The organism is Streptomyces sp. NPDC048644, assembly GCF_043199105.1.
Taxonomy (GTDB): domain Bacteria; phylum Actinomycetota; class Actinomycetes; order Streptomycetales; family Streptomycetaceae; genus Streptomyces.
Genome location: NZ_JBICVO010000004.1, coordinates 457263 through 514933 on the forward strand (window position 1 = coordinate 457263; position 57671 = coordinate 514933).

Below are 57671 nucleotides of genomic sequence, written 5' to 3' on the forward strand. Positions count from 1 at the left end.
CCCGTAGAAGAGGCCGCCGAGGCCCAGCAGCGCCAGCAGCAACCCGCCGGGGAACCAGGCGGCTTGGACCAGCGCACCGGCGGGCGCCACCAGCACGCCGAGCACCAGCAGCAGGACGTAGAGGGCGACCCGGCCCGGGGTCAGCGGCCGTGCCTGCGCCGGACCGGGCCCGGCAGGCGGACCCGGGGTGCGGGCACCGGACGCGCCGCCCGCGCCCGCCCGCGCGCGGGAAGCGCCGGAGCCCCCGCCGTTCTTCGCCGCGCTCATCGGGCCGCCTCCTGGCTCGCAGCACCGTCCGGACGGGCCGCCGCGTCCGCCGCCGTGCCCGCGAAGAGGTCGTCCTCGCGGGCGCCGGCCGCCGCGCCCGACGTGCCGTGCACCAGTTGGTAGTGCTCGGTGCCGAACAGCGGCTGCCCCAGGTCGTTGGAGAGCGCGAAGAACGGGCCGTCGACCGCGATCTGTGTGTAATGGGCCCGCATCGCCGCGGTCTTGGCCGCCCGCGCCGCGGCGTCGCCCTCGATGGACGCCGTGACGTCGGCGTCCGGCACCACACCGGGGACGTCGTCGACGGCGGCCACCCCGGGGAAGGTGTGCCCGGCGGCGCGCAGCCGGGCGAAGCCCTCCTCCACCACCGAGCGGGGACTGCAGTTCCAGTAGATCTTCCCGATCGCATACGCCGCGCCCAGATCGGCCCTGAAGGACGCGTCACCGGCGAGTTCGGCGGCCCGCATCGCGACGCGGTGCGCCTGGATGTGATCGGGGTGGCCGTATCCGCCGTTCGGGTCGTACGTGACCAGGACCTGCGGCCTGACCTCGCGGATCACCGCGACGAGATGGGCAGCCGCCTCGTCGATGGGCGCCTGCCAGAACGCCTCGGTCCTGTCGTTCTGGGGCGCGCCCATCATCCCCGAGTCGCGGTAGCGGCCGGGCCCGCCCAGGAAGCGGTGGTCGGTGACGCCCAGCGCCTTCATCGCGGCGGCCAGTTCGCCGACGCGGTACGGGCCGAGGCTGTCGTCGCGGTCGGGCGCGAGGTGGGCCAGCTCCGGCGGGATGACCTCGCCCTCTTCGCCTCGGGTGCACGTCACCAGCGTGACCTGGGCGCCCTCGGACGCGTACGTGGCCATCGTGACGCCGTTGTTGATCGACTCGTCGTCCGGGTGTGCATGCACCAGCAGCAGACGACGGGCCCCGGCGGGGCGCGCGGCGCTCCCTTGGGCGGAGGGGAGCGGGGAACGGGCGGGCAGGTCGGTCATGCCCACAGCCTACGAGCCGCCCCGCCGGGCCCGCACAGGCGCTCAGGGGCGCGCGGGCGCGTCCGGTGGCCCGCCCCCGCTCCGGGCCACCGGACGCCACGCGCTACGCGCCGCACCTCAGAATTCGCACCTCAGAATTTGATCCCTCCGAGCATCCCGGCGACGTTCGTCGTCAGCTGCTTGATCGTCGGGGCCACGGACGAGCTGGCGAGATAGAAGCCCAGCAGCATGCACACGAATGCATGCCCGCCCTTCAGCCCGGACTTCTTGACCAGCAAGAAGACGATGATCGCCAGCAGCACCACCGCCGAAATCGAGAGTGCCACGGCGGCTCACCTCCAAGTACGCACGGACCGGACAGAGTTGAGGGCGCGGAACCGCCGCTGCGGAACCGCTCCCCGGGTATGCCAAGGGCTCTTTACCCCGTACCCACTACGCGCAAGGGATCATAACTTTCCGGGCGCGCGCATATGTCGGTGCACGGGAGCAGAACAGGGGCGCACGCGATCTTCGCTAGTGCGACCACCGTGAGCCCCACCCGCCGCGGGGCCGCTCCGCACGCCCTCACCCGCCCGCGGGGCGAATGCGCGCCGTACGCCGACGACTTGGGGCGAACCGGCCGGTCCCCGCCCGGCCGCGCGGAATTCATGTCCTCTCGTCCGGATCATGCCGTACCGGCCGGACGCGAGACTCTAGGCTCGCCCGTATGACCGGACAGCTTCCCTTTCCTCGGCAGCACGCCCGCACCCAGCGCTTCACCCTGGGCGCCCCGCGCGGCTACGCCATTTCCCCGGACGGCACCCGTGTCGCCTTCATCCGATCCGGCGACGGCACCGACCGTACCCAGCAGTTGTGGGTCCTCGACCTCGACACGGGGCGGGAGTTCACGGCCGCCGAACCGCGGGCGCTGCTCGCCGGCGCGGAGGAGGAACTGTCCGCCGAGGAGCGGGCCCGCCGCGAACGCACCCGGGACGGCTCGGCCGGCATCGTCGGCTACGCCGTGGACGCCGCGGTCGAGTTGGCCGCCTTCGCGCTCTCCGGGCGGCTGTTCGTCTCCGAGCTGCGGGCCGGCACCGCGCGGGAACTGCCCGCCAGCGGGCCGGTGGTCGACCCCCGCCCGTCCCCCGACGGGCGGCACGTCGCCTACGTCGCGGCCGGTGAACTGCGGGTGACCCCGGCGGACGGCGGTGACGCGGGCGAGGGCGACCGTGCGCTGGCACAGCCGGACGGGCCCGAAGTCACCTGGGGGCTCGCCGAGTTCATCGCCGCCGAGGAGATGGGGCGCCACCGCGGCTTCTGGTGGTCGCCGCAGAGCGACCGGCTGCTGGCGGCCAGGGTCGACAACGCTCCGGTGCAGCGCTGGTGGATCGCCGACCCCGCGCACCCGGACCGGGCGCCAGCCGAGGTCGCCTACCCGGCGGCGGGTACCGCCAACGCCGAGGTCACCCTCGCCCTGCTCGGCCTCGACGGCTCCCGCACCGACGTCACCTGGGATCACGACCGCTTCCCCTACCTCGCGCGGGTGCACTGGTCGGCGTCCGGGCCGCCGCTGCTGCTCGTCCAGACCCGTGACCAGCGCACCCAGCACTACCTGACGGTCGACACGGAGACCGGCGCGACCCGCACGGTGCACAGCGAGGAGGACGCGACGTGGGTCGAGCTGTTCCCCGGCGTCCCGGCCTGGACGCCGGACGGGCGGCTGGTGCGGATCACCGACGAGGGCGGCGTCCGCCGGCTGTTCGCCGGTGACCGTCCGCTGTCCTCCGCGCCGTTGCACGTCCGCGCCGTCCTGGACATCGGCGATGACGACGTCCTCTTCTCCGCGAGCGGCGATGACATGCACGACATCGGGGTCTACCGCGCCCGGTACGAGGGCGGCTGCGAGCGGATCGGGCAGCGCCCGTACCCGACCGTCTCGTCCGCGGTGCGCGGCGGGCGGGTGGCCGTGCTGTCCCAGGCGTGCCTGGAGCGGCCCGGCACCCGGGTCGATGTGGTCGAGATCGGCGCGGACGGCGCGGAGCGGGCACTCGCCGCCATCGGGTCGTACGCCGAGGAGCCGGGGCTGACCGCGCGTCCCCGGCTGGTGCGGGCGGGCGAGCGGGAGATCCCGTGTGCGGTGCTGCTGCCGGACGGCTACACGGAGGGTGACGGTCCGCTTCCGGTCCTGATGGATCCCTACGGCGGGCCGCACGGCCAGCGGGTGGTCGCGGCGCACAACGCGCATCTGACCTCGCAGTGGTTCGCCGACCAGGGGTTCGCGGTGATCGTCGCGGACGGCCGCGGCACCCCGGGCCGCTCCCCCGCCTGGGAGAAGAGCATCTCCCGGACGATCGCCGACGTCACCTTGGAGGACCAGGTCGACGCGCTCCAGGCGCTGGCCGGCCAATTCCCGCTGGATCTGGGGCGGGTGGCCATCCGCGGCTGGTCGTTCGGCGGCTATCTGGCGGCGCTCGGGGCGCTGCGCCGCCCGGATGTCTTCCACGCCGCGGTGGTGGGCGCCCCGGTCACCGACCTGCGGCTGTACGACACCCATTACCAGGAGCGATACCTCGGCCACCCGGACGAGGAGCCCGCGGTGTACGCGGCGAACTCGCTGGTCACCGACGAGGGCCTGTCGGGGGCCGCGCAGCCGCACCGCCCGATGCTGATCGTGCACGGGCTCGCGGACGACAACGTCGTGGTGGCGCACTCGCTGCGGCTGTCCTCCGCGCTGCTGGCCGCCGGCCGCCCGCACGAGGTGCTGCCGCTGTCAGGCGTGACCCATATGACGCCTCAGGAGCAGGTGGCGGAGAACCTCCTGCTGCTCCAAGTGGACTTCATCAAGCGGTCGTTGGGGATGGTCTGAGCCGCGACGGGAGCGGGCGCGTCCGGTCGCGGGGCGCGGCTCTCACGGGAACCGGCCGGGGTGCTGTGGAGCATCCCCGGCCGGTCGACGGCACCCGCACGGCCGTACGCAGTTCAGCATGGCGCGTCCGTATATCGGTGTCACGACAGTGAAGTTGCCTTTATGTTAAGGCAGTTGACGCCGATATGTCCCTCATGCCGTACATCTCCGACGGGTGTCAAGCACGCCTGTGCACCGATCTGCGTAATCTTCGCTCAAGAAGCGACCGACCTGCACGACAGCACCCCCGAATCCCTTGACTCCGCCATAAATCACTTGCGAAAGTCCGCTCATCCAGCGGTGCGAATCGGTGCCGCTTCACGTTCCAAGAGAACTCGGCGCGGGGGCACTTCGCGATGACTAGTCCATCCCAGACCGCGGCTGCACAGTCCGAAACCCCTGGACTGGAGCCGGGGGGTCTGAAGAAGGAAAAGAAGGGCAAGGGCGGTGAGCTCGTCGGCCGTTCCCCCGGCCAGCTGATGTGGACGCGCTTCAAGCGCGACCGCACCGGCGTGATCTGCGCCATCGTCGTCCTCGCCTTCTTCGTCATCGCCGCGCTGGCACCGGTCATCGCGTCGATCTACGGCAAGGACCCGTACACGCTCTACGGGAGCAACGACCCCACGCTGTTCGACGACTTCGGCTTCCCCGCGGGCCCCAACGGCGGCATGTCGGGTGACTTCTGGTTCGGCATCGAACCGCAGCTCGGCCGGGACCTGTTCACGCAGCTGCTGTACGGCATGCGGACCTCGCTGGGGATCTCGGTGGTGGTGACCGTCCTGGTCGTCATCACCGGCACCATCCTCGGCGTCACCGCCGGCTACGTGGGCGGCCGTGCCGACTACTGGCTCGGCCGGGTCATCGACTTCCTGCTCGCCTTCCCCAGCCAGCTGACGTTCGTGGCGTTCATGCCCGTCGTCGTGGCCATCTTCGTCCCGCCGAGCGACGAGACCCCCACCTACGTCCGCGTGGTGGCGCTGATCCTCGTGCAGTGGGCGCTGGGCTGGATGGGGCTCGCGCGACTGCTGCGCGGACAGGTGCTCTCGCTGCGTGAGCGGGAGTTCGTGGAGGCGGCGAAGATCACCGGAGCCTCGCCCTGGCGGATCATCCGCAAGGAACTGCTGCCCAACGTGGTCACGCCGATTCTCGTCCAGAGCACCTACATGCTGCCGCTGTTCGTCACCGCGGAGGCCGGCCTGTCCTACCTGGGCGTCGGCATCATGGAGCCGACGCCGGACTGGGGCCGGCTGTTCCGTACGGCCGGTGACATCTACGAGAACGACCCGACCTTCTTGCTCTTCCCCGGCGCCGCGATGGTGATCTTCGTGCTGTGCTTCAACCTGCTGGGGGACTCGGTCCGGGACGCCTTCGATCCCAAATCCGGGCGCTGACCGTCCACTTGAGGGGGGCTGCTGTCGCCCCCGCACCGGGATCGCACCGGATGCGTCAGGCAGCACATCTGGACACCAACTGACAGGCAGGTGCTTGGACCTCATGAATGCACTTTCTACGCGCAGAGCTCGCGCGGTGATCGTGGCCCTGGCGGCCGGCTCGCTCGCGCTCACCGGTTGCAGCAGCGGCAGCGGCAGCAACAAGGGCAAGTCGCAGACGGACGCGGACGCCGCGACCCAGTCGAAGGCGGTGCCGCTCGGCACGGCCGCCGACTCCACGGGCCCGGCCAAGGCCGTCAAGGACGCCAAGTCCGGCGGCACCATCCGCGTCTACCAGCGTGACAGCTACAACCACCTGGACCCGGCGCAGATGTACGTCAGCGACATGAAGTCGCTGTCGCAGCTGATATTCCGCGGGCTCACCAGCTTCCAGCAGGACGACAAGGGCAACGAGAAGGTCGTCGGCGACCTCGCCACCGACTCGGGCACCATGTCCGACGGCGGCAAGACCTGGAAGTACACGCTCAAGGACGGCATCAAGTTCGAGGACGGCACGCCGATCACCTCGAAGGACATCCGCCACACCGTCGAGCGCATGTACGCGAAGTTCATCACCGACGGTCCCACCTACCTCCAGCAGTGGCTGTCGGGCAGCGGCACCAGCTACCGCAAGGCGCTGCCGGACGGTCCGTACAAGGGTGACCACCTGCCCAAGACCGTCCTGGACACCCCGGACGACAAGACCATCGTCTTCCACTTCAAGCAGCCGCAGTCGCAGCTGCCGTACGCGCTGACGATGCCGGGCTACAGCGTGGTCCCGGACAGCGCGAAGGACACCAAGGACAACTACGACGTCGCGCCGGTCTCCGCCGGCCCGTACAAGATCGCGTCGTTCAAGTCCGGCAAGTCCATGCAGCTGGTGCGGAACAAGAACTGGGATCCGAAGACGGATGCCATGCGCCACCAGTACCCCGACGGGTACAACATCACCTTCAACCACCAGGCTTCGGACTCCACCAAGCGCCTGCTGGCCGACAAGGGCGAGGCCAAGAACGCGGTCAGCCTCACCAACCAGGTGGACACGAACGCGACCAAGCAGGTGCTGGAGGACGCAAGCGCCAGCAAGCGCCTGGTGCAGGGCTACCAGCCCTACGTCTGGCAGATGAACTTCAACATGGACCGCATCAAGGACAAGAAGATCCGCGACGCGATCACCTACGCGCTGCCCAACAGCCAGATCGTCCGGATCAACGGCGGCACCTACGGCGGCGAGATCGCGGGCGGCCTGCTCGCCCCGACCGTCGCGGGCTACAAGAAGGGCTACGACCCTTACGGCAAGCTGACGCACCCCAACGGTGAGCCGGAGAAGGCCAAGAAGCTCCTCCAGCAGGCCGGCAAGACGGGGATGAAGCTCGTCTACGCGTACTCCAACACCGAGGCGCGCCAGAAGGAAGCCGTCGTCATCGAGGACGCGCTGAACAAGGCCGGCTTCAACGTGCAGAAGAAGGAGGTCGACGCGGCCTCCTGGTACCAGCAGATGGGCAAGGTCAACAACGGCTTCGACATCTACATGACCGGCTGGGGCCAGGACTGGCCGGACGCCTCCACGGTGATCCCGCCGTCGTACGACGGCACCACCATCCAGGACGGCTCGTCGAACTACTCGCACGTGGACGACAAGCACGTGAACTCCGAGATCGCCCGCATCAGCAAGATCGCGGATGTGGACAAGGCGACGGCGGAGTGGCAGAAGCTGCACCACTACATCGTGGAGAAGGTCAACCCGGCTGCCCCGGTCTTCTACACCAAGACGCTCCAGCTGTACGGCTCGAACATCGGCGGCGCGCGGTACAACACCGACGTCAGCTACCTCGACCCGAACACGCTGTTCCTCAAGAAGTAAGCAGCACAGAAGGCATTCCGGAGCGCGCGCGCACGGCGGAGCGCGCGCCCTCCGGGGCCTTCGCCGCCACCTCACGCCCACAGCCGCCGCCGTCCTGAGAGCAGCGAACTGTCATGCTTCCCTTTCTATTTCGCCGGACGTTCGGCGCGATCGTCACCCTCATCCTGCTGAGCGCCGTCACCTTCTTCGTGTTCTTCGCCGTCGGCGACCCGGCCCTGATGTCCTGCGGCAAGAACTGCACCGCCGACAACGTCGCGCTGATCCACCAGAACCTCGGGCTCGACAAGCCCCTGCCGACGCAGTACTGGGACTTCCTCTCGGGCATCTTCGTCGGCCGTGACTACACCATCGGCCACTGCAGCGCCCCCTGCTTCGGCTACTCGTTCGCCACCAAGCAGGACGTCTGGTCGACGATGATGGACCGGCTGCCCACCACGGCATCGCTGGCCATCGGCGGCGCCATCGTCTTCCTCGTCATCGGTCTGGGTGCCGGTCTGCTCGCCGCGTGGAAGCGCGGCACGGTGCTGGACAAGGCCGTCACCGGCGTCTCGATGGTCCTCAGCTCGGTGCAGATCTACATCCTCGGACCGATCGTGCTCGGCATCTTCGTCTACAGCGGCGTGCTGGCGTCCCCGAAGTACGTGGACTTCACCAGCAACCCCGGCGGCTGGTTCATGGGCCTGCTGCTGCCCTGGCTCGTGATGTCGACGATCTTCACCGCGCAGTACACCCGTATGTCGCGCTCGACGATGATCGAGCAGCTCCAGGAGGAGCACGTCCGCACCGCCAAGGCCAAGGGCATGCCGGCGCGTTACGTCTTCCTGCGCTACGCCTGGCGCGGCTCGCTGATCCCCATCGTCACCATCCTCGGCATGGACCTCGGCTCGCTGTTCGGCGGTGCCATGATCACCGAGTTCACCTTCTCGCTGGCGGGCATCGGCCGGCTGGCGATCAATTCCGTCACCACACTTGATCTGCCCATGGTGCTGGGCGTGCTGATATTCAGCGCGGCCCTGATCCTGGTGTTCAACATCATCGTGGATGCGACGTACGCCTTCATCGACCCGCGCGTGCGCCTGTCCTAGGAGAGCCTGAAGTGACCACACTCACCACGACCGAGGGCACGCCGGTCCCGACCGGGTCGGACCCCTTCCTCTCCGTACGCGACCTGCACGTGCGGTTCTCCACCGAGGACGGCATCGTCAAGGCGGTGGACGGCCTCTCCTTCGACCTCGAACGCGGCCAGACGCTCGGCATCGTCGGCGAGTCGGGGTCCGGCAAGTCCGTCACCAACCTCGCCGTCCTGGGGCTGCACAACCCCAAGGCGACCGAGATCACCGGCGAGATACACCTGGACGGCCAGGAGTTGACCGGGGCCAGGGAGAAGACCCTGGAAAAGCTCCGCGGCAACAAGATGGCCATGATCTTCCAGGACGCGCTGACCGCCCTGTCGCCGTACTACACCGTCGGCCGGCAGATCGCCGAGCCGTTCATGAAGCACACCGGCGCCTCCAAGCGCGAGGGCAGGCAGCGCGCCGTCGAGATGCTGACGAAGGTCGGCATCCCGCAGCCGACCCTGCGGGTGGACGACTACCCGCACCAGTTCTCCGGCGGCATGCGCCAGCGCGCGATGATCGCGATGGCGCTGGTCTGCAACCCCGAGCTGCTGATCGCCGACGAGCCGACCACCGCCCTGGACGTCACCGTCCAGGCGCAGATCCTGGACCTCCTCAAGGACCTCCAGCAGGAGTTCGGCTCCGCCATCATCCTGATCACCCACGACCTCGGCGTGGTCGCGAACACCGCCGACGACCTGCTGGTGATGTACGCGGGCCGGGCCGTGGAGCGCGGCTCCGTCAAGGAGATCCTCACCCAGCCCCAACACCCGTACACCTGGGGCCTGCTGAGCTCCATGCCGCGGCTCTCGTCCGACGTCAACGAGGCGCTGCACCCGATCCCCGGCTCGCCGCCGAGCCTGCTCAACCCCCCGTCGGGCTGCGCCTTCCACCCGCGCTGCGGCTTCGCCGCCGAGGTCGGCGGCGGGCTCTGCGCCGAGGACCGGCCGCTGCTGCCCGACGGCCGGGCCGCCGCCTGCCACCTCGGGCCCGAGCAGCGTCACACCTTCTTCACCGAGCAGATCAAGCCCCGGCTGGGCTAGGGAGCCATCACCATGACAGACCACGTCACACTCCCCGCGCCCCGGGACGCCGCGCCCACCCCGGGCGAGCCGCTGCTCGTCGCCGAGGGGGTGACCAAGCACTTCCCGATCTACGGCGGTTTCCCGTTCAAGCGGAAGGTCGGCGCGGTCCAGGCGGTCGACGGCGTCGACCTGACCGTGCACGCGAGCGAGAGCTTCGGCCTGGTCGGCGAGTCGGGCTGCGGCAAGTCGACCACCGGGCGGCTGCTGACCCGGCTGATGGAGCCGACCTCCGGCAAGATCACCTACGCGGGGCAGGACATCACCCACGCGAACCGCAAGGAGCTGGCTCCGGTCCGCTCCGAGATCCAGATGATCTTCCAGGACCCGTACGCCTCGCTGAACCCGCGGCAGACCGTCGGCACCATCATCGGCGGCCCGATGGAGATCAACGGGATCAATCCGCCCGGCGGCCGGGAGAAGCGGATCCGGGAGCTGCTGGAGACCGTCGGCCTCAACCCGGAGCACTACAACCGCTTCCCGCACGAGTTCTCCGGCGGCCAGCGGCAGCGCATCGGCGTCGCCCGCGCGCTCGCCCTGGAGCCGAAGCTGATCGTCGCCGACGAGCCGGTATCGGCGCTCGACGTCTCCATCCAGGCGCAGGTCGTCAACCTCCTCCAGGACCTCCAGCGGGAGCTGGACATCGCGTTCCTGTTCATCGCGCACGACCTCGCGGTGGTACGGCACTTCAGCCAGCGGGTCGCGGTGATGTACCTCGGCAAGATCGTCGAGGTGGGCACCCGCGACGAGATCTACAACCGGCCGCGCCACCCGTACACGCACGCACTGCTCTCGGCGGTGCCCGAGGCGAAGTTCGTCGAATCGGAGGAGGAGGACCGCGAGCGCATACGGCTCGCCGGTGACGTCCCCTCCCCCGTCAACCCGCCGTCCGGCTGCCGGTTCCGTACCCGCTGCTGGAAGGCGCAGGACAAGTGCGCGACGGATGAGCCGCCGCTGCTCCAGATCGCCGGGAACGACGCGGGCCACCTCACCGCCTGCCACTTCCCCGAAGAACCGACGACCGCGGCGCGCGACGAGGCCATCGTCCTCGATCCCGCACTGGCCGCGGCCGAGGAGGCAGCGCAGGAGGGGCCGGCCGACGACGCCGGCTCCACCGGCAAGACCCTTTGACCCGGTCTCCATCGCCTCCGCTCGGAGCCGGAGCCCGCTTCCCACACCCCAGCACCACGGGAGGCGGGCTTCGGCCTGTGCGCTACTCCTGGCCGTCCGGCCGCTCCTCGGCGAAATGGCAGGCCGACGGGTGCCCGGCAGGTCCCGCGCCGGCGAACCACTCCGGGACGTCCAGCGGCGGCACCACATCGGCACACACGTCCTGGGCCTTCCAGCAGCGGGTGCGGAAGCGGCAGCCGGACGGCGGGTCGGCGGGCGAGGGCACGTCACCGGCCAGCAGGATCCGCCCCCGCCGCTCGCGCGCGGCCGGGTCGGGCACCGGCACGGCGGAGAGCAGCGCCTGCGTGTACGGGTGCGTCGGGTGGTCGTAGATCTGCTCGTCGGTGCCGGTTTCGGCGAGCCTGCCGAGGTACATCACGGCGACCCGGTCGGAGATGTGCCGGACGACGGACAGGTCGTGGGCGATGAAGACGTAGCTGAGGTCGAACTCGTCCTGGAGGCGCTCCAGGAGGTTGACGACCTGGGCCTGCACGGAGACGTCGAGGGCGGAGACCGGCTCGTCGGCGACGATGATCTCCGGGCGCAGCGCGAGGCCGCGGGCGATGCCGATGCGCTGGCGCTGGCCGCCGGAGAACTGGTGCGGATACCGGTTGATGTACTCCGGGTTGAGCCCCACCACATCCAGGAGTTCACGCACCTTCTGCCGCCGCGAACCCTTGGGTGCCACCTCCGGGTGGATCTCGTACGGCTCCCCGATGATGTCCCCGACCGTCATCCGCGGGTTCAGGGACGTGTACGGGTCCTGGAACACCATCTGGATGTTGCGGCGCACCGCCTTCAACGCCCGCCCCGACAGCTTGATGATGTCCTCGCCCTGGTAGCGGATCTGCCCGGCCGTCGGCCGCTCCAGGCCGACCAGCATTCTGGCGACGGTCGACTTGCCGCAGCCCGACTCGCCGACGATGCCGAGCGTCTCGCCCTTGTAGAGGTCGAACGAGACGCCGTCGACGGCCTTGACCGCGCCGACCTGCTTCTTGAACAGCACGCCCCGGTGCAGCGGGAAGTACTTCGCCAGGTCGCGGATCTCCAGGATCGCCTCGCCGCGGGCGGCCCGCGTCCTGACCCCGGCCACCGCGGCGCCGGGCGCGTGCCCGCCGCCGGGGCCTGCCTCCTGGTCATCGGGCTCCATCGACCGTCTCCTTCCAGAAGTGGCAGGCGCTGGTACGCCCCGGGCCCACCTCGTAGAGCGGCGGCAGGTCGGTGCGGCAGACGTCCCGGGCCAGCGGGCAGCGGGGGTTGAAGGGGCAACCCGGCGGGATGGCCGTCAGGTTGGGCGGCAGTCCCTTGATCGCGTACAGCGTGCGGCCCTTCTGGTCCAGGCGCGGGATGGAGTCGAGGAGTCCGCGGGTGTACGGGTGGGCCGGGGCCTTGTAGAGCTGGTGGACGGGGGCGGTCTCGACGATCCGGCCCGCATACATCACCGCGATGGTGTCGGCGACGTCGGCGACCACCCCCAGGTCGTGGGTGATGAGGATCAGCCCCATGTGGAACTCGCGCTGGAGCTGCGCGAGCAGGTCCATGACCTGCGCCTGGACGGTGACGTCCAGGGCCGTGGTCGGCTCGTCCGCGATGATCAGCTCGGGCTCCAGGGCGAGCGCCATCGCGATCATGATGCGCTGCCGCATACCGCCGGAGAACTGGTGCGGGAAGTCCCCCACCCGGGCACCGGCCGCGGGGATGCCGACCCTTTCCATCAGCTCGACGGCCTTGCCGCGGGCCGCCTTGCGGGACAGTCCGCGGTGCACCTGGTACATCTCGCCGAGCTGCGCGCCGACGGAGAGCACCGGGTTCAGCGAGGACAGCGCGTCCTGGAAGATCATGGCCATCTTCGCGCCGCGGACCCGGCGGCGCTCCTCCCTGCCCAGCGTCAGCAGGTCGCGCCCCTGGAAGAGGATCTCGCCGCCGGTGACGAATCCCGGTGGCGAGTCGAGGATGCCCATCACGGCCTGCGCGGTGACCGACTTGCCGGATCCCGACTCGCCGAGCACCGCCAGCGTCTGGCCGGCGGCGACCTGGTACGTGACGCCGTTGACGGCCTTGGCGATGCCGTCCCTGGTGCGGAATTCGACCTTCAGGTCGCGGACGTCGAGGAGTTTCGGCTGTTTCGGCTGTTTCGGCTCTGTGGTCGTCGTCATCTGCCCGCTCCTCAGCGCAACTTGGGGTCGAGGGCGTCGCGCACCGCGTCGCCGAGCATGATGAACGCCAGCACCGTGATGCTCAGGGCCCCCGCTGGCCACAGCAGCATGTGCGGGGCGTTGCGGATGGACGTCGAGGCGGCGGAGATGTCGATGCCCCAGGACACGGTGGGCGGTTTGAGGCCGGCGCCGAGGTAGGACAGGGTCGCCTCCAGCGAGATGTAGGTGCCCAGCGCGATGGTGGCGACGACGATGACGGGCGCGACGGCGTTCGGCGCGATGTGCCGCAGCAGCATCCGGCCGTTGCCCGCGCCCAGTGCCCGTGCGGCCTGGACGTAGTCGTTCTGCTTGGCGGTGAACACGGCGCCGCGGGCGATGCGGGCGATCTGCGGCCAGCCAAGGAGAACGATGAAGCCGACCACGGGCCAGACGGTGGAGCTGGTGACGACGGAGAGGAAGACCAGTCCGCCGAGGATGACCGGGATGCCGAAGAAGATGTCGGCGAGCCGGGAGAGCAGGGTGTCCCACCAGCCGCCGAAGAACCCGGCCAGGCCGCCCAGCAGGCTGCCCAGGAGCGCGACACCCGCGGTGGCGCAGACGCCGACGGTGATGGAGGCGCGGGCGCCGTAGACCACCCGGGTGTAGACGTCCCGGCCCTGGGTGTCGAAGCCGAACGGGTGGCCGGGCTCGGGCCCCGCCTGGGCCTTGGCGAGGTCGGCGCGGTACGGGTTCCCGTCGGCGATCAGCTGCGGCCGGATGGCGATGACCACCAGGAACAGGATGATCAGCGCGGAGACCACGAAGACCGGGTTGCGCCGCAGGTCGTGCCAGGCATCGCGCCACAGGCTGCGGGCCCGGCCGGTGGGGGCGCCGCCGGGACCGGTGCCCGGGGTGCGCTCCAGGGATTCGGCCTCGCCGATGGCCAGTGCGGCGGCGCCGCCGTCGCCGTGGGTGATGGCTTCGTTCGGTACGTGATCAGGCATAGCGGATCCTCGGGTCGAGGACGGCGTACAGGAGGTCGACGAGGAGGTTGGCGAGGAGGAAGACCAGCACGAGGATGGTCACGAAGCCCACCACGGTGGGCGAGTTCTGCCGCAGGATGCCCTGGTAGAGCTGGAATCCGACGCCGTGGATGTTGAAGATGCGCTCGGTGACGATCGCGCCTCCCATCAGGGCGCCGATGTCGGTGCCGATGAAGGTGACCACCGGGATCAGCGAATTGCGCAGCAGGTGGCGGGTGATGACGCGGTGCCGGGGCAGTCCCTTGGCGATGGCGGTGCGGACGTAGTCGGCGCGGGTGTTCTCGGCGATGGAGGTGCGGGTCAGCCGGGTGACGTACGCCAGGGAGACCAGCGCCAGCACGAGCCCCGGCAGCAGGAGTTCGCCGAGCGGTGCCTCGATGGAGACGGCGGGTTTGACCCAGCCCCATTTCACGCCCAGCAGGAATTGCAGTACATAGCCGCTGACGAAGGTCGGGACGGAGACCACGACGAGCGTGAAGACCAGCACCGAGGTGTCCACGGTCCGGCCGCGCCGCAGTCCGCTGAAGACGCCCAGCAGGATTCCGGCGATCATTTCGATGACGATCGCGACGAGGGTGAGCCGCAGGGTGACGGGAAAGGCCGCCGCCATCAGTTCGGTGACCGGCTGGCCGTTGAAGGCGGTGCCGAAATCCCCTTGGAAGATCTGCCCCATGTAGTGCAGGTACTGCTTCCACAGCGGCTGGTCGAGATAGAGGTCGGCGCGGATCTGGGCGGCGGTCGCGGGGTCGGGCGCCCGGTCGCCGAACATCGCGGCCACGGGGTCACCCAGCGCGTACACCATGAAGAAGATCAGGAACGTGCTGCCGATGAACACCGGGATCATCTGGAGCAGCCGCCGGATCACATAGCGTCCCATGAGGGCTCCGGATTCTGTGGAACGAGCCGGGGGAATGCGGTGGCGGTACGGGCGGGCCGGTGTGCGGTCCCGCCATGTCCCGTCACCGGCCGGTCAGTTGACCTTGATCTCGTTGTAGACGGGGACGCTGAACGGGTTGAGTGACACGTGGCCGATCCGCTCCGAATAGCCGCCGCTGCCGTTCTGGTACCAGAGCGGAACGGCCGGCATCTGGTCGGCGAGGATCTTCTCCGCGTCCTGGAACTTCCCGATGGCGGCCGGTACGTCCGTCGCGGCGTTCGCCTCGTTGACGAGTTTGTCGAATTCCGGGCTGCTGAACTGTCCGTCGTTGGACGAGGCGTCGGTGTAGTACATCGGCTGGAGGAAGTTCTGGATGAGCGGGTAGTCCATCTGCCAGCCGGCCCGGAAAAGGCCGGTCATCTTCCGTGCCGAGATGCGGTTGCGGAAGTCCGCGAAGGTGCCGACCGGTGCGCCGACGCACGCCTTGTCGTTGCCCAGCGTGTTGTTGATGCTGTTGCAGATCGCGTCGATCCAGTCCTTGTGCGAGCCGGTGTCGGCGTTGTAGGCGATCGTCATCTTCCCGCCGGGCAGACCACCGCCCTCCTTGATCAGCGCCTTGGCCTCCTTGGGGTGGAATTCGCAGGCCGTACCGCACAGTCCGGCCTTGTAGCCGCCGTCCGTCTTGAGTACCGGAGAGGTCCAGTCGGTGGCCGGGGTGCGGGTGTCCCGGAAGATTTCCCTGGTGATCGACGCCCGGTCGATGGCCATCGAGACGCCGCGGCGCACCTTGTCCATGCCGGGCTTGTTCCACGCCTTGTCGTATATCGGGACGGTGAGGGTCTGGATGACGCCGGCCGGCAGGTTGAGATACCGGTCGCCGAGGTCCTGCCGGACGTTTTTGAGCTGCGTGGCCGGGATGTCGTCGACGAGGTCGAGGTTTCCCGCCTGGAGGTCGGTGTAGGCGGAATTGTTGTCGGTGTAGACCCGCAGGTCGATGCCGTCGTTCCTGGCCTTGTCGGCGCCCGGGTACTTCGCCCATTTCCGGAGCTTCATCGCGGAGCCCTTGGTGTAGGACTCCACGGCGTACGGGCCGTTGCCGATCGGTTTCTTCACCCAGGCCGCGTGGTTCGTGTAGAAAGCCCGGGGCAGTGGCATGAAGGCGCTGTAGCCGAGGGTGTCGGGCCAGCTGGAGAATTTCTGGTTGAGCTTGACGGTGAATTCCGTGGGGCTGACGACCTTCAGCCCCGACATCGTCTTCGCCTTGGCCGTGCCGTCTTCCGGGTGCACCCGGTCGTATCCGTCGATGTACTGGAAGAACGACGCGTTCCGCTGGCTGTTGTCGAGCAGGGCGCCGTAATTCCAGGCGTCCACGAAGGATTTCGCGGTGACCTTCTCGCCGTTGCTGAAGGTCCAGCCGGGCTTGAGGGTCACCGTGTAGTGCTGCGAATCCGTGGTCACGATGCGGTCCGCGATGACATTCTGCGCGGCCCCGGTCTTCGGGTTGTACCGCTTGAGCCCCCGGAAGATCATCTCCAGGACCTTGCCGCCCTGCACCTCGTTGGTGTTCGCCGGCTCCAGCGGGTTCTGCGGATCACCCCAGGAGGCGCTGACGACCCCGGGGTCGTCGGACCCACTGCCCACGCCCCCTCCGCAGGCCGTGGCCGCCAGCGCGACGGACACGGCACATACGGCCCACTTCGCGTGCGTGGCTGCGCGCATGGGGTGCCTCCTCAGCTCTCCAGTCATACGTAAACGACATAAGAGCTGATACCGGTCACCGCCGCATGCCCAGGGCAGCCGCATTGCTCCGGGCGCGGGGGAAAACCCCCGGATGCGCGGACGGCGACCGCGACGCCCCGGTAACGGGCGCCCCGGCCGCCGGGGGGACCTCACCTAGGCCGCCCCCACCACGTCCTTCACCTCGGCGAAGTGGCAGGCCGACGCGTGCGCGGCCGGGGAGTCTGAGCCCCGGAAGCGCTCCGGCACCGCGAGGACGGGGGACTCCGTCGCGCACCGGTCCTGGGCCTTCCAGCAGCGGGTGCGGAAGCGGCAGCCGGACGGCGGGTCGGCGGGCGAGGGCACGTCACCGGTGAGGATGATCCGCTCCCGCCCCTCGCGCGCCGCCGGGTCGGGCACCGGCACGGCGGAGAGCAGGGCCTGCGTGTACGGGTGCGTCGGGTGGTCGTAGATCTGCTCGTCGGTGCCGATCTCCGCCATCCTGCCGAGGTACATGACGCCGACCCGGTCGGAGATGTGCCGGACGATCGACAGGTCGTGCGCGATGAAGAGGTACGACAGGTCGAACTCGTCCTGGAGCTGCGCCATCAGGTTGATGACCTGGGCCTGCACGGAGACGTCGAGGGCGGAGACCGGCTCGTCGCAGATGATGACCTCGGGGTTGAGCGCGAGGCCGCGGGCGATGCCGATGCGCTGGCGCTGGCCGCCGGAGAACTGGTGCGGATACCGGTTGATGTACTCCGGGTTGAGCCCCACCACGTCCAGGAGTTCACGCACCTTCTGCCGCCGCGAACCCTTGGGTGCCACCTCCGGGTGGATCTCGTACGGCTCCCCGATGATGTCCCCGACCGTCATCCGCGGGTTCAGGGACGTGTAGGGGTCCTGGAACACCATCTGGATGTTGCGGCGCACCGCCTTCAACGCCCGCCCCGACAGCTTGGTGATGTCATCGCCGCGGTAGAACACCTCGCCCGCGGTGGCCCGCTCGAGGTTCATCAGCAGCTTGGCGACGGTCGACTTGCCGCAGCCCGACTCGCCGACGATGCCGAGCGTCTCGCCCTTGTAGAGGTCGAACGAGATGCCGTCGACGGCCTTGACCGCGCCGACCTGCTTCTTGAACAGCACGCCCTGGGTGAGCGGGAAGTGCTTGACGAGGTCGCGCACCTGGAGGATCGGCTCGCGCTCCCCGACCGGGGCGGCGCCGGCCGCCTTCGTCGGCTCAGCCATTGACCGTCTCCTTCCAGAAGTGGCAGGCGCTGCGCCGGCCTTCGCCGATGGTGTGCAGCGCCGGGGAATCCGTCCCGCAGATGTCCTGGGCCTTGGGGCAGCGCGGGTGGAAGGCGCAACCCTGCGGCACGTGCAGCAGGTTGGGCGGCAGGCCCTTGATCGCGTACAGCTCCTGGCCCTTCTGGTCCAGGCGCGGGATGGAGTCGAGGAGTCCGCGCGTGTACGGGTGCGCGGGATTTCGGTACAGCTCGTGGACGGGGGCGGTCTCGACGATCCGGCCCGCATACATCACCGCGATCTTGTCGGCGACGTCCGCGACCACGCCCAGGTCGTGGGTGATCAGGATCAGCCCCATGTGGAACTCGCGCTGGAGTTCCGCGAGCAGGTCCATGACCTGCGCCTGGACGGTGACGTCCAGGGCCGTGGTCGGCTCGTCCGCGATGATCAGCTCGGGCTCGAGCGCGAGCGCCATCGCGATCATGATCCGCTGCCGCATACCGCCGGAGAACTGGTGCGGGAAGTCGTGCACCCGGTTCTTCGCCGCCGGGATCTTCACCTTGTCCATCAGCTCGACGGCCTTGGCGAGTGCGGCCTTCTTGGACAGGCCCTGGTGGACGCGGAACATCTCGCCGAGCTGGTAGCCGACGGACAGGACCGGGTTCAGCGAGGACAGCGCGTCCTGGAAGATCATGGCGATCTTGGCGCCGCGGAGCTTGCGGCGGGCCTCGCCCGACATCGTCAGCATGTCCTGGCCGCGGAAGCGGATCTCGCCGCGCGGGATCTTGGCGGGCGGCATGTCGAGGATGCCCATCACGGCCTGCGCGGTGACCGACTTGCCGGATCCCGACTCGCCGAGCACGGCCAGCGTCTCGCCCGCCGAGACGCTGTAGTTGACGCCGTTGACGGCCTTGACGACGCCGTCGCGGGTGTGGAATTCCACGTGCAGGTCGCGGACCTGGAGCAGCGGGCCGTCCGGTTCGCGGGGCGCGGGGACGGCCGGGGTCTTCTCTGTGCTGGTCATGAACGCCTCCCTCAGCGCAGCTTGGGGTCGAGGGCGTCGCGGACCGCGTCGCCGAGCATGATGAACGCCAGCACGGTGACCGACAGCGCGCCGGCCGGATACAGCAGCATGTGCGGCGCGTTGCGGATCTGGGTGGCGGCCGACGAGATGTCGATGCCCCAGGAGACCGTCGGCGGCTTCAGGCCGACGCCGAGGAACGACAGGGTCGCCTCCAGCGAGATGTAGGTGCCCAGCGCGATGGTCGCCACGACGATGACGGGCGCCAGCGCGTTGGGCGCGATGTGCCGCAGCAGCATCCGCGGGGTGCTCGCGCCGAGTGCCCGTGCCGCCTGGACGTAGTCCTGCTGCTTGGCGGAGATCACCGCGCTGCGCGCGATGCGGGCGATCTGCGGCCAGCCCAGAACCGCCATCAGGAGCACGACGGTGAAGATCGAGCCGCCCTTGATGACGGAGAGGAAGACGATGCCGCCGAGCAGGATCGGGATGCCGAAGAAGATGTCGCCGACCCGCGACAGCAGGGAGTCCCACCAGCCGCCGAAGAACCCGGCGAGTCCGCCGAAGAGGCAGCCGATGACCGCGGCGAGGACGGTGGTGCAGATGCCGACGGTGACCGAGGCGCGGGCGCCGTACACGGTACGCGCGTAGACGTCACAGCCCTGGGTGTTGAAGCCGAAGGGGTGTCCTGGCGCGGGCCCCTGCTGGGAGCGGCCGAGGTCGCAGGCGTACGGGCTGGTGCCGGTCAGCAGGCTCGGCCAGATCGAGATGACGACCAGGAAGAGGATGAGGACGGCGGAGATGTAGAAGACGGGGTTGCGGCGCAGGTCGCGCCAGGCGTCGCCCCACAGGCTGCGCGGCGCGGCCTGCGGTTCGGGGCCGTTGCCTCCGGGTGCGGCGGCCCCCTCGGTACGGTCCGTGGCGACCGGTTCGGTCATCTCAGGCATAACGGATCCTCGGGTCCAGGACCGCGTAGAGCAGGTCGACGATCAGGTTGGCGGCGAGGAAGACGACCACGAGGATGGTCACGAAGCCCACCACGGTGGGCGAGTTCTGCCGCAGGATGCCCTGGTAGAGCTGGAATCCGACACCCTGGATGTTGAAGATCCGCTCGGTGACGATCGCGCCTCCCATCAGGGCGCCGATGTCGGTGCCGAGAAAGGTGATGACGGGGATCAGCGAGTTGCGCAGCAGGTGCACGCCGACGACCCGGCGCCGCGGCAGGCCCTTGGCGGTGGCGGTCCTGATGTAGTCGGAGCGGATGTTCTCCGCGATCGAGGTGCGGGTCAGCCGGGCGACGTACGCCAGCGAGACACCGGCCAACACGATGCCGGGCAGCAGCAGTTCACCGATGTGGACGTCGGCGGAGACCGCCGGTGCGGCCCAGGCGAACTTCACGCCGATGAAGTACTGGAGCAGGTAGCCGGTGACGAACGTCGGGATGGAGATCACCAGCAGCGTGAAGACCAGCACGCCGGTGTCGACGAGCCGGCCGCGCCGCATGCCGGCGACGACACCGAGCCCGACCCCCACCACGACCTCGATCGCGAACGCCACCAGCGTCAGCTTGATGGTGTTGGGGAAGGCCGACGCCATCAGTTCGGAGACCGGGGTGCCGTTGAAGGCGGTGCCGAAATCCCCTTGGAAGATGCCGGCCATGTACTGCAGATACTGGCTCCACAGCGGGTCGTTGAGGTGCAGGGACTCCCGGATCTGGGCGGCGGTGGCCGGATCGGGGGCCCGGTCTCCGAACATGGCGGCGACCGGGTCGCCCAGTGCGTAGACCATGACGAAGATCAAGAAAGTGGTGCCGATGAAGACGGGCACCATCTGGAGCAGTCGTCGTATGACGTAGCGCCCCATGTGTCCTCCAGAAAAGCGCCGACGCGGGGGCAGCCGCGCCCGGCGCCGGACCGGGTGGGTCCGGCGCGGGCGGGCCGGCTGCTCCTGCCGCCGTGAGCGGTCGGATGCGAAGCCCCGCTCGGGAGACCGGCGAAGTGCGCCGGTCTCAGGGGCAGTTGCGTCGGGTCAGCTGTTGACCTTGATCTTGGTGAAGACCGGGAAGCTGAAGGCGTTGAGCTGGACGCCGGAGACGTGCTCGGACCAGCCGGCGGTGCCGTTCTGGTACCAGAGCGGGATGCTGACCATCTTGTCGAGGACGATCTTCTCGGCCTGCTTGTAGAGGTCGGTCGCCTTCTTGGTGTCCGGCTCGGCGCCGGCCTGCTTGAGCAGCGCGTCGAACTTCGGGTCGCTGAACTGGGCGTCGTTGGAGGCGCCGCCGGTGGCGTACAGCGGGGTCAGGAAGTTCTCGATCTGCGGGTAGTCCATCTGCCAGCCGGACCTGAAGGGCTGGGTCATCTCCCGCTTGGTGATCTGGTTGCGGAAGTCACCGAAGGTGCCGACGGGGTTGCCGACGCAGGCGGTGTCGTTGCCCAGCACCTTGTTGATGCTGTTGCAGACCGCGTCCACCCACTGCTTGTGGGAGTCCTTGTCGGCGTTGTACCCGATGGTCATCTTGCCGCCGGGGATGCCGCCGCCTTCCTTGATGAGCTTCTTGGCCTCGGTGGGGTTGTACGTGCAGGCGTCGCCGCAGACGTCCTTGCTGTAGCCGTTCGCGTCGCCGAGGACCGGCGAGGTCAGGTCGGTGGCCGGCGTGCGGGTTCCGTTGTAGACCTTGTCGGTGATCGCCTTGCGGTCGATCGCCATCGACAGGCCCTTGCGGACCTTCTCCATGCCGGGCTTGTTCCACCCGTCCTGGTAGAGCGGGAAGGTGACGACCTGGTTGATGCCGGCCGGCTGCGAGAGGTAGCGGCCCTTCAGGTCCGACTTGGCGTTCCTGATCTGCTCGGCCGGCACGTCGTCGTCCACGTCGAGGTTGCCGGACTGGAGGTCGGCGTAGGCGGCGTTGGAGTCCGTGTAGACCTTGAGCAGGACGCCCTTGTTCTGCGGCTTGTCCTCGCCCGTGTAGTACTTGTTCGGGACAAGCTTCATCTGCTTGCCCTTGTCGTACGAGTCGACGGCGTAAGGCCCGTTGCCGACCGGCTTGGCGAGGTAGGCGTCGTGCTTGCTGAAGAACGCCGTCGGCAGCGGCGCGAACGCCTTGTAGCCGAGACGGACCGGCCAGGTCGACATCTTCTCGTTCAGCTCGACGGTGAAGGTGTGGTCGTCGACGACCTTCAGCCCGGAGAGGGTCTTGGCGGTCGGCTTGCCCTTGGCGGGCGCGACCTTGTCGTAGCCCTTGATGTCGGCGAAGAAGTACGAGTTCTTCTGCGCGTTGGTGCTCAGCGCACCGTAGTTCCAGGCGTCGACGAACGAACGGGCGGTGACCGCCTCGCCGTTGGAGAACTTCTCGCCCTTCTTCACCTTGATGGTGAAGGTCTGCTGGTCCTTGGTGTCGATCGACTGGGCGACGTCGTTCTTGGCCTCGCCGGTCTTGGGGTCATAGCTCTTCAGGTTGCTGAAGATCATGTCCAGGACCTTGCCGCCGAGCACCTCATTGGTGTTGGCCGGCTCCAGCGGGTTCTGCGGGTCGCCCCAGTTCGCCCGAACCACACCGGGTTCGGCACTCGCACTGCTGCTGCCGCCGCCACAGGCCGTCGCCCCCAGGGCCACGACTATCGCTCCTGCGACCCAGGTGGCGCTCTTGGCACCGCGCATGGGACTGCCTCCTCATGAGTCCATTTCCTGATATGGAAAGGAGCCGGCCCGCGACTGACACCCCTGACAGTCCGCAACCAGCCCCCGATGCTCGTGAGTCGGCGCTTCTTACGGCGCTTGACCCATTGACCCGAGCTCAATACCGCCCAGTCTCAGTCACGTTCCCGCCATAAGTCACGCGTAAGTGGTTGCGATTAAGTCACATCTACCCTTGCCATCGTTCGGAATCCGGACAAAACAAACTATCCACACGGTCACTAAACGGACGAGGTGGGCAGCGGAACCAGAGATTCCTTCCGCAATACGGACACCGGCCAAGTAGGTAGAGACCAAAGCCCCGTTGACAATCACCCGCGCCACAGATAAAAGGCTGCCCCCCGCACACACGACAGCGCCCCGCCGGACAGCAGAGTCCGGCGGGGCGCTGGGTGACGCGGGTGGCGCGTGCCCTTGACGGGTCAGCGCTTGGCGCGCGAAGCGGAGCGACCGCGCTCCTTCTGGTCCAGGACGACCTTGCGGATGCGCACGGTCTCCGGGGTGACCTCGATGCACTCGTCGTCGCGGCAGAACTCCAGCGACTGCTCCAGGGAGAGCTTGCGCGGCGGCACGACGTTCTCGGTCGAGTCCGCGGAAGCCGCACGCATGTTGGTGAGCTTCTTCTCCTTGGTGATGTTCACGTCCATGTCGTCGGCGCGCGAGTTCTCACCGATGATCATGCCCTCGTACACCTCGGTGCCCGGCTCCGTGAAGATCACGCCACGCTCCTGGAGGTTGATCATCGCGAACGGCGTGACCGAACCGGAGCGGTCGGCGACCAGCGAACCGTTGTGACGGGTGCGCAGCTCACCGAACCACGGCTCGTGACCCTCGAAGAGGGAGTGCGCGATGCCGGTGCCGCGGGTCTGGGTCAGGAACTCCGTACGGAAGCCGATCAGGCCACGTGAAGGAACGATCCACTCCATGCGGATCCAGCCGGAACCGTGGTTGGTCATCGTCTCCATGCGGCCCTTGCGGGTCGCCATCAGCTGCGTGATCGCGCCGAGGTGCTCCTCGGGGGAGTCGATCGTCAGGCGCTCGATCGGCTCGTGCAGCTTGCCGTCGACCTCCTTGGTGACGACCTCGGGCTTGCCGACGGTCAGCTCGAAGCCTTCCCGGCGCATCGTCTCGACGAGGATCGCCAGCGCCAGCTCGCCACGGCCCTGGACCTCCCAGGCGTCGGGACGCTCGGTGTCCAGCACGCGCAGCGAGACGTTACCGATCAGCTCGCGGTCGAGGCGGTCCTTGACCTGGCGGGCGGTGACCTTGTGGCCCTTGCCGCCCTTGCCGACCAGCGGCGAGGTGTTGGTGCCGATGGTCATCGAGATGGCCGGCTCGTCGACCGTGATCAGCGGCAGCGCGATCGGGTTCTCGGGGTCGGCCAGCGTCTCGCCGATCATGATGTCCGGGATACCGGCGACCGCGCAGATGTCACCCGGGCCCGCCTTCTCGGCCGGCTTGCGGGTGAGCGCCTCGGTCATCATCAGCTCGGTGATGCGGACGTTGGACATCGTGCCGTCACGCTTGATCCACGCGACGGTCTGGCCCTTCTTCAGCTCGCCCTGCTCGACGCGGAGCAGCGCGATACGGCCGAGGAAGTTGTCCGCGTCGAGGTTGGTGACGTGCGCCTGGAGCGGCAGCGTGTCGTCGTACTCGGGGGCCGGGACGTGCTCCAGGAGCGTGCTGAAGAACGGCAGCAGGTCCTCGCTGTCGGCCGGGACGGTGCCGTCCTCCGGCTTGGTCAGCGAGGCGACGCCGTCACGGGCGCAGGCGTAGACGATCGGGAACTCGATCTGCTCCTCGTCCGCGTCCAGGTCCAGGAACAGGTCGTAGGTCTCGTTGACGACCTCGTCGATCCGGGAGTCCGGGCGGTCCGTCTTGTTGATGCACAGGATGACCGGCATCCGCGCGGACAGGGCCTTGCGCAGCACGAAGCGGGTCTGCGGGAGCGGGCCCTCGGAGGCGTCGACGAGGAGGACGACCGCGTCCACCATCGACAGACCGCGCTCGACCTCGCCACCGAAGTCGGCGTGGCCGGGGGTGTCGATGATGTTGATCGTGATCGGATCCCCGCCGTCCTTGGGGTGGTACTTCACGGCGGTGTTCTTCGCCAGGATCGTGATGCCCTTCTCACGCTCCAGGTCGTTCGAGTCCATCATCCGCTCGTCGAGGTTCTCGGCGGCGTGGGCTGCGAACGCTCCCGCCTGCTTGAGCATGGCATCGACGAGGGTCGTCTTGCCGTGGTCGACGTGGGCGACGATGGCTACGTTACGAATGTCGTGGCGCGTGGGCATACTGGCGGCGCTTCTCCCGGAATCGTGGATGGCGGCGCGTACGGTCCGGTACGCGCGCCCGCCGGGCATGAAGACGCCACGGCCTCACCCCATGGTACGTGGCTGCGGCGGCGTTGGCCGCCCCAGCCCGTACGTACCGCGTCTGACCTGCGCTTTCTTACCGATTGTTCGCCGCTACTTCGTGTATCCGATGTCCTGGAAGCGGGGGGTGGCGAAGCCGAAGGCGCCGACGTTGGCGAGCGGCTTCTTGACGGCGACGAGTTCGGGCTGCTGGTAGAGCGGGATCGATCCGGCGACGGCCCAGATCCGGGCGTCCGCCTTCTCCATCACCTCCCGCGAGCCGTCCGGATCCAGCTCGGACACCGCCTGGTCGAAGAGCTGGTCGATCCGGTCGGTGCCGACCCGGGTGTAGTTCTGCGCGACGGTCAGCGAGCCGTCCGGCGCGGGCTGCGGCTTGGCATAGATCGGCCGGGCGTCGGTCGCCGGGTAGGCGGTGCCTGGCCAGGTGTAGAGCGCCAGGTCGTAGTCGCCCGCGGCGATGTGGTCGTCGAAGTAGCTGCGGTCATCGACCTTCTGGACGGCGGTCCTGACGCCGATCCTGCCGAGCATCGCGGCGATCCGGTCACCCACGGCGCGCAGTTGCTCGGAGCCCGGCCCGTCGGGCAGCACGAAGCGCAGGGTCAGCGCCTTGCCGGCCTTCTTCATGGCAGGGACCTGCGCGGACGCGGCCCGCTCGGCAGGCCGCCCCTCCGCGTCCTCCTTCTTCCCCGCCTTCTCGTCCTGCCCGCCGGCCTGCGGCCCCGGGTGCCCGGCCACCGCCCCGCCGGCGCCCGGCCGACCGGCGCCTGCCTGGTCGGTACCTGCCTGTCCGGTGCCGACCAGCTCGGCCGCCGCGAGGGCGCGGGCGGCCCGCCCGGCGTACGTCCTGGACGCGGCGTACGCGGAGCCCTCGGTGTCCCCGTCGGCCGCTTCCTTGCGGTCGGCCGCCGCGGCTTTGTAGAACGTGGCGCTCTGCCGCAGCAGCGCCGCCTGCTGGACCTCGGCGCCGATCGCGCGGACCGCCGAGAGCGGAGCGTCCGCGATTGCGGGGCGGGTGACGGCGGCGTGGTCGTCGTCGGGGCGGGCGGGCGCGTGCTCCGGGTTGCGGCCGTCGGAACCGGCGTGCGCGGCTTTCGATGAGCGGGCCGGTCCCGCCTTCGCCGAAGCGGAGGCGGCGCCGGACGCGGCCCCGCCGCCGGCCGCGTCCTCGTTCGCGGGCTGCGGCGACGCCGGGACGCCGCCGCCCTTCCCCGGCCGCCAGCCGGCGTCCGCGAGCAGCGCCTTCGCCGCGCCCGTGTCCTGGCCGCCGATCGCGTCGCTGTGGTCCTCGTAGCCGGGCTGCCCGGCCATCATGAGGTGGCTGCCGAGCGGGCGGGAGGGCAGGTGCAGGGGCTTGAGCACGGTGTCGGCGAGCTTCTGGCGGTCGATGGCGCGGGCCACCGCGCGGCGTACCCGCTCGTCGCTGAGCGGACCGGTGCTGCCGTTGAGCGCGAGCTGCGTGTAGGCGGGCTCCAGGGCCTTGCGCAGGGCGTAGCCGTGCAGGGCCCTCGTGCCGGCCGCGGCCCGCTGCGCCTGCGGTCCCGGGTTGCCCGCGTGCACGCTCTTCGGCTGGCTGCCCGGGGCCCCGCCTCCGGTGGGGTCGACCTTCCGGGCGTCCTTCGGGTCGACCGCCGCCACGTCGACCTCCCCGGCTTCCAGCGCCTTGGCCCGCTGTGCGCGCGGCAGCGCCTGGAACACCATCCGGTCGAGCTTGGCGCGCGCCCCCCACCACTTCGGGTTGCGGACGAGGGTGACGGTGCCCTCGTCGCTGTCGCGGCCCTCGACGGTGAACGGGCCGGCCGCCACCTCCAGACGTTCGCGGGCGCCGTCGTTGAAGGCGTCGGCGCTGCCCATGACGCGCTGCGGGTAGAGCGGTGTGAACAGCGACCGCCAGTCCGCGTAGGGCCGGGCGAAGGTGACCTTGACCTGGTGTGCGTCGGCGCCCTGCTCGACCTTGTCGATGCGGTCGTAGCCGGCATTGCGCGCGGTCCAGTACGCGTTGTCCTTGCCGCGCAGCGCCTTCCACTGGGCGGCGAAGTCGGCCGCGCTGATCGCCCGGCCGTCGCTCCAGCGCGCCTTGGGGTTGAGCTTGTAGACGACGACCTGCCGGGGCTCACGCTTGGTGATGTCGGCGGCGGTGAGGTAGTCGGCGTTGCGCTGCGGTGCGCCGCTCTTGTCGAGGGTGAAAAGCGCGGGCAGCACGGCGCCGGTGACCTGCGAGGTGGCCGCGTCGGCGTCGGCATGGAAGGCGTTGAGGGTGGCGGGCAGGGTGTCCACGGCCCAGCGGACCGTACCGCCGTCCTTGACCCGGCCGCGGGGCGCCACCGCGATGTCCTGGGCGGCCGATGACGCCCCGCCGTCGTCGTCGGCGCTGCAGCCGGCCAGCACCGGCAGTGGGAGCAGCACCCCCGCCGCGATGAGCGCGGCGCAACGGCGTCTGCGGCACGCCGCGCGGCCTGTGCTGACGTGGTCGGTCATGGCTGTTACCTCCGGGGCTCGCGCGCGCCGCGCCGAGCCGCCGCAACACGTTCGGCCGACTTTGCGGCTCATCACATCTATGGCTCCCCCACTGAAAGCGACCGATCACGGCACCGGCACCCGACACGTCGATCGGCGGGCCAAGGCCACCCACCCGGCCCAACACCCGTGCGCACGGCGGGCGTACGGGCCTGTGGGTCGGCAGGTCGGGGGCGCCCGGCGGCCGGGCGCCGGAGCGCGGAAAGCGGCGTGGGGACCGAAACGCACCGGTTGGATCCGGTAATCACGACAGATCCCTTCCCAACACCTACTGTGACGCGCGACACTCACGGGCGCATGAGGTCGCCCACCACTCCTTCGGAAATGAGGGCACACCATGTCCCTTCACGACGATCTGACGGCTGTCGAACGGAGCCTGGACGAACTGGTCCGGGCGGTGGGCCGGCTGGAGAAGCGGGTCGGCGGCGGACTCGACATCCGCCGGGTGCGCAGCGACGCCGACCATCTGGGCGAGAGCCTGCGGCTGCTCAAGGAGAGCGCGGCATCGGCGGGCCGTGCGCAGGACCGTCCGGCCACCGAGGCGGAGGGTGTGGTCACCATCTCCGACGCCCCCTACGACAGCACGCTGTGGACCGACGCCGAGGACGAGGGCCTCGGCGCCAAGGACCGGCACGCACCTTGACCCCGGGGGCCGCACCCCGCCCCGCCCGCTCAAGACCCGCCCCCGACGGAACGCCCTTGACGGAGACCGACGTTGGCCACTGGTACCGAACCCGCACCGCAGTCCGGCACGAGGGGCGTGCACGACGCCTCGCGTGCCGCCATCCCCGCCCGTCACCTGCGGACCGACCGCTGGTGGCTGGCCCCGGCCTGCACCGCGGCCGGGCTCCTCGCGTTCATCGCCTACTCGACCTGGCGGGCCTTCGCGAACGCCGACTACTACCACGCCCCGTACGTCTCGCCGTTCTACTCGCCGTGCCTGGCACAGAACTGCGCGCCGATGCACGGCGGCCCCAACTGGGAGATCTTCGGGAGCTGGTGGGGCCTGTCCCCCGCGCTGCTGATCCTGATCTTCCCGCTCGGCTTCCGGCTGACCTGCTACTACTACCGCAAGGCGTACTACCGCGGCTTCTGGGCCTCGCCGCCCGCCTGCGCGGTCGCCGAGCCGCACGCGAAGTACACCGGCGAGACCCGCTTCCCGCTGATCCTCCAGAACATCCACCGCTACTTCTTCTACGCCGCGGTGCTGGTGGCCTGCGTGCTCACCTACGACACCGTGCTGGCGTTCCGCGACGCGCACCACGCCTGGGGCCACATGGGCCTGGGCACCCTGGTGTTCCTCGCCAACATCGTGCTGATCTGGGCGTACACCCTCTCCTGCCACTCCTGCCGGCACATCGTCGGCGGCCGGCTGCGGCACTTCTCCAAGCACCCGGTGCGCTACCGGCTGTGGGGCTGGGTCGGCAAGCTCAACGAGCGGCACATGCTGCTCGCCTGGTCCTCACTGATCAGCGTGGCCGTCGCGGACTTCTACGTCTTCCTGCTGGCGGCCGGGGTCTTCGACGACCCGCGGTTCTTCTGACGACAGATCGTTCGACCCTTCCGAGGAAAGGTGTGCTCCGCGATGGCGCATGTGGACCGGCAGACGTGGGACGTGGTCGTGGTCGGCGCGGGCGGCGCCGGGCTGCGCGCCGCGATCGAGGCCCGCGAGGCGGGGCTGCGGACCGCGGTGATCTGCAAGTCGCTGTTCGGCAAGGCCCATACCGTGATGGCCGAGGGAGGCATCGCGGCCAGCATGGGCAACGTCAACGACGGCGACAACTGGCAGGTGCACTTCCGTGACACCCTGCGCGGCGGCAAGTTCCTCAACCACTGGCGGATGGCCGAACTGCACGCCAGGGAGGCGCCCGACCGGGTCTGGGAGCTGGAGACCTGGGGCGCGCTGTTCGACCGCACCCCGGACGGCCGGATCTCGCAGCGCAACTTCGGCGGCCACGAGTACCCGCGCCTGGCGCACGTCGGCGACCGTACCGGCCTGGAACTGATCCGCACCCTCCAGCAGAAGATCGTCTCGCTCCAGCAGGAGGACGAGCGGGAGTTCGGGGCGTACGACGCGCGGCTGAAGGTCTTCCAGGAGTGCACGGTCACCCGGGTGCTCAAGGAGGAAGGACCCGACGGCCGCCGGGTCGCCGGGGCGTTCTGCTACGAGCGGGAGTCCGGCAGGTTCTTCGTCCTGGAGGCGCCCGCCGTGGTGCTGGCCACCGGCGGGATCGGCAAGTCCTTCAAGGTGACGTCGAACTCGTGGGAGTACACCGGCGACGGGCACGCGCTGGCGCTGCTGGCCGGGGCGCCGCTGGTGCACATGGAGTTCGTGCAGTTCCACCCCACCGGCATGGTCTGGCCACCGTCGGTGAAGGGCATCCTCGTCACCGAATCCGTCCGCGGTGACGGCGGGGTGCTGCGCAACAGCGAGGGCAAGCGCTTCATGTTCGACTACATCCCGGACGTCTTCAAGGAGAAGTACGCGCAGTCCGAGGACGAGGGCGACCGCTGGTACGACGACCCGGACAACAACCGGCGCCCGCCCGAGCTGCTGCCACGCGACGAGGTGGCCCGCGCCATCAACGCCGAGGTCAAGGCGGGCCGCGGCTCCCCGCACGGCGGCGTCTTCCTGGACGTCTCCACGCGGATGCCGGCCGAGGTGATCAAGCGCAGGCTGCCGTCCATGCACCACCAGTTCAAGGAGCTGGCGGACGTGGACATCACCGCCGAGCCGATGGAGGTCGGGCCGACCTGCCACTACGTGATGGGCGGCGTCGACGTCGATCCTGACACCGCGGCGGCGGCCGGTGTGCCAGGACTGTTCGCGGCGGGTGAGGTGGCCGGCGGCATGCACGGCTCCAACAGGCTGGGCGGCAATTCCCTCTCCGACCTGCTGGTGTTCGGCCGCCGCGCGGGTCTGCACGCCGCCGAGTACGCGGCGGCGACGACCACCAGGCCACGCGCCGACCAGGCGCAGCTCGACGCGGCGGAGGCGGAGGCGCTGCGCCCGTTCAGCGCCGAGGGCGCCCGCGGCTCGGACCGCGCACCTGGCCCGTCGGAGAATCCGTACACGCTGCACCAGGAACTCCAGCAGACGATGAACGACCTGGTCGGCATCATCCGCAGGGCGGGCGAGATGGAGCAGGCGCTGGAGCGGCTCGGGGAGCTGCGGGAGCGGGCCGGGCGGGCGGGTGTCGAGGGGCACCGGCAGTACAACCCCGGCTGGCACCTCGCCCTCGACCTGCGCAACATGCTGCTGGTCAGCGAGTGCGTGGCGCGCGCCGCCCTGGAACGCGAGGAGAGCCGCGGCGGGCACACCCGCGACGACCATCCGGAGATGGACAGGCAGTGGCGCACCGTCAATCTGCTGTGTGCGCTGGCCGGACCGGAAGGCGCGGCGCAGGACGCGGATCCGGCGCGCGGCCGGATCCGGCTGAGCCGTCGCGAGACCCCGCCGATCCGGCGCGATCTGCTGGAGCTGTTCGACAAGGACGAGCTGGTGAAGTACCTGACGGACGAGGAGCTGAGCCGGTGAGCGGGCAGGAGACGGGAACCACGGGCACGTACACGGCGCACTTCCGGGTGTGGCGGGGCGACGCGGAGGACGGCGGTCTGGAGGATTTCCGGGTCGAGGTGCACGAGGGGGAGGTGGTGCTGGACATCATCCACCGGCTGCAGGCCACCCAGGCGCCGGATCTGGCGGTGCGCTGGAACTGCAAGGCGGGCAAGTGCGGTTCGTGCAGCGCGGAGATCAACGGCAGGCCGCGGCTGATGTGCATGACCCGGATGTCGGTCTTCGACCGGTCGCAGACCCTCACGATCACGCCGATGCGGGCGTTCCCCGTCATCCGGGATCTGGTCACCGACGTGTCATTCAACTACGTGAAGGCGCGGGAGGTCCCGGCGTTCGTGCCGCCCGCCGACCTGTCGCCCGGTGAGTACCGCATGCAGCAGGAGGACGTGAACCGTTCGCAGGAGTTCCGTAAGTGCATCGAGTGTTTCCTGTGCCAGGACACCTGCCATGTGGTGCGTGATCACGAGGAGAACAAGGGGGCCTTCGCCGGGCCGCGCTTCCTGATGCGGATCGCGGAGCTGGACATGCATCCGCTGGACGCGGCGCCCGAGACCGGTCTCGACCGCAAGCGCACCGCGCAGGACGAGCACGGGCTCGGCTACTGCAACATCACCAAGTGCTGCACCGAGGTCTGCCCGGAGAACATCAAGATCACCGATAACGCGCTGATCCCGCTCAAGGAACGGGCGGCGGACCGCAAGTACGACCCACTGGTGTGGCTGGGCAACAAGATCAGGCGGCGCGGGGACTGAGCGGAAAACCCCCAACTCGCTTTCATCATACGGAACTTGAATTTCCGTCAGTTGGCTGGAACACGCCTTACCGACGCGCGGCCCGCGCACGCTATAAGAACGGAATGAACTTTCCGAAGATATCCAGACGCCGGGTGCTGGCGGGCCTCGGCAGCGTCCCGCTGGCAGCCGCCGCCGGCACACCGGTACGCCAACGCCCCGCTCCCCCGGCACCGCCCGAGCCGGACGGCACCCGCCGCACCACCCTCATCCGGGGCGCCGACCAGGTGCTCACCATGGACCCCGCGCTCGGCGACGGGCCGCTGGGCGCCCTGGAGTACGGCGTCGACGTCCTGCTGCGCGAGGGCACCATCGCCGCCATCGGCCGCGGACTCGACGTCCCGCACGGCGCCCGGGTGATCGACGCACGCGGCAGGCTGGTGCTGCCGGGCTTCGTCGACCTGCACAACCACCTGTGGCAGTCCAGCATCCGCGGCGGCTGCGCCGACCAGGACCTGAACGGCTGGCTGGCCGCCTGCAACCGCGCCACCCTCCCCAAGATCCACCCCGACGACATGTACCGCTTCGTCCACCTCACCGCACTCGACGCGCTCCAGGCAGGCGTCACCACCGTCGTCGACTGGGTGCACGCCATCCCCTACGACACCAGCGAGCGCTACGTACGGGCCCTGGACGACGCCGGCCTGCGGTTCGTCTACGCGATGACCCAGAGCGGCGCCGACCGCCACCTCATCCGCGAGGTCAAGAAGGACTTCATCGACCCGCTGCCGCTGGCCTCCGCGCAGGTGTCGGTGCACGCGGGCAGGTCCGGCATCAAGGACCTGCGGCAGCTCCACGACGTCGCCCGCGAGCTGGACCTGATGGTCAACTCCCATGTCCTGGAACACCGCGACGACCGCAAGGACGAGCAGATCCGTGCGCTGCGCGAGGTCGGCGCGTTCGGCCCGCGGCTCCTGATGAACCACGCCGTCCACCTCACCGACGAGGAGATCGCGCTCACCGGCGACCACGACGTGCGCGTCGCACACTGCCCGCTCAGCAACATGCGGCTGGCCTCCGGCATCATGCCGCTGCCCGCGCTGCACCGGCACGGCGTACGGGCCGGGCTCGGGCACGACGGCGGGACGAACGACACCTCCGACATGTTCGCGCTGATGAAGGCGGCGGTCGGCCTCCAGCGCGCCCGCCACGAGGACGCCGGCATCCACCCGACGATCCCCGCCGTCCTGCGGATGGCGACGCTCGGCGGCGCGGAGTGCATCGGGATGGCCGACCGGATCGGCTCGCTGACCCCGGGCAAGCGCGCCGACGTCCTCATCCTCGACCCCGGCACCCTCAACTTCGCCCCGCGCTTCGACTGGACCAGTCAGATCGTCCTCAACGGCCAGCCGCCGAACCTCTCCCACGTCTTCGTGGACGGGCGGCTGCGCAAGGAGCGCGGCGAACTGGCCGGGGTGGACACCGCGCGGGTGGTACGTGAGGCGGAGCGGGCCGCGGCGCACGTGCGCGCCGCCTGACCCACGGCCCGTCGGCGGCCCCCGTCCGGGCCGCTGCCGACCGCACCGGGATCAGAACAGGCTCAGCAGCGCCTCGGCCGGATCCGGTACCTCCGACTCGCCGTCCGGCAGCGCGAGTTCGAACCAGACGGTCTTGCCACGCGGCGTACGGCGGCTGCCCCAGCGGGAGCTGAGCAGCCCCACCAGCTGAAGCCCGCGCCCGCCCTCGTCGGTGTCCCTGGCCCGGCGTCTGCGCGGCTGGGCGAGGTCGGCGTCCCACACCTCGCAGACCAGCGAACGGTCCCGCAGCAGCCGCAGCCTGATCTCGCCGTGCCCGTGCCGCAGCGCGTTGGTGACCAACTCGCTCACCAGCAACTCCGTGGTGTCCACCAGGGCTTCGAGCCCCCAGTCCGTCAGCTGGTCGCGGGCCAGCTCGCGGGCGCGGGCCACCGAACGGGCCTCCGGCGCCAGATTCCAGTCCCCCACCGCGTCCTTGGGCAGCCCGTGCACCCTGGCCATCAGCAGGGCGATGTCATCCTCGCCGTGCGAGGTGTCCAGCGCGCTCAGGACGTGATCGCAGGCGTCCTCCAGCGGCCGGCCGGCCTCCGACAGGGCCCCACGGAACGCCTGCAGCCCTTCGTCCAGCGGATGGTCGCGGGACTCGACGAGCCCGTCGGTGTAGAGGGCGAGCAGCGCGCCGTCCGGCAGCTCGACCTCGATCTCCTCGAACGGCTCGCCGCCGACACCCAGCGGCATCCCCGGCGGCACGTCGAGCAGCAGGGCGTCCTCACCCCCTTCGACCAGCACCGGCGGCAGGTGCCCTGCGTTGGCGAACGTACATCGGCGGGTGACCGGGTCGTACACGGCGTAGACGCAGGTGGCGAGGTAGACCTCGGAGAGGTCGGCGGCGGCGCCGCGCCCGCTCTCGGCGCCCCTGTCGGACTGCGACCGCTTGCCGGTCCGCCCCTCGCCGCCGCCGAGCCCCCGCGCGATCTCGTCGAGCGCCGAGAGCACCTCGGCCGGCTCCAGGTCGAGCAGCGCCAACGTCCTTACGGCGCTGCGCAGTTCACCCATCGCGACGGCGGCACGCAGTCCGCGGCCCATGACGTCGCCGATGACCAGGGCCGTGCGGTGACCCGGCAGCTCGATGACGTCGAACCAGTCGCCGCCGACCTCGGTGGCGGTGGTGCCCGGCAGGTAGCGGCAGGCGATGTCCAGGCCCGCCGCCTCCGGGTCGCCGGGCGGCAGCAGGCTGCGCTGGAGTATCAACGCCCGCTCGTGCTCCCTGCGGTAGAGCCTGGCGTTGTCGATGCAGACCGCGGCGCGGGCCGCCAGCTCCACCGCCAGCGCGGTGTCCCGCTCCCCGAACGGCTCACTGCCCTTCGTACGGGAGAACTGCACCAGGCCGACGACGGTGTCCCTGGCGACCATCGGGACGGCGAGCGTGGAGTGCACCACCGCGCCGAGCTCCGGCCCTTCGTCGCTCTCCCGGCCGGGGATGATCTGTGCCTGCGCGGTCCGCAGGGCGCCCGCGCAAGGGGAGTTGAACGGGTAGCGGTGCACCGCGCCGACCGCGACCGGATCGCGCTCGCCCTCGGCGACACAGCAGGCCGTGGTGGCGAGCGGGGCGTCGGACACCGCGCTGGAGAAGGCGACTCTGCGCAGTTCGGCGCTGCCGTCGCTCATGCCGGGCGGGGCTTCGTCACCGGCCAGCAGCCCTTGGAAGAGGTCCACCGACGCCAGGTCGCAGAACTGCGGGACAGCGACGTCCAGGAGGGTGCGTGCGGTGGTCTCCAGGTCGAGGGAGTTGCCTATCCGGGCGCCGGCTTCGTTGAGCAGCGCGAGATTGCGGCGGGCGTTGGCGGCCTCCCTCTCGGCGCGGCGGCGGCCCGTGACGTCGGCGGCGAGCGCGGCGACGCCGATCGGTCGGCCACTGGCGCCGTGCAGCCGGTAGAGCGAGACCGACCAGCGGCGCCGGTCGGTCTCACCCGGCACCACACCCACCAGTTGCATCTCGGTGACCGGCTCTCCGGTGTCCAGCACCCTGCGCAGCGCGACGGTCATCCGCTCGGCCTCGGCCCGGGGAAGGAAGTCGTGCGGGGTGCCGCCGCGGTACTTGCTCGCCGGGCCGCCGAAGACCGTGGCGAACCTTTCGTTGACCCGCAGCAGCTTGAGCCGGGTGTCGAACAGGGTGAAGCCCATGGGCGATTGACCGAAAACGGCCTGCGAGGCGGCGAGGTCGGTCTCGATGCCGCGCAGCGCCCGCACGTCGACGACCAGACAGACCGCGGTCCGCTCGCCGGTCTCCGTCTCGGACGGCATGACGTAGATCTCCGCGAGCCCGTCGGCCTCGGCGCTCTCCTCCCGGTGGTAGGGCACCAGGCCGGTCCACTCCCGGCCGTCGAGGATCCGGGACACCGCACGGCGGCCGGTCTCGCGCAGCTCCCTGGGGACGAACGCCTCGACGGGATCCTTGCCGACCGCGTCCCCGGCGGTGATACCGAGCATCTCGGCGGCCCGCTCGCTCCACCTGTCGATCCGCCCGTCCGGGCCGAGCGAGAAGGAGGCGACACGGATGTAGTCGTAGATCGATCCCGGCCTGCTGTTCTGCCACACGGGCGGGGAAGGCGGCGCGGGCGCGGGCCGGGCGGCGCCCGGGGCATCCGGTCCGTGCGCACCCCGACCAGCGGTCTGTGCGGATAGCGTCCCGCCAGATGACATCTCGCTCACGAGCCCCGTCCCCTCCAGCTCATCGTGCCCGGACCGGACAAGCCGAGTAAATCAGCCCCACGGCCGTCCGGAACACGGTCTTCACGATCACAGCACAGTCTCGATCGCAGCCCATCCACAGAATGTCGATGAAATGGCAACGATCAGGACTCCACCTGTCTCCTAACCCGCCACCGTCAGCTCGAACCACACTGTCTTGCCGGTCTTTCCGCGCCGGGTGCCCCAGCGCCGTGACGTGCACGCCACCAGCTGGAGTCCGCGACCCCCCTCGTCGTCGGGTGCCGCGGTGCGTTCCTGCGGCGGGTCCGGCAGCGGATCGGACACCTCGACCAGCAGACCGCCCCCGCTGAGCAGCACCATGCGCACGCCGATGGGACCGCTGGCGTAGCGCAGGGAATTGGTGACCAGTTCGCTGACGAGCAGGACGGCGACGTCGACGGAGGACTCAAGGCCCCAGTCGGTGAGCGCCTGGCGGACCATCGCGCGGGCGGTGCGCACCGCACCGGGATCCGCGGGGAAGCTCCATTCGGCGATCGGGGAACCGGAGGCCATGCCGCGGCGGCGGACGTACGTGGAGGCCGAATCCGGGGCCCCTGCCGCTGCGCTGTCGCTCACGCCGATCACTTCCCAGCCCGATGCGATGCCCGTCGACATCACCCAAAAAGAAAAGGGTCAATCAGGACATACCCGATATCGACCTGCAAGTACCGTCCTCCACCGGGCACTGTTCCACACCCGCCGCACTTCGGCGCGGCGCGGCCGGACGGGCAGGCCCGAAGCCGAAGCCGTGTCGTCAGGCAGGCACGACGTCGGACTTCCCCGTCTAGCCGTTGTCCGCGGCTGCCGACCCCACCGTCTCCCGCAGCCGGCGCATCGCCTCGGCGACCGCCGGGCGGTCCTGGTCGAGCCAGTCGACCGACAGCTCCTCGCTCGGCGGCAGCCAGCGCAGTTCGTCGTGGTCCTGGAGGGCCCGCGGCTCACCCGACACCAGCCGGGCGGCCCAGACCCGCAGCACGAACCCGGGACGCAGCGGCCACTCGCCGGCGATCCGCTCCCCCGGCTCCACCTCGACACCCAACTCCTCGCGCAACTCGCGCACCAGGGCCTGCTCGGGTGTCTCGCCGTCCTCCACCTTGCCGCCGGGCAGCTCCCAGCGGCCGGCCAGCGCGGGCGGCGCGCTGCGCCGTGCGGCCAGCAGCCGCCCCCGGTCGAGCACCGCTCCGCCCACCACCACACGCACCGTCGTCATACGCGGCAGCCTACGGCGCGCACTGCACCGCGCAACCCGCTCAGCCGGTCGTCCGCCCCACCCGCTCCACCACGTAAAGCCGCTGGTCGCCACGGGCGTCGAGCCCGCCCGCCACCTTCTCGGCCTCCGCGCGGGTGGCGTACCTGCCCACGCGATAACGATTGCCGCCTTCGTCCTGACGGATGACGAGCCAGGGCAGCACGGCCCCACTGTCGCTCATCGCGCCCCTCCGTCCGCCGTGCAGCGCGCCCACGCGCGCCCCTCCTGTACCGATGCCGAAACCGCATTCTGCATATGCCCGACCCTACGCCCGACCTTCACTCAGCGGATACGGAATGGCACAAAGAGATACCGAACCGGCCACCCGCGGCCCCCGGAGAACCGGGAGGGCCTGCGAGCGGCCGGTGGAGCCGACGGACGGCTCGGTGGTGCGAAAGCGCTTTTCCAGGACGTCAGGCGCCGGTACGGGCCTTGCCCTCGCCCGCGGGGTCGTCGTCGGACCCCGTGGATTCGCCGGAGCGCTGGGCGCCGATGGTCGCCGCCTCAGCCGCCTCAGCCGCCTCATCGGCCTCGTTCGCCGCCTGGATCTCCGCCTCTACCTGGACCAGCGAGGGGTTGCGCCACGAGCTGCGCACGCCCCAGAAGTAGAAGGCGAGGCCGACCAGCGCGACCACAACGATGTCCCAGCCCGACGGCAGGTAACCCTTGCCGCCGAACTCCTTGCCGCCCATGTACGAGATGAGGGCCATGACCAGCAGGTACGCCACCATCCAGGCGCCGGCCTTGAGGTGCGGGCGCAGCTCGGCCCACGGCTTGCGGCCCTGGGTGAGCGGCTTGCCGATCTCGTACCAGGCCCAGACCGGCAGTCCGACGGCCATGATCAGAATGACCTTGCCGGTGAGCGGCCAGCGGCCCCAGTAGAGCACCAGCGAGCCGAAGACCATCGCGATCGGCGCGATCACCGGCATCACCCGCAGCTTGACCGGCCGCTTGAGGTCGGGCGAAAGCCGGCGCAGCGACATCACGGCGACCGGACCCGTGATGTACGAGATGACGGTCGCGACCGAGACGATCTCGGCGAGCGAGCCCCAGCCGCGGAAGACCGCCAGGAAGAGGAAGGCGATGACGAGGTTGAGCACCAGGGCGGGCCGCGGCACACCCGTCTTCTTGTCGACCTTGCCGAAGATGCCGGGCAGGTGACCGTTCTCCTGGACACCGTGGATCATGCGCGAGGTGGTGGCCGCGTAGATCATGCCGGTGCCGGACGGGGAGATGAAGGCGTCGGCGTAGAGCAGCATCGCCAGCCAGTTCAGGCCCCAGGCGACGGCGAGGTCGGCGAGCGGGGAGTTGTAGCCGAGACCGGCCCAGCCGCCTGCGGCGCCCAGCTTGTCACCCGGGACCGCCATCAGGAAGGCGACCTGGAGCGCGACGTAGATGACCAGCGCGATCACGATGGACCAGATGACGGCCTTGGGCAGCGAGCGGCCCGGGTTACGCGCCTCGCCCGCGAGGTTCAGCGGCGACTGGAAGCCGTTGTAGGCCCAGACGATGCCGGAGACCGCGACGGCGGTGAAGACCGAGCTCCAGCCGTTGGGGGTGAAGCCGCCGTGGTCGGTGATGTTGCTGGTGTCGAAGTGCGCCAGCATCAGCGCGCTCGCGGTCAGGATCGGCACGACGACCTTGAAGACCGTGATGGCCGTGTTGGTCTTCGCGAACAGCGTGATCGCGAACCAGTTCAGGAAGAAGTAGAAGATCAGCAGCACGCTGGCGAGCGCCACGCCGGTGCCCGTCAGCTCCTTGCCGTCGTACAGCCCGTGGGTCCATTCGAAGTCCCAGGAACTCATGTACTGCACGGAGGCGGTGGCCTCACCGGGGATCACCGAGACGATCGCGATCCAGTTGGCCCAGGCAGCGAGGTACCCGGCGAGCGAGCCGTGCGAGTACTGGCCGTACCGGACCATGCCGCCGGCCTTCGGGAACATCGAGCCCAGCTCGGTGTAGGTGAGGGCGATCGTGAGCGCGACAACCGCGCCGATGACCCAGGCGAGGATGGCGGCAGGACCGGCGATGGCGGCAGCCCGCTCGGCCCCGAAGAGCCAGCCGGAGCCGATGATCGATCCGAGACCAGTGGCGGTCAGGGCGATGGTCCCGAGGGACCGACGGTAATTCGAATGCGAGCCCTGCTCCGCAGTCGTGGGTTTCGTCGTGCTCACGTGCTTGGTCTCCTGGTCTTCCCCCGTGCCGTGCACAAACTTCGCCATCGTAAGAGCGAATCAGATGATCGGTTTCCCTTACTCGGCAAAAATTCCCGCTCGACTGAGGGTCTGTGAGTTTTCCCACGGCACGTTTCAGCCGACAGTTCCGTACGAATACGGACATAGCGACCGCATAACTGGCGCAACGAGCAACCCGAAGAGGACAACTCAGGGCCGTGGAATCACCCAGGGCGCAGAGACGCAGCAGGGGCGCGCACGGCCACCGCCACACCGCCCGCCTGCTGGAACCCGCCGGTAACTCCCGCCCCGCTCACGGGCGAACGTCAGAAGTCACCGAAACGCCGACCCAGGGGTCTCCGATGCGACTCCACAGTCACCCCACCGGAAACCCCTCAACGCACCGGCAGGTGATACGTCACCCGATGGCGGTCGGCGAGCGTGACCACGTCCGCCGTCTCCACGGGCCGCCCGCCCGCGCAGTACGTCCGCGAGATGACCAGCACCGCGTGCCCCGGCACCCCGCCCAGCACCATGACCTCTTCCGCGAGGCCGGGTCGCGACCCGACCTCCTCCATGACGTTGTCCACCACGATGTCGATGGCGGCCATCCGCTCGACGACCCCACGGCCGGCCAGCGGCCCCTCCTCGGGCAGCATCACCGGCGTCCGCCCCGTCACCTCCAGGGGCTCCCAGGAGGTGGACAGCATGGTGGGCTCACCCTCCGCACGAAAGACGTAGCGCGTCCGCATCACCCGGGCCCCGCGCTGGATGCGCAGCCGCCCGGCAACGGCGGGGCCGGCCTCCTCCTGGCCGCTGCTGGACTCCCAGCTCCCCTTCACCCGCTCGTCGGTCTGCTCCTGCCGGAACGGCGTGCACGCCGGGCCCGCGTGGTACCCGGCGCGGGCGATACGGCGCGGGACGGGCCGCTCGCGCACGTACGTCCCTGAGCCGGAGCGACCCTCGACGAGCCCCTCGGCCATCAGGACCTTGCGGGCTTCCAGGGCGACCGTGTCCGATACGCCGTACTCCGCGCGGATGCGGGCCTGGGAGGGGAGGCGGGTGTGCGGCGGCAGCACGCCGTCGACGATCTTCTGGCGCAGGTCGCCGGCGACGCGGAGGTACGCGGGCTGCTCACCGAAAGGCACGTGCCCCTCCCAACAGCTTGACAGTCAGCAACAGCGTGGCAACCCCGCGTCGCCACCCGCAAGCTCGGGCCAGAAAAACACCCAAAGTGATGATCCCCAGCTCACCCGGCATACCGATCAAGGAAATGCGTCAGATTCCCCTGCCGCCCCACCCCTTTCCTGCCACGATCGAACAGGCACCGCACCCGCCCCCGCCGCCACTCCGGGCCCGCGAGCAAGGAGCACCCATGCCCCCCGAATCCGCGCCGGACGCCCCTCCCCCACTGGCCGCCATGCCCGAGGACTGGCAGCGCGCCCTTGCGATCGTCGCGCACCCCGACGACCTCGAATACGGCGCAGCCGCCGCCATCGCCGAGTGGACGGCGGCCGGGCGCGAGGTCGGCTACCTCCTGGTGACCCGCGGCGAAGCGGGCATCGACGGCCTCGCGCCTGAGCGGTGCGCCCCGGTGCGCGAGGCCGAACAGCGGGCCGGCGCCGCCCTGGTGGGCGTCGACACCGTCGAATTCCTCGATCACCCCGATGGCGTCATCGAGGCGACCACGGCCCTGCGCCGCGACCTGGCAGCCGCCGTCCGCCGCCACCGCCCCGAACTCCTCATCACCCTCAACCACCACGACACCTGGGGCGGCGTCCAGTGGAACACTCCCGACCACCGGGTCGTCGGCCGCGCCGCCCTGGACGCGGCGGGCGACGCGGGCAACCGCTGGATCTTCCCCGAACTCACCACGGAACAGGGCCTCGCCCCCTGGAACGGCGTCCGCTGGGTGGCCGTGGCGGGCTCCCCCCACCCCACCCACGCCGCCGAAGTGGGCCCCGGCATCGACCGCGCCATCGACTCCCTCGCCGCCCACCGCACCTACATCCAGGGCCTCTCCCCCACCCACCAGGACCCCCGCACCTACGCCCGCGCCTTCCTCACCCCCATGCTCCAGGCCGCCGCGGACCGCCACCGAGGCCGGCCTGCGACGCTCTTCGAGGTCTTTCCACGGTGAACGGGGGCGTCGGGTGATTCCGGCCCGGAACGGCCGGGCTCCCGCCGAAGACGGACGCCAGAACCTCCCATTGTGTACACATGGCACACCCGGTACCTTTGAGTCCATGACACAGACGCCCATAGAGTCCATCCGCGACGTCCGCGCGCACCTGGCCGAGGTCGTCGAGCGCGCCGACCGTGACGACCAGCCCACCGTCATCACGCGACGCGGCAAGGAAGTCGCCGCCGTCGTATCGATCGACGTCCTGCGCAAGTACCAGCAGTGGGAAGAGCGCGAGATGAACCGCATCATCGACGAGCGCATGGCGAACCGCGCGCCCGCAGTCCCGATCGAGGACGTCATGAGGGAGACCCTGGAGCGCAGTGAGTGAGTACCGCACCGTCTTCCGGCCCGAGGCACAGGCCGAACTCCGCAAGATCCCGCGCGACATGGCGCTGCGCATCCTCACCAAGCTGACCGAGCTGGAGAGCGACCCCCTGGGCTTCCACACCACCGCCCTCGTCTCCCAGCCCGAACGCCGCCGTCTACGGGTCGGCGACTACCGCGTGATCTACACCCTCGACAACGGCGAACTGGTGGTGTGGGTCGTCCACATCGGACACCGGTCCACGGTCTACGGCACCTGAGTCCCCCGGCCCGGAGACGGAGAAGCCCGCACCGATCCGCCACGGAAACGACTCAGGGGTCGGCCCCCGAAGGAGCCGACCCCTTCCGACCGGCCCGTTCGCCGGGTCAGGTCGGTGACGTGGTGTGGTGCCATCCGGTCACACGTTGAACCGGAACTCCACCACATCCCCGTCCTGCATCACATACTCCTTGCCCTCCATGCGGGCCTTGCCCACCGAGCGGGCGTCGGCGACCGAGCCGGCTTCCACGAGGTCGGCGAAGGAGATGACCTCGGCCTTGATGAAGCCCTTTTGGAAGTCGGTGTGGATGACGCCGGCGGCCTCGGGGGCGGTGGCGCCCTTCTTGATGGTCCAGGCGCGGGTTTCCTTGGGGCCTGCGGTCAGGTACGTCTGGAGGCCGAGGGTGTTGAAGCCGACGTGGGCGAGGGTGGCGAGGCCGGGCTCTTCCTGGCCGACGGACTGGAGGAGTTCGAGTGCCTCCTCGTCGTCCAGCTCGGCGAGGTCGGCCTCCAGCTTGGCGTTGAGGAAGATGGCCTCGGCGGGGGCGACCAGGGCGCGCTGCTCGTTCTTGAAGTCGTCGTCGGTCAGCTCGTCCTCGTCGACGTTGAAGACGTAGAGGAACGGCTTGGTGGTGAGCAGGTGCAGGTCGCGCAGCAGCTCACCCTTCTCGGACTCCTTGGTGATGCCGGCGGAGAAGAGGGTGTGGCCCTCCTCCAGGATCGCCTTGACCTCTTCGACGGCCTTGACCTGGACGGCCTTGTCCTTCTGGATCCGGGACTCCTTGACCAGGCGCGGCAGCACCTTCTCGATGGTCTGGAGGTCGGCGAGGATCAGCTCGGTGTTGATGGTCTCGATGTCGTCCTTGGGCGAGACCTTGCCGTCGACGTGGACGACGTTCTCGTCCTTGAAGGCGCGGATGACCTGGCAGATCGCGTCGGACTCGCGGATGTTCGCGAGGAACTTGTTGCCCAGGCCCTCCCCCTCGGACGCGCCGCGGACGATGCCCGCGATGTCGACGAAGTCGACGGTGGCGGGGAGGATCTTCTGCGAGCCGAAGATCCCGGCGAGGGTGGCCAGACGGGTGTCCGGGACGCCGACGACGCCGACGTTCGGCTCGATGGTGGCGAACGGGTAGTTGGCCGCCAGCACGTCGTTCTTGGTCAGGGCGTTGAACAGGGTCGACTTGCCGACATTCGGCAGACCGACGATTCCGATCGTGAGCGACACGGTGGCGACTTCCCGGAGCGAGGCGGTGGAGGGCTGACACGGCTCCCGTAGGGGCCGATCCACCAGTCTACGGGGCGGGCGCGGCAGTCCGCCCGGCCCGGTGTATTCCGTCGAACGCGCCGTCCACCTCGGGGAAAGCGCGTGTCCTGAAGCCTGTTAATACCACTTAGCGGCCTACCGTTGGCGAGTGGAGCAACACGAAGCGCGCACCCCCCAGCACCGCCCGCCCGGGAGCAGCAGGTCGCTCACCGGCCAGGATGCCCGGCTCCCCCGCCCCGCGGCGTCCGTGAACGAGCGTCCGGGCGGGCGACCGCGCGGCCGGGAGGACGAACCGCGCGGCGGCCGGGCCGAGGGCTCCGGGGGCGAGCGGGCCGCGCCGGGCTCCGCCGCCGTCCACCGTGCCGGGGTGCGGCGCAGGCCCCCGCTGGCACCGCTGGTCGCCTTTCTGCGCCGGATGCCGGCACCGAAGCTGACCGGCCTGGGCTGCGGGCTGCTCAGCACCCTCACCCTGCTGGCGTTCGCCGCGCTCGACCAGTTCCTCTTCGACGGGGCACAGGCCGTGTACGGCGTGTTCTTCCTGCTGGTCGCGGTGGGTGCGGGCCTGTGGGTACGGCCCTACGACCTGGTGGCGGCGCCGGTCGCGCTGCCGATCGCCTTCACGCTGGGCGCGGTGCCGATCCACCGTGGTTCCGACGGGTTCGGCGGGCTCCTGATGGGGGTCTTCACGGTGCTGGCGCTGAACGCGGGCTGGCTCTACGCGGGCACGCTGGTCTGCGTACTGCTGGTGCTGGTGCGCAAAGTGGTGCTCATCGTCCGGCGTCGGGCCAGCCGACCGGCGACTCGACCGGCGGGACGGCCGCAGGGCCGGCGGCCCGCGGCCGGTCAGGACGCCCCTGCGGGCCGGCCGCGGCAGGCCCGGTCTCCGGAGAACCGTCCGCGTCAGGTGGCCCGCCAGCCCGAGCGGCGTGCGCAGCCATCGCAGCCCCCACAATCCCCGCGTCGTTCTGAAGCTGAGCCGGTACGACCTCGGCGTTGATCCCCTCGATCAGCGGCAGGAACTTCTCCGCCTTGCGGCTCACCCCGCCGCCGATCACGAACAGCTCCGGCGAGAACAGCATCTCCACGTGGGCGAGGTACTTCTGGACGCGGCGCGCCCACCGCGGCCAGCTCAGCTCGCCGTCCTCCTTGGCGCGGGTCGAGGCGCGCTTCTCGGCGTCGTGGCCGTTCAGCTCCAGGTGGCCGAGTTCGGTGTTGGGGATCAGCCGGCCGCCGGTGAAGACGGCGCTGCCGATGCCGGTTCCGAGGGTGAGCACGATGACCGTGCCCCGGCGCCCGCGGCCCGCGCCGTAGCGCATCTCGGCGAGGCCCGCCGCGTCCGCGTCGTTGAGCAGCGTCACCGGGCAGCCGCCGGACTCGCCGCCGAGCCGGCCGGTGAGCAGCGTGGCGGCTTCGGCGTCGATCCAGCCGGCGTCGACGTTGGCGGCGGTACGGGTGACGCCGCCGGTGACCACGCCGGGGAAGGTCGCGCCGACCGGGCCCGTCCAGTCGAAGTGCGCGACGACCTGCCGGACGCAGTCGGCGACCGCGTCCGGGGTGGCCGGCTGCGGTGTCAGCACCTTGTGGCGCGCGTCGGCCAGCTCACCGCGTTCCAGGTCGACCGGGGCGCCCTTGATGCCCGAACCGCCGATGTCCACACCGAAGACCTTCATGGGAAAAGGCTAGGTCCCCGGGCGGTCCGGCACCCATCGGACCGGAGAACCGGCCGTCGCCGCGCCGGCCGGTGTGCCCGTCAGCGTTCGGTGGCCGCCTTGGCCTCGGCGCGCAGATCGCGGCGGAGTTCCTTGGGCAGCGAGAAGGCGATGGACTCCTCGGCGGCGGTGACCGTCTCGACGTCCTCGTAGCCGCGCTCGGCCAGCCAGTCCAGGACGCCGTGCACCAGCACGTCGGGGACGGAGGCGCCGGAGGTGACGCCGACGGTGCCGACGCCCTCCAGCCAGCTCTCGTCGATCTCGTCGGCGTAGTCGACCAGGTGGGCGTCCCTGGCTCCGGCGCCCAGGGCGACCTCGACGAGGCGGACGGAGTTCGAGGAGTTCTTGGAGCCGACGACGATGACGAGGTCGGCGTCGGCGCCCATCTGCTTGACCGCGATCTGGCGGTTCTGGGTGGCGTAGCAGATGTCGTCGCTGGGCGGCGAGAGGAGGTTGGGGTAGCGGCCCTTGAGTGCGTCGACCGTCTCCATCGTCTCGTCGACGGAGAGGGTGGTCTGGGAGAGCCAGACGACCTTGTCCGGGTCGCGGACCTCGACATTGGCCACGTCATCGGGCCCGTCGACGATGGTGATGTGCTCGGGCGCCTCGCCGCTGGTGCCGACGACCTCTTCGTGGCCTTCGTGGCCGATGAGGAGGATGTCGTAGTCCTCCTTGGCGAACCGGACCGCTTCCTTGTGGACCTTGGTGACCAGCGGGCAGGTCGCGTCGATGGTGGCGAGCTTGCCGCGCGCGGCCTCGTCGTGGACGGCCGGGGCGACGCCGTGCGCGGAGAAGATGACGATGTTGCCCTCGGGCACCTCTTCCGTCTCCTCGACGAAGATGGCGCCCTTCTTCTCCAGGGTCTTCACGACGTACTTGTTGTGCACGATTTCGTGGCGCACGTAGACGGGCGCGCCGTACTGCTCAAGGGCTTTCTCGACGGCGATCACGGCGCGGTCGACGCCCGCGCAATAGCCGCGGGGGGCGGCGAGCAGGACACGGCGCTCCGCACGCGGGGCCGGGGCGTTCGAGGTGCTGGCGGGCGACGGTTGGTCACCGTGACGCGGGGCGTCTCCGCTCGGGGCGGTGGCGGGTGACGGGCCGGGCGTAGCAGTCATGCGTCCCATCGTACGGGCGTACCGGGGCTCACAAAGATCTCGGCGGTGGCCCAGACTGAGGGCCGACGCACGGAGGAGGCAGCATGCCGGGCACGATCGGCGAAACCAGCGACGGCGACGGGAAGGGCACCGGGGAGGGCGCGGCGTCCGTCGGGGGCTCCGGCAGCCGGCCCGCGTTGCGGCGCACGCTGACCTTCCGGGATCTGATCGTCTACGGACTGCTGTTCATCGCCCCGATGGCGCCGGTCGGCATCTTCGGCACGCTCCAGGCCAAGTCGCACGGCGCGATCACCCTCGTCTACCTGGTCGCGACCGTCGCGATGGCCTTCACCGCGTACTCGTACGCCCAGATGGTGCGGGTCGCGCCGCAGGCCGGGTCGGTGTACACGTACGCCAGGGTGGGCCTCGGCGAGGGGGCAGGGTTCATCGCCGGGTGGATGGCGATGCTGGACTATCTGCTGATTCCGGCGGTGGCGTATCTGTTCTCCGGGATCGCGATGCACGCGCTGGTGCCGGGGGTGCACCAGTGGGTGTGGACGGCAATCGCCGTGGTGGTGACGACGCTGCTGAACCTGTGGGGCGTGCGGACCGCGGCCGTCGTCGGGTTCGCGGTGCTGGCCATGGAGATCGTGGTGCTCGGCGTGTTCGTGGTGTCGGCGGTCGTGGAGCTGGCGCTGCACGGCGCGCAGCGGGGCTGGGCCGAGCCGCTGACCGGTGAGGGCGCGTTCTCCATGACGGCGGTGCTGGCCGCGGTGTCGGTGGCCGTGCTGTCGTATCTGGGCTTCGACGCCATCGCGGCGTTCGCGGAGGAGGCACGGGGCACGCACGACGGGCAGGCGCGCGGGAAGGGCCGGGGGCTGCGCGGCTCGGACCGGGTGGCGCGGGCGGTGCTCACGTGCCTGGTGGTGGCCGGTGTGCTGTTCGCCGTGCAGACGTACCTGGCGGCGCTGCTGGCTCCGATGACGGCGGCCGAGCTGGCGGCGAAGCCGGGTGAGCAGGGGGACGCGTTCTACGCCACGGTCGATGCGGCGGTGGGCGGCTGGCTGCACGACCTGGTGGCGGTGAGCAAGGCGATCGGCGCGGCCTTCGCGGCGCTGGCGGGGCAGGCGGCGGCCGGCCGGCTGCTGTTCGCGATGGCGCGGGACCGGCGGCTGCCGGGGGCGATGTCGAAGGTGGACGCGGGCAGCGGGGTGCCGCGCCGGGCGCTGCTGGGGGCGGCGGCGGTGACGCTGATCGCGGCGGTGTGGGCGGCCCGCAGGGACGACGGGCTCGACCATCTGTCGTCGATCGTCAACGTCGGTGCGCTGACCGCGTTCGGGCTGCTGCACGCTTCGGTGATCGGCTGGTTCCGGGTCCGCAAGCGGGCCGAGGTGCCGAGCGTGCTGCGGCACGTGGTGGCGCCGGTGCTCGGCCTGGCGGTGGTGGTCGCGGTGATCGTGGAGGCGTCGGAGACGGCGCAGGTCATCGCGGCATGCTGGCTGGTGGTGGGCTTCGTGGTGCTGGCGTTGCAGTACCGGGGCAGGCGGCGGGGGGCGGGGACGGGCGTCTGACGCCGGTCGGCGGGAGCCCGTTGTCAGTACCCGCCGCTACGCTCCTTCCCATGGCTCTCTCCACGTCCCCGGAAGCGCCGATCCCGGTCGGCCAGGTGTCCCGGCTCATCGGCGGCTGGATCGACCGGCTCGGCGCGGTGTGGGTCGAGGGGCAGATCACCCAGCTCTCCCGGCGGCCCGGCGCGGGGGTGGTCTTTCTGACCCTGCGCGATCCGTCGCACGACATCTCGATCAGCGTGACGTGCTACCGCCAGGTCTTCGACCGGGTGTCCGAGGTGGTGGGCGAGGGCGCCCGGGTGGTGGTGCACGCCAAACCGGAGTGGTATGCCCCGCGCGGCCAGCTCTCGCTGCGGGCCGCCGAGATCAAGCCGGTCGGCGTCGGCGAACTCCTCGCGCGCCTGGAGCAGTTGAAGAAGTCCCTGGCCTCGGAGGGGCTCTTCGCCCTCGACCGCAAGCGGACGCTGCCGTTCCTGCCGCAGCTGATCGGCCTGGTCTGCGGCCGGGCGAGCGCCGCCGAGCGTGATGTGCTGGAGAACGCCAGGCACCGCTGGCCCGCCGTCCGCTTCGAGGTGCGCAATGTGCCCGTACAGGGGGTGCACGCGGTCCCGCAGGTGATCGCCGCGGTCCAGGAGCTGGACGCGCTGCCCGAGGTCGACGTGATCATCGTGGCGCGTGGCGGGGGCAGCGTGGAGGACCTGCTGCCGTTCTCCGACGAGCAGCTCGTACGGGCCGTCGGCGCCGCCCGCACCCCCGTCGTCTCGGCGATCGGCCACGAACCTGACACACCGCTCCTCGACCTCGTCGCCGACCTGCGGGCCTCGACCCCCACCGACGCGGCGAAGAAGGTCGTCCCCGACGTCGGCGAGGAGCTGGCCCGCGTCCAGCAGCTGCGCGAGCGGGCGCTGCGGGCGGTCGGCGGTTTCCTGGAGCGGGAGGAGCGCGGTCTGGCCGCGGCGCTGAGCCGGCCGTCGATACGGCATCCGCAGCGGATGGTGGAGGAGCGCGCCGAGCAGGTCGAGGCGCTGGCCGGGCGGGCCCGCCGGACGCTGGGGCACCTGCTGGACCGGGCCGATTCGGAGCTGGCGCACACCCGGGCGCGGGTGGTCGCGCTCTCCCCCAAGGCGACGCTGGAGCGCGGTTACGCCGTCCTCCAGCGGCCTGACGGGACGGCGGTGCGCTCGCCCGACGAGGTCGGCACGGACGAGGAGTTGCGGGCCCGGGTGTCCGAGGGCGAGTTCCGGGTGCGGGTCACGGACACGGCGGGCGTTGTCACACCCGGCCCCTAGGGTCGCGAGCCGGGCAGGACTGTGCGGACACACGCTTAGGGTGGGAGACATGGCGAAGGCGAAGACGGACGAGGTGGCGGGCCCGGAGGTCGGGGCGGCCGGCGCGGAGGCGGAGCCGGAGTCGGTGGACTCCACGCTCGGCTATGAACAGGCGCGGGACGAGCTGATCGAGGTCGTCCGCAGCCTGGAGGCGGGGGGCACGACACTGGAGGAGTCGCTCGCCCTCTGGGAGCGCGGCGAGCGGCTGGCGAAGGTCTGCCGCCGCTGGCTGGACGGCGCCCGCGCCCGGCTGGACGCGTCACTCGCCGAGTCGGATGGCACGGCGGAGGACGAGGCGGACCGCGGGTAGCGGTTCCGACGGCGGGGGTACGGGGCGCCTCCGCTCCTGGGCATCCGGCCATCGAGGCAGCTCAGGCACGTGTGAACGGCATGTGAACCCTCTCACCCTGAGCCCACTTTAGTTGAATTTTAATCTAATTCGGCTACAGTTGACATCACCACCACAGGATCGGCAGACCCTGAACCCCCATCTGACTCACCGAGGTGCTCCACATGTCTCTCGCCCTTGACGCCGCCGCTCAGGACCTCCTGTTCCGCGAGGCCCAGACCGCCAACACGTTCACGGACGAGCCGGTGACGGACGAGCAGGTCCAGGCCATCTACGACCTGGTGAAGTACGCCCCGACCGCGTTCAACCAGTCGCCGCTGCGGATCACCCTGGTCCGTTCCGAAGACGCCCGCGAGCGCCTGGTGGGCCACGCCATGGGCGCCAACGGCCCGAAGACCCTGGCCGCGCCGCTGACCGTGATCCTCTCCGTGGACCTGGACTTCCACGAGAAGCTGCCGCAGCTCTTCCCGCACGCCCCCGGCATCAAGGACGCCTTCTTCTCGGAGGCCACCGCCCGCGAGGCCGCCGGCACCCAGAACGCCACGCTTCAGGCCGGCTACTTCATCCTCGGCATCCGCGCGGCCGGCCTGGCCGCGGGCCCGATGACCGGCTTCGACTTCGCCGGCGTCGACAAGGAGTTCTTCGGCGACGGCAAGCAGAAGTCCTTCCTGGTCATCAACGTCGGCAAGCCCGGCGCCGACGCCTTCTTCCCGCGCTCGCCGCGCCTGGAGTTCGCCGACGCCGCCACCACCGTCTGAGCCACCGCCGTCCGAGCCGCACCCGGCCCGTACGACGCCCGAGGCCGCCGCACCCGTCAGGGATGCGGCGGCCTCGTCCGTTCGCGTCGGGGCGCCCTTCGCGGGGCGGTCAGCCCTTCTTCGCCACCAGGGCGGCGGCCAGGTCGGCGAGCCGGCCGTAGGGCGCGGTGCCGGTGACGACCGTGGTCACCCCCGGCTCCTCGTGCACCAGCGCGTTGTACTTGTCGCCCTTGTAGCGGTCCCACTTCTTGCTGCCGACGGCCTGCTTGCCCTTGACCTTCGTCGCGCCCAGCGTCACGTCCTTGATGAACTTCTCCGCCGGGGCGTCGCTCTGCTCCACCGCCGCGTAGTCCTGCTCCGGGTCGAGCAGCCCCAGATGCCAGGCGCCGCCCTTGCCGTCCTCGGTCGCCTTGTACGAGACGGAGGTGGCGCGCCAGCCCTTGGACAGACCCTCGGGCGCGGCGACCGGGTACGGCGCCGCGCGCCGGGCCGTGGTCACCTCGACGCGGTAGTCGACGGTCTTGACCGCGCTCTTCTCCGCCGAGCCGCTGTCGTCGTGCGGGATGAAGATGTAGATCGCCGCGACGAGCACGCCGATCACCGCCAGCGACAGGACCATGTCCCGTACCGTTTGCCTGCCTCGCATACCTGCCACGCCCCTATCGTCCCCCATGCCCCGGACGTTCAGGACATGACCCCCGGAAAGGCCCCGCGGGCCGGGAACCGGCCGGATCCCGCCGCAGGGAGGTTGCTCATGCGAAGGCCCCCCTGCTCAATCTCGCGGGGTACCGATAAAGTCGTGGTCACCCTCAGGATTGCGGCCGTCGCCGTACAGAAAGGTGCGCTCGATGACCGAGCATCAGCTCCCGTCCCCCCTCGAAGTCAGCCCCGAGGCCCCCGATCGCAACCTCGCCCTGGAGTTGGTCCGGGTCACCGAGGCCGGCGCCATGGCGTCGGGCCGCTGGGTGGGACGAGGTGACAAGAACGGCGCGGACGGTGCGGCGGTCAAGGCCATGCGCGCCCTGATTCACACCGTGTCGATGAACGGCGTGGTGGTCATCGGGGAGGGCGAGAAGGACAACGCCCCGATGCTCTACAACGGCGAGCGGGTCGGTGACGGCACCGGACCCGAGTGCGACGTGGCCGTGGACCCGGTGGACGGCACGACGCTGACCGCCAAGGGCATGGCCAACGCGGTCTCCGTGATGGCCGTCGCCGAGCGCGGCTCCATGTTCGACCCGTCCGCGGTCTTCTACATGGACAAGCTCGCGACCGGCCCCGAGGCCGCCGACTTCGTCGACATCAACGCCCCGGTGGCGGTGAACATCAAGCGCATCGCCAAGGCCAAGCGCTCGGCCGTCGAGGACGTCACCGTCGTCATCCTGGACCGGCCGCGCCACGACGGCCTGGTCAAGGAGGTCCGCGAGGCCGGCGCCCGGATCAAGTTCATCCAGGACGGCGATGTGGCCGGCGCGATCATGGCGGCCCGCGAGGGCACCGGCGTCGACCTGCTGCTCGGCATCGGCGGCACCCCGGAAGGCATCATCGCGGCCTGTGCGCTCAAGTGCCTGGGCGGCGCCCTTCAGGCCAAGCTGTGGCCCAAGGACGACACGGAGCGGCAGCGCGCCCTCGACGCGGGCCACGACCTGGACAAGGTCCTGCAGATCGAGGACCTCGTACGGGGCGACAACGTCTTCTTCGTCGCCACCGGCATCACCGACGGCGACCTGCTGCGCGGCGTCCGCTACCGCGCGGAGACCGCCTACACCCAGTCCCTGGTGATGCGCTCCAAGTCGGGCACCATCCGCCAGATCGACTCGCAGCACCGGCTGTCCAAGCTCCGCGCGTACAGCTCAGTGGACTTCGAGCGCCCCAGCTGACCCTCGCCCGCTCCGGCACGCGAACGCCGGCCCGGCATACGTCTCGCCCCGCCGAAGAGGCTGCCCTCTCCGGCGGGGCGAGCGCCGTGTCGTCATCCGTGCGCCGAGCGCCGCCGCCCGGCCGTCATCCGCGTGTACGAGCCGCTCCGGAACGATCCGCGCGTACGGGCCGCTCCGGGAACGCTCCCGGCTCAGCCGGCCGCCGGTACCGGAGCCGTGCGCTGCAGTTCGGCGTCCCGCCTGCGCCGGCGGGCCAGCACCACGCGCCGCTCGGCCGCCGTCAGCCCGCCCCAGACGCCGTACGGCTCGGGCTGGAGCAGGGCGTGCTCGCGGCATTCGATCATCACGGGACACCGGGCGCAGACCCGCTTCGCGGCCTCTTCCCTGGCCAGCCGCGCGGCGGTCGGCTCCTTGGAGGGCGCGAAGAAGAGCCCGGCTTCGTCCCGACGGCACACCGCCTCCGAATGCCAGGGGCCGGCCTCCTCGCGAGACGGCACCCGCTGGGACGGCACGACAGCGGCGGTCTGCAGGGGCTGATGCGGTAGCAGCACGGTCTACTCCTGACGACGGCTTCGGCGAGCAAATCACCCTTGCCCGTCCCTCTACGCACGGCGTTACGCACCCCGCGGCCGTACGAGAGACGATGCCCCAGCCCTACCCGCTGTACCCACGCTTATGCACACCGTGGCCGTGGGTTGAAAGCCGCTTTCGGCCGTCACGGGCCTGTCGTTCGGGCCTACCGGAAACGGTCTCTGCGTTCCCGCCGGCCGTTCCGCAACTCCGCCTGCCGCTCGCGCCGGTCCTGCCGCTCGGCGCGCAGCCGGTCGCGCAGGTCGCGGATGAGGGCGCCGCGCTTGGGCTTGGCCTCCACGCTGCCCAGGACGGCATAGCCGTTGACCTGCACCACCGGGGCGTCCGCCGCGAGCGCGTCGTTCGTCTCGACCTCGAAGGCGCCCAGCACGCCGGAGCCGTTGCTGCGCAACGTGAGGTTCTCCGGGACGAGGATCTCGACGCTGCCGAAGATCGCGGTGACGTTGATCAGGATCTGCTGCTGCGGGAACAGGGCCTCGGTCAGGTCGATCTCCACGCTGCCGAAGATCGCGGTGACGTTGATGCGGGCCGGGACCTGCCAGCGCCCCTTGCGCTTCGACTCGCTGAAGACCGCGACCAGATTCTGGTCCGGCGGCGGCGTGCCGGCGTACGCACCGGAGCCGGACGGCGGCGGGGACGGCTGCCCGACAGCGGGCAAATCCCGTACCACGGGCTCCAGTTCGCCCATCGTCTTGGCGCGGTAGACGGCGTCGATCCGCTCGGAGTGCTCCTCGGGATCGAGTCGCCCCTCGGCCAGCGCCTCGCGCAGGATCTCGGCGATCCGGTCGCGGTCGGCGTCGGACGCGCGGATCTCCGCGCCGGCGACGGGCTTGACCATGTCCACCGACCGCGGGTCCTGGTGCACCGGCTGCCGGTCCGGGGGGCCGGGCGGGGTCGCGGGGTCCGACCCCGGGTTGTCTGCAGCATCCACGGCCCCAGCCTACCCAAACGCGATACATCGCGACCAGGGATTGACGGTTCCGATCTCGGCGGACCGCCAGGAGGCAGCGGCCCACCCGGGGCGCGGATCAACTGAGCCTTACCTCACCACAGCACCACCCCGCCCGGGTTCTACGCTGTTCTGGTGCTGCCACAGATGCCAGCCATCATCCCTGTCGAGTGAGGAATGCCCGTCATGCCGGAATTCGCCTATACCGACCTGCTCCCCGTAGGTGAGGACAACACCCCGTACCGTCTGGTCACTTCGGAGGGTGTGAGCACCTTCGAGGCCGACGGCCGTACGTTCCTCAAGGTCGAGCCGGAGGCCCTGCGCAAGCTGGCCGCCGAGGCGATGCACGACATCGCGCATTACCTGCGCCCGACGCACCTCGCACAGCTCCGCAAGATCCTGGACGACCCGGAGGCCAGCGCCAACGATCGCTTCGTGGCGCTCGACCTGCTCAAGAACGCCAACATCGCGGCGGCGGGCGTGCTCCCGATGTGCCAGGACACCGGCACCGCCATCGTGATGGGCAAGCGCGGCCAGCAGGTCCTCACCGAGGGCGGCGACGAGGAAGCGCTCTCCCGCGGCATCTTCGACGCGTACACGCAGCTCAACCTGCGTTACTCGCAGATGGCCCCGCTGACGATGTGGGACGAGAAGAACACCGGCTCCAACCTTCCGGCGCAGATCGAGCTGTACGCGACCGACGGCGGCGCCTACAAGTTCCTGTTCATGGCCAAGGGCGGCGGCAGCGCCAACAAGTCCTTCCTCTTCCAGGAGACGAAGGCGGTCCTCAACGAGGGCTCGATGATGAAGTTCCTGGAGCAGAAGATCCGCTCGCTCGGCACGGCCGCCTGCCCGCCGTACCACCTGGCGATCGTCGTCGGCGGCACCAGCGCCGAGTACGCCATGAAGACCGCCAAGTACGCCTCCGCGCACTACCTGGACGAGCTGCCCGCCGAGGGCTCCCCCACCGGCCACGGCTTCCGGGACAAGGAGCTGGAGGAGAAGGTCTTCGAGCTGACCCAGAAGATCGGCATCGGCGCGCAGTTCGGCGGCAAGTACTTCTGCCACGACGTCCGCGTCGTCCGCCTCCCCCGCCACGGCGCGTCCTGCCCGGTCGCCATCGCCGTCTCCTGCTCGGCCGACCGCCAGGCCGTCGCGAAGATCACCGCGGACGGCGTCTTCCTGGAGCAGCTGGAGACCGACCCGGCGCGCTTCCTCCCGGAGACCACCGACGACGAGCTGACCGAGGGCGCGGGCCCCGACCTCGACGCCGTGGCCGTCGACCTCAACCGGCCGATGGACGAGGTGCTCGCCGAGCTGACCCGGCACCCGGTCAAGACCCGCCTCTCCCTCACCGGCACCCTCGTCGTGGCCCGCGACATCGCCCACGCGAAGATCAAGGAACGCCTCGACGCGGGCGAGGAGATGCCGGAGTACCTCAAGAACCACCCGGTGTACTACGCCGGTCCCGCCAAGACCCCCGAGGGCTTCGCCTCCGGCTCCTTCGGGCCGACGACCGCGGGCCGGATGGACGCGTACGTCGAGCAGTTCCAGGCGGCCGGCGGCTCCAAGGTCATGCTCGCCAAGGGCAACCGCTCCCAGCAGGTCACCGACGCCTGCGCCGCCCACGGCGGCTTCTACCTCGGCTCCATCGGCGGCCCGGCGGCCCGCCTCGCCCAGGACTGCATCAAGAAGGTCGAGGTCCTGGAGTACGAGGAGCTGGGCATGGAAGCGGTCTGGCGCATCGAGGTCGAGGACTTCCCGGCCTTCATCGTCGTCGACGACAAGGGCAACGACTTCTTCCAGGACCCCGCCCCGGCCCCGACGTTCACCAGCATTCAGGTGCGTCAGGGGGCGTAGATCCTGTCGGGATTCCCTTCCCGCCCCCCGAGAAATACCTCCACGGCACACGGCCCTCACCCCTATCGGACGGGTGGGGGCCGTGTCCCTTTTTTCGCTCTTCTCCCCGGGCGTCAATTCCGACAAATCTCCGCCGATACGGGCTCGTTGCGCTTACCGCTGGGGCAAATGCCGTGCGGTCACGGCAGATTCGCGGACCAAAAGAACGTCATGTTAGCCTCGGGCGTCTCGATCGATCACCATGCCGCTAGGAGTACGCGTGCCCGGTTCGGGGGAATTCACGGTCGATGTCGAGGAGTTGGGGAGCCTGAGCACCCGGCTCGACCGGTGCACGGAATCCATGAAGCATGCCGGCAGTGATCTGCGCAGCGCTTCGGTCGGCGACCTCGGGAACGGTCAGATCGACAAGGCGGGGGCCCAGTTCAAGAGTTCCTGGGAATACGGCATATCCCAGATCGCCGAGATCACCGACGCCATTCGGCAGGGGCTCCAGGTCACGGCGCGCGCGTACAACGACACGGACAGCGCCATTTCGCAGGCGTTCGCCAAGGGGCATCAGGGTGGCGGATCCTCGGGAAAAGACGCCCAGGCGAGCCCCTTCGGGTAACGCGACCTTTCTCGGCACGGAGGCCGGAGTTCCTGGAATTCTGACCCGCCGGGACAGCGAAAATTTTTCGGTTCAAAGGCAATCAGGGGTGGGCCAGGAATGTCGCTCGGCGAGCAGCTGTGGGGCTACGGCGGCGGAGATCCGTACGAGGACAACGGGCATTTCTCGGGGCTGCAGTTCAACCCCGCACCCGGGGTTCCGCAGGCGGTCAACGACCTCGTCGGGGATCTGAGCCGCGCGCACAAGAACCTCACCAGCGCGTCGGACACGATGCGCGGCATCAACGACGGTTCCTGCTGGACGGGCGAGGCGGCGGAAGGCTTCCGCGCCAAGACCGGAACCCTGCCGAAGCTGCTGGACACCGCCGGGAAGAGCTTCGAGAAGGCGCACGGGGCGCTGAACTCCTGGCACTCCGACCTGGGCACGTTGCAGGCGAAGGCGAGCTCGTACGAGAGCGAGGCCAAGGCTGCCCGTAAGCGGGCCGAGAAGGCCGAGAGCGACCCCGATCTGGATATTTTCCGCGACGGTGGCATCGGAATGACCGATGACCAGCTGGAAGTGGCGAAGACGCGCTACTCGAACGCCGTCGCCGAGATGAACGCGGCGCGGTCGCAGCTCGCCGGGATCATCAAGCGTGCGGAGACGCTGCGTTCGCAGCACGAGGAATTGGCCGCGGCGGCAGCGTCCGCGCTTTCGGACGCCGGGGAACAGGCCCCCGACAAGCCGGGCATGTTCGACAGTCTGCTCAACGGCCTGAAGGATCTGGCGAAGGGAATCGCCGATCTCTCCCGGGATATCGGGCAGTGGGTCAAGGAGCATGCGAATGCGATTGCGGCGATCGGGGACGTCTTCGCGACCATCAGCACCGTGACGGGGCTGATCGGGATGGTATTCCCGCCCTCAGAAATCGTCATGGGCCCGGTGTCCGCCGCGACTTCGGGCGCCGCACTCGCGTTGCATCTCACCGCCAGGGCGGCCGGAGGTGAGGGAGTGGTCAGCGACAGAACCCTCGCCGAGGACGGGCTTGGCCTCGTCTCATTCGGGATGGGCAAAGCTGCGGCGCGGGTGGAGAAACTCGGCGAGGGAGCCGTGGCCGGCAAGATGATCAGCGATATCGGCGACACAGCGGGTAAGGCCGGGACCGGCATGACCGGCTGGGACTGGGTGAAGGACCAGACGGGCCTCGGCTACTTCCTCCCTGACAACAAGAAGGAGGCCGCCGTGGTGGGCGGATCCATGTTGATCGGTGGCCCGCTGGGGCCTGTAGTGGGCCTGGGAATGGCGTTCGATCATGCATGGAAGAAGGGCAGCGAGAAGGACGCAGCCGCGGCAGAGCAAGCGGCCGGCTGAGCGGGGACGAGTACATGAAAATCGCGCTCATTCTCCTGCTCATCGCTGCCGCCTTCCTCGCCGTGCTGGCCATCGTGATCAGCAGCTACGGCGACATCATCGGAACGGCAGCGCAGCGCCGCAAACGCTGTGAAGAAATACTGCGCTCCTTCGACGGGC

At 70.0% G+C, this 57671-nt stretch carries 49 protein-coding genes and 1 pseudogene (1 of these 50 only partly in view); 23 read left to right on the forward strand and 27 right to left on the reverse strand.

Going from position 1 to position 57671, the window contains the following annotated elements; translation table 11 throughout:
• From ACGFNI_RS11685 to ACGFNI_RS11695, 3 genes are all read right to left on the reverse strand, one after another.
• Positions 1–267: the 5' portion of a DUF6113 family protein gene (locus tag ACGFNI_RS11685; RefSeq protein ID WP_393682795.1), read on the reverse strand. 228 nt of this gene lie to the left of the window's left edge; the window shows 267 of its 495 coding nt (coding positions 1–267); its start codon is at positions 265–267; its stop codon lies beyond the left edge, outside the window.
• Positions 264–1253 (reverse strand): N-acetyl-1-D-myo-inositol-2-amino-2-deoxy-alpha-D-glucopyranoside deacetylase, encoded by a 990-nt coding sequence (gene mshB, locus ACGFNI_RS11690; protein ID WP_393682796.1) that lies wholly within the window; start codon positions 1251–1253, stop codon positions 264–266. Before mshB ends, ACGFNI_RS11685 begins: the two co-directional genes overlap by 4 nt.
• A 131-nt stretch (positions 1254–1384) precedes the next feature.
• Positions 1385–1579 (reverse strand): hypothetical protein, encoded by a 195-nt coding sequence (locus ACGFNI_RS11695; RefSeq protein WP_227048305.1) that lies wholly within the window; start codon positions 1577–1579, stop codon positions 1385–1387.
• A gap of 380 nt (positions 1580–1959) precedes the next feature.
• Between ACGFNI_RS11695 and ACGFNI_RS11700 the strand changes: the two genes are divergently transcribed.
• The 6 genes from ACGFNI_RS11700 to ACGFNI_RS11725 all read left to right on the forward strand — a co-directional run bounded on the left by ACGFNI_RS11700 (position 1960) and on the right by ACGFNI_RS11725 (position 10759).
• Positions 1960–4098, forward strand: a complete 2139-nt coding sequence (locus ACGFNI_RS11700; protein WP_393682798.1) for a prolyl oligopeptidase family serine peptidase — start codon at positions 1960–1962, stop codon at positions 4096–4098.
• Positions 4099–4493: 395 nt separating this feature from the next.
• The gene (locus ACGFNI_RS11705; RefSeq protein ID WP_393682800.1) at positions 4494–5528 is read left to right on the forward strand and encodes an ABC transporter permease; all 1035 of its coding nucleotides are present in this window, start codon (positions 4494–4496) and stop codon (positions 5526–5528) included.
• A 103-nt stretch (positions 5529–5631) separates the two neighbouring features.
• The gene (locus ACGFNI_RS11710; RefSeq protein ID WP_393682802.1) at positions 5632–7431 is read left to right on the forward strand and encodes an ABC transporter substrate-binding protein; all 1800 of its coding nucleotides are present in this window, start codon (positions 5632–5634) and stop codon (positions 7429–7431) included.
• A gap of 113 nt (positions 7432–7544) precedes the next feature.
• On the forward strand, positions 7545–8516 hold the full coding sequence (locus ACGFNI_RS11715) for an ABC transporter permease (RefSeq protein WP_393682804.1): 972 nt from the start codon (positions 7545–7547) through the stop codon (positions 8514–8516).
• 11 nt (positions 8517–8527) lie between these two features.
• Complete coding sequence (locus tag ACGFNI_RS11720) at positions 8528–9589, forward strand: ABC transporter ATP-binding protein (RefSeq protein WP_393682805.1); 1062 nt, start codon at positions 8528–8530, stop codon at positions 9587–9589.
• 12 nt (positions 9590–9601) lie between these two features.
• A complete protein-coding gene (locus tag ACGFNI_RS11725; RefSeq protein WP_393682807.1) occupies positions 9602–10759 on the forward strand; it encodes an ABC transporter ATP-binding protein in 1158 nt (385 codons plus the stop codon).
• A gap of 82 nt (positions 10760–10841) precedes the next feature.
• Here the strand turns inward: ACGFNI_RS11725 and ACGFNI_RS11730 are convergent, their stop codons facing one another.
• The 12 genes from ACGFNI_RS11730 to ACGFNI_RS11785 form a co-directional block, all read right to left on the reverse strand.
• The gene (locus tag ACGFNI_RS11730; RefSeq protein ID WP_393682808.1) at positions 10842–11948 is read right to left on the reverse strand and encodes an ABC transporter ATP-binding protein; all 1107 of its coding nucleotides are present in this window, start codon (positions 11946–11948) and stop codon (positions 10842–10844) included.
• Positions 11935–12954 carry an ABC transporter ATP-binding protein gene (locus ACGFNI_RS11735; protein WP_393682810.1) on the reverse strand — a complete coding sequence of 340 codons (1020 nt, stop codon included), beginning with the start codon at positions 12952–12954 and terminating at the stop codon, positions 11935–11937. The genes ACGFNI_RS11730 and ACGFNI_RS11735 overlap by 14 nt, the downstream gene beginning before the upstream one ends.
• Positions 12955–12965: 11 nt before the next feature.
• On the reverse strand, positions 12966–13937 hold the full coding sequence (locus tag ACGFNI_RS11740) for an ABC transporter permease (protein WP_393682812.1): 972 nt from the start codon (positions 13935–13937) through the stop codon (positions 12966–12968).
• The gene (locus ACGFNI_RS11745; RefSeq protein WP_393682814.1) at positions 13930–14853 is read right to left on the reverse strand and encodes an ABC transporter permease; all 924 of its coding nucleotides are present in this window, start codon (positions 14851–14853) and stop codon (positions 13930–13932) included. Before ACGFNI_RS11745 ends, ACGFNI_RS11740 begins: the two co-directional genes overlap by 8 nt.
• A gap of 93 nt (positions 14854–14946) precedes the next feature.
• Positions 14947–16572, reverse strand: a complete 1626-nt coding sequence (locus tag ACGFNI_RS11750) for an ABC transporter substrate-binding protein (protein ID WP_393682815.1) — start codon at positions 16570–16572, stop codon at positions 14947–14949.
• A gap of 174 nt (positions 16573–16746) precedes the next feature.
• Entirely contained in the window at positions 16747–17817 is a 1071-nt protein-coding gene (locus ACGFNI_RS11755; RefSeq protein ID WP_393682817.1) for an ABC transporter ATP-binding protein, read from the reverse strand.
• The gene (locus tag ACGFNI_RS11760) at positions 17810–18838 is read right to left on the reverse strand and encodes an ABC transporter ATP-binding protein (protein WP_393682819.1); all 1029 of its coding nucleotides are present in this window, start codon (positions 18836–18838) and stop codon (positions 17810–17812) included. The genes ACGFNI_RS11755 and ACGFNI_RS11760 overlap by 8 nt, the downstream gene beginning before the upstream one ends.
• Positions 18839–18849: 11 nt before the next feature.
• Entirely contained in the window at positions 18850–19779 is a 930-nt protein-coding gene (locus tag ACGFNI_RS11765) for an ABC transporter permease (RefSeq protein WP_393682821.1), read from the reverse strand.
• Positions 19772–20695, reverse strand: coding sequence for an ABC transporter permease (locus tag ACGFNI_RS11770; protein WP_393682822.1), 924 nt, complete (start codon positions 20693–20695; stop codon positions 19772–19774). Before ACGFNI_RS11770 ends, ACGFNI_RS11765 begins: the two co-directional genes overlap by 8 nt.
• 165 nt (positions 20696–20860) lie before the next feature.
• Complete coding sequence (locus ACGFNI_RS11775) at positions 20861–22489, reverse strand: ABC transporter substrate-binding protein (protein WP_393682824.1); 1629 nt, start codon at positions 22487–22489, stop codon at positions 20861–20863.
• Positions 22490–22947: 458 nt separating this feature from the next.
• Entirely contained in the window at positions 22948–24819 is a 1872-nt protein-coding gene (gene typA, locus ACGFNI_RS11780) for a translational GTPase TypA (RefSeq protein WP_393682826.1), read from the reverse strand.
• A 174-nt stretch (positions 24820–24993) separates the two neighbouring features.
• The gene (locus ACGFNI_RS11785; protein WP_393682828.1) at positions 24994–27375 is read right to left on the reverse strand and encodes an ABC transporter family substrate-binding protein; all 2382 of its coding nucleotides are present in this window, start codon (positions 27373–27375) and stop codon (positions 24994–24996) included.
• Positions 27376–27751: 376 nt separating this feature from the next.
• Here ACGFNI_RS11785 and ACGFNI_RS11790 point away from each other — a divergent pair, with 376 nt between their 5' ends.
• The 5 genes from ACGFNI_RS11790 (at position 27752) to ACGFNI_RS11810 (ending at position 33260) form a co-directional block, all read left to right on the forward strand.
• Positions 27752–28057, forward strand: coding sequence for a hypothetical protein (locus ACGFNI_RS11790; protein ID WP_393682830.1), 306 nt, complete (start codon positions 27752–27754; stop codon positions 28055–28057).
• A 72-nt stretch (positions 28058–28129) separates the two neighbouring features.
• Positions 28130–28957 carry a hypothetical protein gene (locus ACGFNI_RS11795; RefSeq protein ID WP_393682832.1) on the forward strand — a complete coding sequence of 276 codons (828 nt, stop codon included), beginning with the start codon at positions 28130–28132 and terminating at the stop codon, positions 28955–28957.
• A 42-nt stretch (positions 28958–28999) separates the two neighbouring features.
• A complete protein-coding gene (locus tag ACGFNI_RS11800) occupies positions 29000–30952 on the forward strand; it encodes a fumarate reductase/succinate dehydrogenase flavoprotein subunit (RefSeq protein ID WP_393682834.1) in 1953 nt (650 codons plus the stop codon).
• Positions 30949–31743 (forward strand): succinate dehydrogenase/fumarate reductase iron-sulfur subunit, encoded by a 795-nt coding sequence (locus tag ACGFNI_RS11805; RefSeq protein ID WP_393682836.1) that lies wholly within the window; start codon positions 30949–30951, stop codon positions 31741–31743. The genes ACGFNI_RS11800 and ACGFNI_RS11805 overlap by 4 nt, the downstream gene beginning before the upstream one ends.
• Positions 31744–31847: 104 nt before the next feature.
• Entirely contained in the window at positions 31848–33260 is a 1413-nt protein-coding gene (locus tag ACGFNI_RS11810) for an amidohydrolase family protein (RefSeq protein ID WP_393682838.1), read from the forward strand.
• A gap of 51 nt (positions 33261–33311) precedes the next feature.
• On the opposite strand, the gene ACGFNI_RS11815 is transcribed toward ACGFNI_RS11810, so the two are convergent.
• The 6 genes from ACGFNI_RS11815 to ACGFNI_RS11840 all read right to left on the reverse strand — a co-directional run bounded on the left by ACGFNI_RS11815 (position 33312) and on the right by ACGFNI_RS11840 (position 40579).
• Positions 33312–35855 carry a SpoIIE family protein phosphatase gene (locus ACGFNI_RS11815; RefSeq protein WP_393682839.1) on the reverse strand — a complete coding sequence of 848 codons (2544 nt, stop codon included), beginning with the start codon at positions 35853–35855 and terminating at the stop codon, positions 33312–33314.
• Between the two features lie 276 nt (positions 35856–36131).
• Entirely contained in the window at positions 36132–36521 is a 390-nt protein-coding gene (locus ACGFNI_RS11820) for an ATP-binding protein (RefSeq protein ID WP_393683047.1), read from the reverse strand.
• A 271-nt stretch (positions 36522–36792) separates the two neighbouring features.
• Entirely contained in the window at positions 36793–37218 is a 426-nt protein-coding gene (locus tag ACGFNI_RS11825) for a (deoxy)nucleoside triphosphate pyrophosphohydrolase (RefSeq protein WP_393682841.1), read from the reverse strand.
• A 40-nt stretch (positions 37219–37258) separates the two neighbouring features.
• Positions 37259–37438 carry an SPOR domain-containing protein gene (locus ACGFNI_RS11830; RefSeq protein WP_393682843.1) on the reverse strand — a complete coding sequence of 60 codons (180 nt, stop codon included), beginning with the start codon at positions 37436–37438 and terminating at the stop codon, positions 37259–37261.
• Positions 37439–37670: 232 nt separating this feature from the next.
• Positions 37671–39431, reverse strand: a complete 1761-nt coding sequence (locus ACGFNI_RS11835; protein ID WP_393682845.1) for an APC family permease — start codon at positions 39429–39431, stop codon at positions 37671–37673.
• 395 nt (positions 39432–39826) lie between these two features.
• Positions 39827–40579 (reverse strand): GntR family transcriptional regulator, encoded by a 753-nt coding sequence (locus tag ACGFNI_RS11840; RefSeq protein ID WP_393682847.1) that lies wholly within the window; start codon positions 40577–40579, stop codon positions 39827–39829.
• Between the two features lie 227 nt (positions 40580–40806).
• Between ACGFNI_RS11840 and ACGFNI_RS11845 the strand changes: the two genes are divergently transcribed.
• The 3 genes from ACGFNI_RS11845 to ACGFNI_RS11855 all read left to right on the forward strand — a co-directional run bounded on the left by ACGFNI_RS11845 (position 40807) and on the right by ACGFNI_RS11855 (position 42200).
• Positions 40807–41571: a PIG-L deacetylase family protein gene (locus tag ACGFNI_RS11845; protein ID WP_393682849.1), complete on the forward strand. Its 765-nt coding sequence runs from the start codon at positions 40807–40809 to the stop codon at positions 41569–41571.
• A gap of 106 nt (positions 41572–41677) precedes the next feature.
• The gene (locus ACGFNI_RS11850; protein ID WP_393682851.1) at positions 41678–41944 is read left to right on the forward strand and encodes a type II toxin-antitoxin system Phd/YefM family antitoxin; all 267 of its coding nucleotides are present in this window, start codon (positions 41678–41680) and stop codon (positions 41942–41944) included.
• Complete coding sequence (locus ACGFNI_RS11855; protein WP_393682853.1) at positions 41937–42200, forward strand: type II toxin-antitoxin system RelE/ParE family toxin; 264 nt, start codon at positions 41937–41939, stop codon at positions 42198–42200. Before ACGFNI_RS11850 ends, ACGFNI_RS11855 begins: the two co-directional genes overlap by 8 nt.
• Before the next feature lie 138 nt (positions 42201–42338).
• On the opposite strand, the gene ychF is transcribed toward ACGFNI_RS11855, so the two are convergent.
• Complete coding sequence (ychF, locus tag ACGFNI_RS11860; RefSeq protein ID WP_393682856.1) at positions 42339–43427, reverse strand: redox-regulated ATPase YchF; 1089 nt, start codon at positions 43425–43427, stop codon at positions 42339–42341.
• Between the two features lie 454 nt (positions 43428–43881).
• Between ychF and ACGFNI_RS11865 the strand changes: the two genes are divergently transcribed.
• Positions 43882–44463 carry a DUF6542 domain-containing protein gene (locus tag ACGFNI_RS11865; protein ID WP_393683049.1) on the forward strand — a complete coding sequence of 194 codons (582 nt, stop codon included), beginning with the start codon at positions 43882–43884 and terminating at the stop codon, positions 44461–44463.
• Here ACGFNI_RS11865 and ppgK read toward each other — a convergent pair.
• Positions 44396–45136, reverse strand: a pseudogene (gene ppgK / locus ACGFNI_RS11870) (polyphosphate--glucose phosphotransferase); the annotation flags it as partial. The gene ACGFNI_RS11865 and the pseudogene ppgK sit on opposite strands and share 68 nt — an antisense overlap.
• An 80-nt stretch (positions 45137–45216) precedes the next feature.
• Positions 45217–46293 (reverse strand): 4-hydroxy-3-methylbut-2-enyl diphosphate reductase, encoded by a 1077-nt coding sequence (locus ACGFNI_RS11875; protein ID WP_393682858.1) that lies wholly within the window; start codon positions 46291–46293, stop codon positions 45217–45219.
• Positions 46294–46376: 83 nt separating this feature from the next.
• Here ACGFNI_RS11875 and ACGFNI_RS11880 point away from each other — a divergent pair, with 83 nt between their 5' ends.
• The 4 genes from ACGFNI_RS11880 (at position 46377) to ACGFNI_RS11895 (ending at position 50275) form a co-directional block, all read left to right on the forward strand.
• Positions 46377–47843 carry an APC family permease gene (locus tag ACGFNI_RS11880; protein ID WP_393682859.1) on the forward strand — a complete coding sequence of 489 codons (1467 nt, stop codon included), beginning with the start codon at positions 46377–46379 and terminating at the stop codon, positions 47841–47843.
• Positions 47844–47893: 50 nt separating this feature from the next.
• Positions 47894–49129: an exodeoxyribonuclease VII large subunit gene (gene xseA, locus ACGFNI_RS11885; protein ID WP_393682861.1), complete on the forward strand. Its 1236-nt coding sequence runs from the start codon at positions 47894–47896 to the stop codon at positions 49127–49129.
• Between the two features lie 49 nt (positions 49130–49178).
• The gene (locus ACGFNI_RS11890; protein ID WP_393682863.1) at positions 49179–49478 is read left to right on the forward strand and encodes an exodeoxyribonuclease VII small subunit; all 300 of its coding nucleotides are present in this window, start codon (positions 49179–49181) and stop codon (positions 49476–49478) included.
• Positions 49479–49681: 203 nt separating this feature from the next.
• Positions 49682–50275 (forward strand): malonic semialdehyde reductase, encoded by a 594-nt coding sequence (locus tag ACGFNI_RS11895; protein ID WP_393682864.1) that lies wholly within the window; start codon positions 49682–49684, stop codon positions 50273–50275.
• Positions 50276–50384: 109 nt separating this feature from the next.
• Here the strand turns inward: ACGFNI_RS11895 and ACGFNI_RS11900 are convergent, their stop codons facing one another.
• The gene (locus tag ACGFNI_RS11900; RefSeq protein ID WP_393683051.1) at positions 50385–50921 is read right to left on the reverse strand and encodes a DUF4245 domain-containing protein; all 537 of its coding nucleotides are present in this window, start codon (positions 50919–50921) and stop codon (positions 50385–50387) included.
• A gap of 202 nt (positions 50922–51123) precedes the next feature.
• Here ACGFNI_RS11900 and glpX point away from each other — a divergent pair, with 202 nt between their 5' ends.
• Positions 51124–52155, forward strand: coding sequence for a class II fructose-bisphosphatase (gene glpX, locus ACGFNI_RS11905; protein WP_393682866.1), 1032 nt, complete (start codon positions 51124–51126; stop codon positions 52153–52155).
• A 191-nt stretch (positions 52156–52346) separates the two neighbouring features.
• Here the strand turns inward: glpX and ACGFNI_RS11910 are convergent, their stop codons facing one another.
• Together ACGFNI_RS11910 and ACGFNI_RS11915 are read right to left on the reverse strand one after the other, a co-directional pair.
• Positions 52347–52706 (reverse strand): WhiB family transcriptional regulator, encoded by a 360-nt coding sequence (locus tag ACGFNI_RS11910; protein ID WP_393682868.1) that lies wholly within the window; start codon positions 52704–52706, stop codon positions 52347–52349.
• A gap of 185 nt (positions 52707–52891) precedes the next feature.
• Positions 52892–53677 (reverse strand): DUF1707 domain-containing protein, encoded by a 786-nt coding sequence (locus ACGFNI_RS11915; protein WP_393682869.1) that lies wholly within the window; start codon positions 53675–53677, stop codon positions 52892–52894.
• Between the two features lie 204 nt (positions 53678–53881).
• Here ACGFNI_RS11915 and ACGFNI_RS11920 point away from each other — a divergent pair, with 204 nt between their 5' ends.
• From ACGFNI_RS11920 to ACGFNI_RS11930, 3 genes are all read left to right on the forward strand, one after another.
• Positions 53882–55555 (forward strand): fumarate hydratase, encoded by a 1674-nt coding sequence (locus ACGFNI_RS11920; RefSeq protein WP_393682870.1) that lies wholly within the window; start codon positions 53882–53884, stop codon positions 55553–55555.
• Between the two features lie 259 nt (positions 55556–55814).
• Positions 55815–56162 carry a WXG100 family type VII secretion target gene (locus tag ACGFNI_RS11925; RefSeq protein ID WP_393682871.1) on the forward strand — a complete coding sequence of 116 codons (348 nt, stop codon included), beginning with the start codon at positions 55815–55817 and terminating at the stop codon, positions 56160–56162.
• 99 nt (positions 56163–56261) lie between these two features.
• Positions 56262–57512: a putative T7SS-secreted protein gene (locus ACGFNI_RS11930; RefSeq protein ID WP_393682873.1), complete on the forward strand. Its 1251-nt coding sequence runs from the start codon at positions 56262–56264 to the stop codon at positions 57510–57512.
• The last annotated feature ends 159 nt before the right edge of the window (positions 57513–57671 follow it).

Coding starts and splice junctions, on each gene's coding strand:
- mshB (WP_393682796.1), bottom strand. CDS start 1,253: ATGACCGACCTGCCCGCCCGTTCCCCGCTCCCCTCCGCCCAAGGGAGC.
- ACGFNI_RS11700 (WP_393682798.1), top strand. CDS start 1,960: ATGACCGGACAGCTTCCCTTTCCTCGGCAGCACGCCCGCACCCAGCGC.
- ACGFNI_RS11705 (WP_393682800.1), top strand. CDS start 4,494: ATGACTAGTCCATCCCAGACCGCGGCTGCACAGTCCGAAACCCCTGGA.
- ACGFNI_RS11710 (WP_393682802.1), top strand. CDS start 5,632: ATGAATGCACTTTCTACGCGCAGAGCTCGCGCGGTGATCGTGGCCCTG.
- ACGFNI_RS11715 (WP_393682804.1), top strand. CDS start 7,545: ATGCTTCCCTTTCTATTTCGCCGGACGTTCGGCGCGATCGTCACCCTC.
- ACGFNI_RS11725 (WP_393682807.1), top strand. CDS start 9,602: ATGACAGACCACGTCACACTCCCCGCGCCCCGGGACGCCGCGCCCACC.
- ACGFNI_RS11730 (WP_393682808.1), bottom strand. CDS start 11,948: ATGGAGCCCGATGACCAGGAGGCAGGCCCCGGCGGCGGGCACGCGCCC.
- ACGFNI_RS11735 (WP_393682810.1), bottom strand. CDS start 12,954: ATGACGACGACCACAGAGCCGAAACAGCCGAAACAGCCGAAACTCCTC.
- ACGFNI_RS11740 (WP_393682812.1), bottom strand. CDS start 13,937: ATGCCTGATCACGTACCGAACGAAGCCATCACCCACGGCGACGGCGGC.
- ACGFNI_RS11745 (WP_393682814.1), bottom strand. CDS start 14,853: ATGGGACGCTATGTGATCCGGCGGCTGCTCCAGATGATCCCGGTGTTC.
- ACGFNI_RS11750 (WP_393682815.1), bottom strand. CDS start 16,572: ATGCGCGCAGCCACGCACGCGAAGTGGGCCGTATGTGCCGTGTCCGTC.
- ACGFNI_RS11755 (WP_393682817.1), bottom strand. CDS start 17,817: ATGGCTGAGCCGACGAAGGCGGCCGGCGCCGCCCCGGTCGGGGAGCGC.
- ACGFNI_RS11760 (WP_393682819.1), bottom strand. CDS start 18,838: ATGACCAGCACAGAGAAGACCCCGGCCGTCCCCGCGCCCCGCGAACCG.
- ACGFNI_RS11765 (WP_393682821.1), bottom strand. CDS start 19,779: ATGCCTGAGATGACCGAACCGGTCGCCACGGACCGTACCGAGGGGGCC.
- ACGFNI_RS11770 (WP_393682822.1), bottom strand. CDS start 20,695: ATGGGGCGCTACGTCATACGACGACTGCTCCAGATGGTGCCCGTCTTC.
- ACGFNI_RS11775 (WP_393682824.1), bottom strand. CDS start 22,489: ATGCGCGGTGCCAAGAGCGCCACCTGGGTCGCAGGAGCGATAGTCGTG.
- typA (WP_393682826.1), bottom strand. CDS start 24,819: ATGCCCACGCGCCACGACATTCGTAACGTAGCCATCGTCGCCCACGTC.
- ACGFNI_RS11785 (WP_393682828.1), bottom strand. CDS start 27,375: ATGACCGACCACGTCAGCACAGGCCGCGCGGCGTGCCGCAGACGCCGT.
- ACGFNI_RS11790 (WP_393682830.1), top strand. CDS start 27,752: ATGTCCCTTCACGACGATCTGACGGCTGTCGAACGGAGCCTGGACGAA.
- ACGFNI_RS11800 (WP_393682834.1), top strand. CDS start 29,000: ATGGCGCATGTGGACCGGCAGACGTGGGACGTGGTCGTGGTCGGCGCG.
- ACGFNI_RS11810 (WP_393682838.1), top strand. CDS start 31,848: ATGAACTTTCCGAAGATATCCAGACGCCGGGTGCTGGCGGGCCTCGGC.
- ACGFNI_RS11820 (WP_393683047.1), bottom strand. CDS start 36,521: ATGGCCTCCGGTTCCCCGATCGCCGAATGGAGCTTCCCCGCGGATCCC.
- ACGFNI_RS11825 (WP_393682841.1), bottom strand. CDS start 37,218: ATGACGACGGTGCGTGTGGTGGTGGGCGGAGCGGTGCTCGACCGGGGG.
- ACGFNI_RS11830 (WP_393682843.1), bottom strand. CDS start 37,438: ATGAGCGACAGTGGGGCCGTGCTGCCCTGGCTCGTCATCCGTCAGGAC.
- ACGFNI_RS11845 (WP_393682849.1), top strand. CDS start 40,807: ATGCCCCCCGAATCCGCGCCGGACGCCCCTCCCCCACTGGCCGCCATG.
- ACGFNI_RS11850 (WP_393682851.1), top strand. CDS start 41,678: ATGACACAGACGCCCATAGAGTCCATCCGCGACGTCCGCGCGCACCTG.
- ACGFNI_RS11865 (WP_393683049.1), top strand. CDS start 43,882: ATGCCGGCACCGAAGCTGACCGGCCTGGGCTGCGGGCTGCTCAGCACC.
- ACGFNI_RS11875 (WP_393682858.1), bottom strand. CDS start 46,293: ATGACTGCTACGCCCGGCCCGTCACCCGCCACCGCCCCGAGCGGAGAC.
- ACGFNI_RS11880 (WP_393682859.1), top strand. CDS start 46,377: ATGCCGGGCACGATCGGCGAAACCAGCGACGGCGACGGGAAGGGCACC.
- xseA (WP_393682861.1), top strand. CDS start 47,894: ATGGCTCTCTCCACGTCCCCGGAAGCGCCGATCCCGGTCGGCCAGGTG.
- ACGFNI_RS11890 (WP_393682863.1), top strand. CDS start 49,179: ATGGCGAAGGCGAAGACGGACGAGGTGGCGGGCCCGGAGGTCGGGGCG.
- ACGFNI_RS11895 (WP_393682864.1), top strand. CDS start 49,682: ATGTCTCTCGCCCTTGACGCCGCCGCTCAGGACCTCCTGTTCCGCGAG.
- ACGFNI_RS11900 (WP_393683051.1), bottom strand. CDS start 50,921: ATGCGAGGCAGGCAAACGGTACGGGACATGGTCCTGTCGCTGGCGGTG.
- glpX (WP_393682866.1), top strand. CDS start 51,124: ATGACCGAGCATCAGCTCCCGTCCCCCCTCGAAGTCAGCCCCGAGGCC.
- ACGFNI_RS11920 (WP_393682870.1), top strand. CDS start 53,882: ATGCCGGAATTCGCCTATACCGACCTGCTCCCCGTAGGTGAGGACAAC.
- ACGFNI_RS11930 (WP_393682873.1), top strand. CDS start 56,262: ATGTCGCTCGGCGAGCAGCTGTGGGGCTACGGCGGCGGAGATCCGTAC.